Genomic DNA, 53,059 nt, shown 5'->3' with positions numbered 1-53,059 from the left:
CCAAACAAGGACACCATGGTCTGTTCTCGCGCGGGTCAAGCCGGGGCTCGAAGCGGCACACCACCATCCTCACAGTTCTCACGGACGAGCCGAGTCGAAAGCTTGTGCAGGAAGTCACGCCGCCGGTCGGCGATCCGGGCGTACACCTTCGCCACGCGCAGCCGGGCCCTGGCCCGGTTGTTCGATCGCTTCTCCTTACGGGCGAGCGATCGCTGAGCGCGGGCCGGCTTGCGCCGGTCGGCACGTTCGTGACGCGGGTTGACGATCTTCTCGCCGGTCGAGAGCGTGGCCAGCGCCGTGATGCCCGCGTCCACGCCCACCGACGCCTCGACCGGCGGCAGCGGCGAGATCTTCTCCTCGAGGAGGATGGACACGAACCACCGCCCGGCCGCGTCCCTCGACACCGTCACCGTGGACGGCTCGGCCTCCTCGGGCAGCGGACGCGACCACACGATGGTCAGCGGCGCGTCCATCTTCGCCAAGGTGAGCCGGCACTGGCGCCAGCGGAACGCCGAGCAGGTGTACTCCGCGCTCGCGCGCGCCTTCTTCTTGCTCTTGAAGGTCGGGTACTTCGCCCTGCGCGCGAAGAAGTTCGCGAACGCCGCCTGCAGGTGGCGCAGTGCCTGCTGCAACGGCACCGACGACACCTCACCCAGGAACGCCAGCTCGGGCGTCCTCTTCCACGCCGTCAGCGCGGCGGAGGACTCCACATAGGAGACCCGCCTGCCTTCCAGGATGTAGGCACGGGTCCGCTCTTCCAGCGCCTTGTTGTAGACCAGGCGCACGCAACCGAACGTCCGGGCAAGCTCCTCGGCCTGCTCAGGGGTCGGGTGGAAGCGGTACTTGTAGGCCCGCTTCACCAGCTGCGCCACGCCTCACATTTTTGCAGGAAGACCAGCCAAGTGCTGCTCGGTTGTCGTAGACGGGGGTCCGCCTGGCGGCGATTCGCCTGCTCCTGCCCTGCTCCGCAGGAGTCCGATTCCTTCCCCGCCTGAAGGCGGGGGTCTCCTCGGAGGTATCAGATGAACGAACCCCGGCCGGCCGATCCACCGGCGATCACGATCGACGATGGAGTCCGGCACCAGACCATCGACGGGTTCGGGATCTCCATGGCGTTCCGGCGGCACGAACTGGTCAGAGCCCTCCCGGAGGACAGGCAGCGGGAGATCCTCGACCTGTGGTTCAGCCGCGAGAAGGGCGCCGGGCTGAGCATTCTGCGGCTCGGCATCGGCTCGTCCCCGTCGGGCAGCCCGTACGACGAGATGGTGTCGATCCAGCCCGAGGACCCCGGCGGCCCGGACGCCCCGCCCGAGTACGTGTGGGACGGCGACGACAACGGCCAGGTGTGGCTGGCCAAGGCCGCGCAGGCGTACGGCGTCGAGCGCTTCTTCGCCGTCGCCTGGAGCGCGCCCGGCTACATGAAGGACACCGGCGAGGACAGGAACGGCGGCAGGCTGAAGCCGGAGTGGCGGCATGCCTACGCGAATTACCTGGTGCAGTACACGAGGTTCTACGCGCGGGAAGGCATCCGGATCACCGACCTGGGGTTCGCGAACGAGCCCGACTGGACGGCCCCGTACGCCTCCATGCGCTTCACCCCCGAGGAGGCCGCCCAGTTCGTCAAGGTGCTCGGTCCCATCGCCTCGGGCATGCGGGTGGTGTGCTGCGAGTCGGTCGGCTGGACGGAGGCCAGGGCTTACACGGCCGCGATCGAGGCCGACGCCGAGGCCCGTCGCTGGGTGAAGGTCCATACCGGGCACAGCTACGCCACCCCCGTGGACTCCCCGCTGCCGACGGAACGGCCGACGTGGATGTCGGAGTGGCACCCCAACGGCACCAGCTGGAACGAGAGCTGGTACGACGGCAGCGGCTCCGACGGCTTCACGATCGCCCTGGCCGTGCACGACGCGCTCACCCTCGGCCACGTCTCCGGCTACGTGTACTGGCTGGGTGCTTCCGTCGGAAACACCCGGGCGTTGCTGCTGATCGACGAGGCGGCCAAGTCCTACCGGGTCTCCAAGCGGCTGTGGGCGCTGGCCGCCTACAGCCGCTTCGTCAGGCCCGGCGCGGTCAGGCTCGAGACGGCGGTCACGAAGCCCGCCCTGAAGGTGTCCGCGTTCCGCAACCCCGACGGCTCTCGGGTCGTCGAGGTCCTCAACACCGGCATGACCCCTGTGACCTGGGAGGGAGTGGGCGGCGAGGTCGCTGCCTACCTGACGAACGAGGACGAGTCACTCGGACCCGTCCCCGTGACGGACGGGGCGGTCACGCTCCTGCCGCGTGCCCTGACCACGATCGTTCTCGGTTGACCTCGCTCCCCGCGCCGGGCTCGGGCTTCCAGGTTTGGAGGCGTCCGCACATGCCGAACGCCCGGGGCCCCGATCTGGGCGTGGTACGGACGACGGCGGCCTGCCCGAGGTGGGCCGGGTCGCCGTCGGCGATCGCCGCGAGCTGCCTGCGGGTGCGTTCGGTCTCGGCCTCGACGGTCCCGCTCCACAGCTCCGCCCACGACCCGGCCCGTGGGCGGACGAGCGCGGCGGCGAGGCGATGGAAGTCCGCCAGCGCCTGGCCGCCCCGGTCGTCCACGTCCTTCAGGAGCTGCTGGAAGCCGGTGACGGCGAGGTCGCGGCGGGTCCGGGCGGCGGCCGCGCGCTCGGCCTCCGAGCCGTCCGCCGGCAGCGTGGCGGCGGCGAGGTAGGCGTCACGGTCGCGCAGGACGTCGGCGGGGAAGGTGAGGACGGCGTCGCCGGCCTCGGGCAGCCCTGCGTTCTGCATGATCACGACCAGGCGGAGGCCGTCCTCGTTGACCAGGCGATGGATCGTTCCCGGCGAGAACCACAACACCGTGCCCGCTTCGAGCCGGTCCCGGGCGAAGCCCGCGGCGCTGAGGGTGTGCACCTCCCCGCGGCCCGCGGTCACGACGTACGCCTCCGTCGAGACGGTGTGCAGGTGCGGGGTGCCGCCGTGCACGCCGTCGGCGCACTCCCAGTCGTAGACCGCCAGGTCGCTGATCGAGGTGCCGCCGGGGAACAGCGGGGTCACAGTGCGAACTCCGCGCCGAGCTCGTCCAGCTCGGCCCGGTCGCACATGTGGTCGATGAAGACGTAGCGGTGCGTCAGTTCGAGGGTGTCGCCGTCGGCCAGCGCGATCTCCTCGTCGAAGGAGGGGGAGGGGCTGATCACGGCGAACGCCTCCCTGCGGACGAACCACTTGATCGGCACCGACGCGCTGGAGTGCCCGGCGATGGCCAGCACGGTGCCGCCGCCGTCGATCTCGTCGTGCTGCCCGACCATGGCCAGCCACGGGGCCTCGGCGCCCATCATCTCCTCACCGCCCTTCCCGCCGGCGGCGATGATCGTGCCTCCGGTCCAGGACCGGGGGCCGCGCCAGAAGAAGCCCGCGTACCCGGCCAGCGGGCGGCCGTGCGTGGTGGGGCTGCCGAACTCGAGAGTGGCGCCGCGGACGTTGAGCAGCTGCGTGGTGAAGTCCAGCGCCCAGATGCCGCGCTCGGCGTCCACGCCGTGGAAGACCTGGCGGCGCTGTTCGGTGATCCACTGCTCGCCCTGCGCCGAGACCCAGTGCAGGCTCTCCGCGACCGTCACCCGCTCTCCGTCGGAGGAGAGCTCGGCGAAGTCGATGTGGTTCATGTGGCCGAGGTTGTCGCGCCAGTGGTAGTTCCGCTCCACCGAGAACGTCGGGCCGCCCCAGAAGTTCTGCCCGGACAGGTGCGCCCAGGTCATCTGCAGGCCCTTGTGCCAGCGGTGGTCGTGCGGCCGGTAGACCGACATGGGGGCGCCGGACAGGCTGCGGAGGGGATGGAGGTACGGCTTGGGCGATTCGGCGTCGGGCGCGTCCGGGTGGTAGACGTATTGCGCGATGTCCACGTCGCCGGCGGTGACGATCAGGGACTTGTCCTCGTCGCGGACGCTGAGGCTGGGTTCAGGCATGGGTGTTCTCCTGGTGCTGGAGGCGGCTGAGGGCGGTCGGCAGGTCGCCGCCGTTGAGGGAGTGGTAGAAGGGGTTCGTCTCGTCGAGCTCGGCCCGGGTGACGGGCCGCCCCGTGATGGCCGACGGCGTGCACCTCGTGCCAGTCACCGAGCAGGCTGAGCAGGAGATCCATCTGGTGGATGCCAATGGCCCATGGTCGGGCCGCCGCCCTCGGTCTCCCACTTGCCACGCCACGGCACCTCGAAGTAGTCGTGGCCGCGGTACCACAGCGTGTTGCACACGGCGACGAGCGGCGAACCCAGCTCGCCGTCGCCGATGTGCCGGCGCAGCCGCTGGGCCGCGCTGCCGAAGCGGTGCTGGAAGACGTAACTGGCGTACGGGCCGCCGTCCTTCTCGTGGGCGGTGATCTCGTCGTACTCGGCCAGCGACAGCGTCGGCGGCTTCTCGCACCAGACCCACGCGCCGGCGTCCAGGCCGGCGATCACCGCCTCCCGGTGTGCCCCCGGCGCCGACGACGGCGACGCGGACCGGGGACGGAAACGCAGGCATGAACACTCCCTCGGACGACCCAAAAAGTGATCGATCACTTTTTGGCCAACTTAGTTTCGATCACGCCGGGGTGTCAACGCCCGCCTTGTCCCCCGGGTGGGCCTTCAGTCGAGGGGTGACGGCGCGACGGACTCGCGGCTGCGTACGGGCATCGGAACCCGGTGCACTTCGCCCACCCGGTCGCCGTCCGCGCGGTCGCGGTCGATCTCGGTGAACAGCACGTCGACGGCCTTGCGACCCAGCTCGTAATGGGGCAGCGCCACGGTGGTCAGCTTGGGGCGCATCCACGAGGCGATGGGATGGTCGTCGAAGGAGACGACGGAGACGTCGGCGGGCACCTTGAGCCCGAAATCGTCGAGTGCCTGGTAGGCGCCCATGGCGATGCGGTCGTTGAAGCAGATCAGCGCGCGCGGCTGGGCGGTGTGCAGGAGGTCGCGGGTCGCGGCGAGGCCGTATTCGGGCTGCCAGTCGGGGCAGGTGCGGGCACCCGCCACCTCGACCCCCACCTCGCCGAGCGCTTCGCGGATGCCGACGAGCCGTTCCACCGCCGCGACGCTCTCGGCGGGCACGTCGCGCAGACCCGGACCGGCGCCGATCAGGTAGATGCCGTCGCGGTGGCCGGCCTCGAGCAGGATGCGGGCGGCGCGGCGGCCGGCCTCGACCTCGTCGGGAAGGACGGCGGGCAGGGGAGTGGGCTGTTCGGGCAGCGCGTTGAGCAGCACGGCGGGCGTGGCCGTGATGGTCTTGGGCACCTTGATGGTCCTGGTGAACATCGAGGCCAGGACGAGCCCGTCCACCTGCCGGTCATGCATGGCCTGCAGCAGGAGGCTTTCGAGTTCGGCGTCGCCCTCGGTCTCACCGATGAACAGCATGAAGCCGCGGTCGCGGGCGGTCTCGAGCGCTCCCTTGATCATGTCACCGGCCAGCCGCGAGGTGGCGATGGTGTCGGAGATGAAGCCGATCGTCCGGGTGGTGCCCGTACGCAGGCCGACGGAGACGATGTTGGGCCGGTACTGCAACTCGTCGGCCGCTTTCAGCACCCGCTGCTCGACGTCCTGAGAGATGCGCAGCTCACGGCCGCGGCCGGACAGGACGAGCGAAGCGGTCGTGCGGGAGACGCCGGCAGCCTTGGCCACATCCGCCAAGGTGACCCGTCGTGGGCTCACCCAGGACCTCCGATCGTCAAGAGTGGGTTACGGGGGGTTGACATCGTACGACACGCACCGTGAGACTAACGGGCGCTAACCCGATTTAGCAACGGAGTTCGGGACATCAGCCTGCGCCGATTGTCCCAGGCAGCAGAGGAGATGCACATGGCTCGTCGAGGTCGCTCCGGGGCCGCGCTGGTGATCGCCATGGGGACGCTGGCCGCCGCCTGCGCGGCTCCCGGCAGCAACAGCCCGCAGCCCGCGGCTACCAGCGCGTCGGCCCCGTCCGCGGCGCCCACCTGCGGCACGGCGCCGATCACGATGAACGGCTACTTCGAGACCGGTTTCCCGCTGCCCAAGGCGCTGACCACCGAGTTCACCAAGCAGCACCCGAACGTCACGTGGAACATCCGCGAGGACCAGTTCGCCGTGATCACGCAGAACGCCCCCCGCGTGCTGGCGGACAACCCGCCCGACCTGATGCGCCTGCCCCAGGTCTCCGAGCTGGTCAAGGACAACCTGCTGAAGAACCTCGACGGCTACGCGAAGGTGTTCGGCTGGGACACGTGGCCGGCTTCCCAGCTTGAGCAGCTGCGCCTCGGCCCGGGCGGACGGCCGCGCGGCGAGGGCTCGCTGTACGCCCTGGGCCTCAACTCCAGCATGACCGGGATCTTCTACAACAAGAAGCTCGCCGCGAAGATCGGGATGTCCGCGCCGCCCGCCACGCTGGCCGAGCTCGACGCGCTGCTGGACAAGGCCAAGAAGGCGGGCATCACGCCCATCGTGCAGTTCAACGGCGGCGCCACCGGCGGCCTGGCGTTCCCGCTGCAGGACCTCATGGCCTCCTACGGCCCGGCCGCCCCGATCAACGACTGGATCTTCCAGAAGCCCGGCGCCACGATCGACACCCCGTCGAACCTGCAGGCCGTCCAGCACCTGGAACGGTGGATCAAGGCGGGATACTTCCAGAAGGACGTCAACGCGGTCGACTACGCGACGATGATGAGCCGCTTCATCGACGGCCAGGGGCTGTTCATGTTCAACGGCGACTGGGAGTCCGGCAACCTCGACAAGCAGATGCCGGGCGACGTCGGCTTCTCCCTGATGCCGCCGGCGCAGCAGGGCGGCAAGCGGGCCGCCATGTCGGCGCCCCTCACCTTCGGCATCGCCGCGAACGCCAAGAACGCCGACTGCGCCGCCTTCTTCCTCGACTGGGTGGCCACCGACAAGCGGGCCCGCGAGATCGGCGTCGAGGTCGGCGGCTCGCGTCCGATGGGTCCCGCCGACGCGTACATGCCCGAGGTGGCCGCGGACAAGGTCACCGCCGGCACGCTGGCGGCCGGAGCGGACATCTCCAAGGACAACGGCGCGATGGACTTCATCGCCAACGCCACCGGCGCCATCTACGCCAAGAGCTGGACGCCGCAGCTGCAGAAGCTGGTGGCCGGGCAGCAGAAGCCGCAGGAGCTGCTGAAGACGGTCCAGGCCGACTACGCCGGCCAGCTCGAAGGGAACTGAAGCAGGTGGTGACCCGTCCTGCCGGCGCCCGATCCCCGCACCGCCGCCCGGTCGCTGCCAGGCTGCGCGACGCGCGCGGCCTGGTCGGCTGGCTGTTCGTCGCGCCGGCGTTCGCCTTCTACGCGGTCTTCGTCCTGCGTCCGATCGCCCTGACGTTCCAGTACTCGCTGTACGAGTGGGACGGCATCGGCCCGTCCACCTGGGTGGGGCTGGCCAACTTCGGGAAGGTCTTCACCGACCCGGACCTGTACGACTCGCTGATCAACGCCGTCAAGCTCATCGTCTTCTTCAGCGCGATCCCGGTCCTGCTGGGCCTGGCGATCGCCGCCACCATCCGGCGCATCGCCCAAAGCCGGCTGGCCCTCGTGGCGCGGACCGTTCTCTTCCTGCCGCAGGTCATCCCGCTGGTGGCCGCCGGCATCGCCTGGAGCTGGCTGCTGGCCTCCACCGGCGTGATCAACCAGCTGCTCTCGCTCGTCGGCCTCGGCGGGATCACCCGCGCCTGGCTGGGCGATTTCTCCACCGCGCTGCCGGCGGTCGGGATGATCGGCGCATGGGTGCTCCTCGGCCTGTGCACGCTGCTGCTCCTGGCCGGCATGAGCAAGATCGACCCGTCCCTGTACGAGGCCGCCCGGCTGGACGGCGCCGGCCCGTGGCGGGAGTTCGTCTCGATCACCGTCCCCAGCCTGCGGCAGGAGATCGCGGTCTGCGTCACCGTGACCGTGATCGCGGCCCTGGCCAGCTTCGACATCATCTACATCTCCACCCAGGGCGGCCCGGGCAACACGACCATGGTGCCCGGCCTGCAGATCTACTACCTGGCCTTCTCCGAACGCGAGGTCGGCATGGCCTCGGCCCTGGCCCTGGTGCTCATGGTCCTCGTGATCGCCTGCGCCCTTCCCATCCAGTGGTTCACCAAGGAGGGCAACCGATGATCACCTCGTGGCGGGAGTCCTGGACCGGCAGGGTGCTGCTCATCGCCATGATGGCGATCACGATCCTGCCGTTCCTCAGCCTGTTCGTCACCGCCCTGCACCCGTCAGGCACCTACCCGGCCGGGCTGGCCTGGCCGGCCGACCCGCAGTGGGGCAACTTCCTCGCCGCCTTCCGGGCCGCGAACATGGGCGAGCTGCTGAAGTCGAGCGTCCTCATCGTGCTCGGCGTGGTCCCGATCTCCATCGTCCTGGCGACGATGGCCGGCTTCGCCATCGGCCACCTGCGCGTCATCGGCGGTCGCGTGATCTTCCTGCTGTTCGTGCTCGGCCTGACCCTGCCCTTCGAGGGCATCATCACGCCGCTGTACTACCAGATCCGCGACATGGGACTGCTCAACACGCGCTGGGCGATCATCCTGCCGCTCATCGGCCTGTTCATGCCGTTCTCCGTCTTCTGGATGCGCGCGCACTTCGTCAACATGCCCGGCGAGCTGTCCGAGAGCGCGCGGATGGACGGGGCCAACGTCTGGCAGTTGTTCCGGCGCATCCACGTCCCCCTGGCCATGCCGGCGATCTCGTCCCTGGGCATCCTGCTGTTCCTGTGGACCTGGAACCAGTTCCTGCTGGCCATCGTCCTGGTCGACGACCCGACCAAGCGCACCATGTCCGGCGCGCTGGGCGCCTTCCAGGGGCAGTGGGGCACCGACATCCCGCTGCTGTGCGCCGGGTCGCTGCTGATCCTGACCCCCACGCTCGTGATCTTCCTCATCTTCCAGCGGCACTTCGTCAAGGCCCTGCTCCAGGGCTCCCTGAAGGGCTGACGGCGATGAACGCGACATCGCGACCCGCACGATGCCGGCGGCCACACCCCAGGAGACCCTCGCGGGCGCCGTGCGACCACTCGCGAATCACCGGAGCGATCGAACCGGCCCACGCCGCCCTGCTCGACCCGCAGGAGCGCAGGCGCGGATGAAAAGGAAGGTTGTCCGCATGCCCACACAAGGTCGACTGAACGCTGCGCCATATCCGACGGGAGCCGCATGAGTGTCGGCCTACCCGCGCGCTGGACGCGGCGGCACCTGGAGCTGCTCGTCGAAGCCGCCGCGACCACGGCACCCGTCTTCGACCCCGCGGCCCTGCCCCGGATCCTGCCGGACCACGACCTGTGGGACCTGTGGCCCGTCCAGGAGGAAGACGGCTCGACCTGCGTGATCGGCGGCCAGGAGCTGTGGATGGCGCTGTCGGCGCCGCTCCTCGCTCACCCCGAGGAGCGCCACGACCAGGCCCGCATCCGCCTGCTCGCCAAGGACGGCGACAGCTGGACGGACCTGGGGCACGCGTTCGCCGACGGCGCCTCGCCGGGCAGCCGGGAATGGTCGGGATCGGCGGTCCGCCGCCCCGACGACACCGTGTCGGTGTTCTACACGGCCGCCGGACGGCGCGGAGAAACGCCTCCGACGTTCCGGCAGCGCGTCGTCGAGGCCCGCCCCGCCTTGGTCGCCGACGGCCGCCGGATCCTGCTGGACCCGGGCGCCGAGCACCGTGAGCTCCTCCGCTCGGACGGCCGCATGTACCTGCCGGCCGAGGAGGTCACCGGGGCGCCGGGACGTATCAGGGCATTTCGCGATCCCGGCTGGTTCCGCGACCCGGCTGACGGGCGCGATTACCTGCTCGTCGCCACGTCCGTCGCGGAAGGCGACCCTTTCAGCGGTGCGATCGCCCTGGCCGAGACGCGGAACGGCGCCTGGTCCCTGCTGCCGCCTCTCGTCGTGGCCGAGGGCATCAACCATGAGCTGGAACGGCCGCACATCATCGTCCACCGGTCCCGGTACTACCTCTTCTTCTCCACCCAGCGCCACTCCTTCCACCCGGCCGACTCCGCGCCCACCGGGCTCTACGGCTTCGTCTCTCCCAGCCTGACGGGGCCGTACGAGCCGCTCAACGGGTCCGGGCTCGTACTCCGGAATCCCAGCGCCGAACCGGACCAGGCCTACGCCTGGCTGGTGCTGCCGGACCTCCACGTGGTCAGCTTCGCCAACTACCGATCGTCCCCGGGCGTGGATCTCCGATCCGCGCGGGCCGCGCAGGCACGAGCGGCATTCGGCGGAACCATCGCACCGATCCTCAAGCTCACCTTGAACGGGATGGCGACCTCCGTCGTCCCGGCCGAGGCAGGTGTGCGGCACAGCGCGGCCAACCCCTGAGGCGCAAGCGGACGGCCCCCTCGCCGAGGGAGCCGTCAAGTAGGCTCTGGACCATGGGAGTTACCGGTCACACGCCGCCGAACGACACTCCTCCCGGCCGGTCCGCGAGCATCTGGGACGTCGCCCGAGTGGCCGGCGTCTCCCAGCAGACCGTCTCCCGCGTCATCAACGGCAAGACCCGCGTGAGCGAGTCGACCCGGGCCAAGGTGATGCAGGTCATCGCCGAGCTCGGCTACCGCCCCAACCGGCTCGCCCGGACGCTGGCCGGTGGGCCGGCGAGCTCGGTCACCGTGCTGACCTCCGACACCGCCCTGTTCGGCGCGGCGGCCACGCTGCGCGGCATGGAGGAGGCGGCCAGGGCGGCCGGCTTCTCGGTGGGCATCAGCGTGCTGGAGCCGGGCGCGAACGGTACGGACGTCGCCCTGCGCCTCAACCGGCCCCAGGAGCCTGTCATGGTGATCGCCTACGACGACCCCGGCGAGCGGGCGCTCCGCGAGCTGCCGCCGGACGTGCCGGTGACGGCCGCCGTCGAACGTCCCGACGACGGCTCGGGCGACAACCCGTGGCAGCTCTGGCTGGACGACCGGGCCGCGGCGGCGCACGCGACGCGCCACCTGCTGAGCCTGGGGCACCAGACCGTCCACTACATGGCCATCCCGTCCTCCACCAGCGCGCTTCCGCAGCGGACCCGTGGCTGGCAGGACGCGCTGCGGGCCGCCGGCCGCCCCTTGCCCGACCCTCTGCGCGGCGGCTGGACTCCCCGCTCCGGATACCTCGCGGTGCGCTCCCTGCTGGCGGACCGCTCGGTGACCGCCATCCTGTGCGGCAACGACGACCTGGCCCTGGGCGTCATGCGGGCCGCGCGCGAGGCCGGACGGGACATCCCCGGCGATCTCAGCGTGGTCGGCTTCGACGACACGCCGGCGTCGGCCTACCTCCACCCCTCGCTCACCACCGTACGGCTCGACTTCGAGGGTCTCGGCCGCGCGTGCTTCGGCCTGCTGCTGCGCAGGCTGCAGCCGGAGGCCGCACTGTCCCTTCCGACCTGGAACGAGCCGGAGCTCATCGTGCGGGAGAGCAGCGGCCCGCCGCCGGCTACTCCAGGAACGCCGCGACGGTGGACCTGAACCGGGCGGCGTCGTCGAGCCACGGGAAGTGTCCGGCTCGGGCCTGAATGACGAGTTCGGCGTTCGGGAACAGCCCGGCGAACTCGGCCATGGCCGGAGGAGGCGCTCCCAGATCGACCTCTCCGGCGAGCAACAGTACGGGCGATGCGAACCGGGCCAGCGCGGCGCGGGTGGCGTCCGGGTCGAAGGCGCCTTCGGCACCGAAGGCCGTCATGACCTCCGGGTCCTGCCGCTCCGCATCAGCCGCGTGATGGGCCTGCGCCACCCCGTCCCACCGGCCATAGGAGAACGGCGCGACGGCCTGCCAACTGTCGTTCGTGGCCCGGCCCGCCACGATCGCCTCCAGGGCCGCGAACGCCTCGGGGAACCACGGCTCGTCCCGGCGCAGCCGAGCCGTCTCGCGCCGGAGGTCACCTGAGATCGCGATGCCGACGGCGCGGACGCTCGGGGTGATCAGCGCAAGCCTGCCGACGCGCCGCGGGTGGCGGGCCGCGTACTGCGCGGCCAGATTCGCACCGGCGCAGTGCGCGAGCAGGTCCATCCGGTCCAGGCCCAGGTGCGCGCGCAGGGCCTCCACGTCGGCGACGAGCCGGTCACAGCGGTAGGACGCGGTGTCCTGGGGTTTCGCGGACCGGCCGGTGCCGCGCGGGTCCAGCATGATCAGCTGCCGGTGCGCGGACAGGCCGCCGAGGTCGCCGAGATAGGTGGCGGCCGTCGGCCCGCCGGGCAGGCAGACCACCGGCGCACCGTCCCCGGCCACGTGGTAGCTCAGCTTGGTGCCGTCGTACGAGGTGAAGAACTCCATGCCCCGCAGCCTGAGGGGTGCCGGCGGCGGTGGCTATCGTTTAGCCACAGCTACATGATGGGTGGGACGGATGGCGGTCGAGATCAGGTTCACCGCGGCGTCGGTGGCCAGGGTGCGGTTCGCCGTCTCGCCGCTGGGGGAGACGGTGCTCGCACTCCGGATCCTGCTGGGCACGGGCGGGCACGCGGTGCACCGGCCCTGGGTGCGCGGGGCACGTCCGCTGATCGCGGATGAGCGCGAGCTGCCGCTGCTGCGGGCGCTCGTCGCGGGACCCATGCCGTCGTTCCTGTTTCCGGTGCCGCAGGAGCGGCTGCCGTCGATGGCCAGGGAGCTGGAGCTGCTGCGGGCCACGGAGGAGCTCTTCTTCCGGCGCGAGTACGGAGCGGTGATGGGCATGCCGGCCGAGGAGGCCCCCGAGCCGGCAACGGTGCTGCCGCGGCTGGCGCAGGCGCTCCACCGGTGCCACGAGCTGGTGATCGCTCCGCAGTGGGGCCGGATGCAGGCGGTGCTGGAAGCCGACGTCGCCAGGCGGGCGCTCACCCTGGTGGACGGCGGGGTACAGGCGCTGTTCGCCGAGCTGCACCGGGACATCGCCTGGGACGGAGGCCAGCTGGTGGTGCACGGCCGGCGCACCTCGCATGCCGTCTACACGGTGGACACCGGTGGGCAGGGCCTGGTCCTGCTGCCCAGCGTCTTCAACTGGCCGAACGTGGGCGTCGACAAGTCGCCCGTCGCCGCCGCGTCGATCCGCTATCCGGCGGTGGGCGTCGGCCTGCTCTGGGAGCCGCCCCCGCCGGCGCTGGCGGGCCTGGCCCCGGTGCTGGGGCACACGAGGACGGCGCTGCTCGCCGCCCTGGCCGAACCCCGGACGACCGCGGCCCTGGCCGCCCGCCTGGGCATCACCCCCAGCGCCGTGTCGCAACACCTGGGCGCGCTGCGAGGGGCGGGTCTCGTCTCGACGCAGCGCAAGGGCCGAACCGCGCTTCACCTGCGCACGGAACGGGCGGATCACCTGTTGGGCAGCTCAGCCCCGTAAGGCTGCTCGGGACGCGGGCCGCCCTTCACCCAGAAGAGGGAACCCGGTCTGCGGGCCTCGCGACGGATCCTCTTCACCGCGAAGTTGCAGGTCACCTCCTTGATCGTCGCGCCCATGCGGCCGCCGACGTAGAGGTTCACCGCGGTGTCGTCCTTGCGGGCGAGCTGCCGGATGCCGGTGTGCCGGCCGAGGCTGACACACGCGCCCGAGAAGGCCAGGCTGATCACCGCCGGTTCGGTCCCGGCGATGCGGCTCAGCACGGTGTCGGCGGCCTGCGCCCCGAGCGGGCCGGCGGCGTAGCAGCTCATCCGCAGCGGCCGGCCGGACGGCGCGGCGGCGTCGCCGGTCGCCACGATGCGGTCGTCGTCGACGCTGGTCAGCGTCTCGTCGGTGAGCAGCCGGCCGAGCGCGTCGGTGCGCAGCCCGCTCGCGGCCGCCAACCGCGGCACGCCGAAACCGCCCGCCCAGATGGTCAGCGCGCTCGCGCGTACCCCACCGTCGGTGAAGACGACCGCGTCCGGGCGGACCTCGCGCACCATGCCGTCCTCGAGCACCGCGACGCGGTGCCGGGACAGCCACGTGGCCACGGCCCGGCGCGCGGGCGCGCCGAAGGACGGCGCCAGGGCCCGGCCGCACACCAGCGTGACCGCGCGTCCTTGTTCGGCCAGCTCGGCGGCCGTCTCGATGCCGGTCAACCCGCCGCCGACCACGGTGATCGGAGCATCGAGGGGCGACTCCTCCAGCCGGGCACGCAGCCGCTGCGCGGGCTCGTACTCGGCGATGTCGAACGCGAACTCGGCCGCCCCGGGCACCGAGGACGGTATCGCCCCGGTGCTGCCGATGGCGTAGATGACGTAGTCGTAGTCCAGCGCGCCGCCCGACTCCAGCCGCACTGTACGGGTGGTGGTGTCGATGCGTGCGGCGCTGTCGACGACCAACCGGATGCCGTCGCCGAGCAGCGTGCCGTAGTCCACCGTGGCCTCCCTGGTGCCGGCCACGAACTGGTGCAGCCGGACCCGTTCGACGAACTCCGGGCGGGGATTGACCACGGTGATGCCGACGTCGGCGCGTATCCGCAGATGGTTGGCCGCCAGCGTTCCGGCGTAACCGCCGCCGATGACGATGACCTTGGTGAGAGTGGGGTGCGTGGACATGGCGAGGTTTCCCTTCTCGATCTCACCGAACCGACAACACAACCCCTCGGAATGTGAGGCGACGCGCCAACCTCACAGTTCACCGCGCTGTCTTGTCGGACCGGTGAGAGCGGAACGCGACCGAGGGAGCCGGCGACACCATGACCATCCAGTCCGAGCCAGGAGGCGGCCGGCTCGACCCGGGCCTGAGCGCGATCATGAGCGAGCGGCGCCAGCTGATCAATCTGGCGTACCGGCTGCTCGGCTCCCTGGCCGATGCCGAGGACGTCGTCCAGGAGACCTACGCCCGCTGGTACGCCATGACCCGCCAGGAGCAGGACGCCATCGCGGTGCCCGGCGCCTGGTTGACCAAGGTCGCCAGCCGCGTCTGCCTCAACGTGCTCTCCTCGGCACGGGCCCGGCGCGAGACCTACGTGGGCGAATGGATCCCCGAGCCGCTACCCGAACCCACGGAGTGGATCACCGGGCGATCGGACGGCATCACCGTCGACCCGGCCGACCGCGTCACCCTCGACGAGTCGGTCAACATGGCCTTCCTGGTCGTGCTGGAGTCGATGACCCCGGCCGAGCGCGTCACGTTCATCCTGCACGACGTCTTCCGCTACTCCTTCGCCGAAGTGGCCGAGATCGTCGGCCGTACCCCGGCGGCCTGCCGCCAGCTCGCCTCCTCGGCCCGCCGCCGCATCGGCGCCTCGCAGGCTCCCGCGACGCCGGCGTCCCGGCAGGCCGGCATCGTCAGGAACTTCAAGCAGGCGTGGGAGGCCAAGGACATCAAAGCGCTCATCGACCTCCTCGACCCCGACGCCACCGCCATCGCCGACGGCGGCGGCATCGTCAGCGCCGTGCTGCGCCCGGTCCAAGGCGCGGAGCAGATCGTACGCCCGCTGGTCCATTTCACCGGCAGGCTCCGCAACCTGACGATCCTGGAGCGCACGGTCAACGGCCGGCCCGGCCTGATCGCCCTGCAGGACGGCGCCATCATGGCGGTGATGGCGTTCGACATCGCGGACGACCGGATCAAACGCATCTGGGCGGTACGCAACCCCGACAAGCTCCGGTCGTGGATGACGGGACCTTCAGGAGGGTGTTCCCGGGGACGCCCACTCGCCGGCGATCAGGGCGGCGCGCAGCCGTTCGTACGTCGGAGCCAAGCGGCGCAGGCCGGCCGCGAGCGCCACGTCGTCGCCCGACACGACCGGACCCTGCAGCCCTCCGACGATGCGGGCCTGCACCCCGGCGACGGCCGCGGCCGCGTCGAGACCGAGGGATGACAGGCAGGCGGCCAGGTCGTTGAGGCGCCGGGCGCCCACCCGTACCGCGAACGCCTGCCACAACTGCCTGATCTCGGGATCCAGCCCTTCCTCGATCAGCCGGGCGGTGCGCTCGGCGGCCTCCGCCTGCCCCAGCGTGCCGGGAGGGACCTCCACGTCCGTCCGCCCGGCCAGCCAGGCCGCCCCGGCGGGCAGCGAGCGGCGCAGCGCCTCCTCTGGGGTGACCACCTCCCGCCGGGTGAACCCGTACCGCATCCGGAACGGCCGATTCAGGTAGCGGATCAGCTCCCCGCGCCACGCCTCGGCGAAGGCGTCGGCGTGCAGCGTGGCGTACGGGTAGCCCTCCGGGTCGTGCATGAGCACGGTGTCGCCGTCCACCTCCAGCACCACCACGTAGTGGTCGGCGCCGATCGCCTTGCCCGACCCCGGCTGGAACGACAGCAGACCGAGCTCGAGCGGCCCGGCCAGCACCGGGCCGTCCTGGCACGCCCGGCGCAGCCGGTCGAGCGCCGCCGCGGCCGTTCCCCCGTCCACGCGCTGGCACTCCCAGCCGAGCAGGCCGATCGCGTCGTCGAGCCCGATCTCGGGGTCCCAGCCGAACGGGTCGAACAGCGGAAGGCGCCCGCCGATCAGCTCCATTCCGTAGGGGGAGCCCGTCAGGACCTCGATCACGGCCGGAGGCGGCGCCTCGTCACCGAGGAGCATCGCGAGGGAGTTGGAGTAGCAGTACGGCCCGGAGCCGATATAGGTGACAGACATGGCCATACCGTTCCGCCTCACACGATGTCAGGGTCAAGCCCGGCGGCCACCGGCGCGTTCGCCGAGAGCGAGATCAAGAACCGGCCGGCTCGTTGACGCATCTGTACCGTCATCACGGATCACGCAACCGCGGAAGGACTCTCGATGACGCGTTCACGCCTGTTCGGCGCCGTCATGGCGGCACTGGCGCTCACGGCCGGACTCATGGCGGCAGGCGGCGTGCCCGCGCAGGCCGCCGTCCCGGCGCGGACCATCAAGATCATGACGTGGAACGTGTGCGGCAACAACGGCGACTGCCAGTACTACGAGGACCCGGACGGGCTGATCGCGGCCGTCAGATGGCACATGCTCGGTCACGGCGCCCCCATGGACGCGGCCATCATCCAGGAGTTCTGCAGCTCCTTCGCCAAGCCGCTCGAACGCGAGCTCGAGGAGCACTACGGCAGCGGATGGGACGTGCGCTTCGCGCCCATCAAGATCAAGCGGGGCGCCGACCCGGCGGCCGCGCCCGACAAGCAGTGCGTCCGCGGCCGCGGCGACTACGGCATCGCGATCGCCGTGCCCGAGGAGAACACCTGGTACGGGATCACGTACCTGCCCTCCGTCGAGGGCACCGAATGGCGGGTGGCCATGTGCGCCACCGTCGAGTCCTGGCAGGTGAAGCTCTGCAACGCGCACTTCAGCAACGGCGGTGAGGACCCCACCGGCAGCATCCGCGCCCAGCAGGTCACGGCCTACCAGGAGTTCGTCTGGCCGTCCCGATTCCGGGTGATCTTCGGCGGGGACCTCAACAGGACACCGCCCGCAAGCGCCGCCTCCGGCGGTCTCACGCCTCTCTACGACGCGTTCGTCGAGTGCGCGCAGGCCGACCAGTCCTCCCCGCGTACCGGTCCCGGGACGTACTACACGACCACCCCGCACGACAACGACGCGACCGTGAAGCTGGACTACCTGTTCACCCAGCCGGGCATCGCGCACACCTGCGGAGTGCCGGGATCTCCGGTCGCGTCCTCCGATCACCGGCCCATGTGGATGACCGTCAACCTGCCCGCGACGTGAGCCCGGGGCTCTGACTGGGAAGCCGGGTGGGGCGCGAGCAGATAACCGAGTTCCTGTGGGCGGGGCGGGCGCCCTCCAGCAAGAGCGCGCCCGCCGAGGCCCGCGCCTCCCGTCGCTGGACCTCGCGGCGTGACCATTACGGCCGCACGCTGTCGGGGAACCCGGTCCAGCGCAGGCCGGGCGGGAGGTGGCTCATGTCGTTGAACATCACGATCGTGGGGGGCAGGCCGTCGCGGTACTCGATGACCGTCAGCGCGGTGTTGGCGCTGTTCAGCCCGAGCCACCGGGACGGCGGCGCGTCCAGCGCGTGCCGGACCAGCCACGCGATCGGGTAGGCGTGCGTCACCAGGACCTCGTGGGTGTCGGGCCGGGGCCCGTGGTCGGGGACCTTCGCGAACCGGGCGACCAGGGCCTCGGCGAGCCTGTGGCCGGAGGCCGCCTCGGCCTCGTCGTAGCCGTCGAAGAAGCCCGCCCAGGACCGGGGTGTTTCGGCCGCGCCGGGAACGTAGGGCACGTGGTCGATGAGCTCGGCGGCCTCGGTCACGGGGACGTCCGGCAGATGCCGGGCGAGTTCGTGCGCGCTCGCCGTGGCGCGCGGCAGCGGGGAGTGCCACACGGCGTCGACCGGGATGCCGGCGAGCCGTTCGCCCAGCAGGCTCGCCTGCCGGTGCCCGACGTCGGTGAGCTTCCCGAACGCGTCGGCCGCGCCGTGGCGTGCCAGGTAGAGGTGTCGCGTTGCCATGAGTGGTGAGGGCGCGGTGCCCGTACGGGCCCGTTTCCCCGTCTCCTTTCGATGAGGTGAACGGTCACGCGTTCGTGGCCGTGACGGCCCCGGTGCTGCCGTCGATGGTGACGACGGTGCCGTCGTGGAGCCTGCCCGTCGCGTCCGGGACGCCGAGGACGGCGGGGATGCCGAGCTCGCGGGCGACGATCGCGGCGTGCGAGAGCACGCCCCCGGTCTCGGTGACGACGCCTGCGGCGATGCGCAGCAGCGGCGTCCACGCCGGGTCGGTGAAGGGGCAGACGAGGATGTCGCCCGGGTGGACGCGCGCGAAGTCGCCGGGACCCCGGACGATCCTCGCGGTGCCGGTCACGGTCCCGCGGCTGCCCGGCGTTCCGGTGAGGGCGCCGGCCGGGGTGTCCGAGGTGCCGGAAGGCGGTGGGGGAGCGGCGGTGACCGGCCGTGCCTGCAGGACCCAGATGCGGCCGTCGGCGATCGCCCACTCGATGTCCTGCGGTCCACCGCGTAGGGCGGCGATCTCTTTGCCCAGCCGGGCGAGTCGCGTGGCGGTCGCGTCGTCGATCGCCGGCCGGTCCCGGGCTGGGGCGGGCACGTCGCTGACGACGAGCTGCCGGCCGCGTCGGTCAAGGCGGGTCCGTTTGTCGGCGATGGTACGGGTGACCGACCCGTCCTCGGCGACGCGGTAGGCGTCGGGGGTGACCGTGCCCCCGACGACGCTGGGGCCGAGGCCCCAGGACGCCTCGATCTCGGTCGCGCCGTACGGGTCCGCGGGGGTGAACATGACCCCGGACACCTCGGCATCCAGATGGCGCTGGACGATGACGGCCATTGCCAGATCGTCCGACGGCCGGTCGTCGCGGCGGTCGTCACGGCGGTCGTCACGGCGGTCGTCGCGGCGGTCGTCACGGCGGTCGTCGCGCCGGTTGTCGCGTCGGTAGTCGATGGCTCGTGGCGAGAAGAGCGAGGCCCAGCAGGCACGTACGGCATCGGCGACCTCGCCGGCCCCGCGCACGGCGAGGAAGCTCTCGTGCTGGCCGGCCGCCGAGGCCTGGCCGGTGTCCTCGTTCGCCGCCGACGATCTCACCGCCACGGGCGGATCGCCGAGCCCGTCGAGCGCGCGTCCCAGCGCGTCGATCACGGAGGCTTGGACCGGGCGGGCCTCGATCGCCGGCCGCATCGCGTCAGGATCGTCCGGCCCGCCGAGGTCCAGGTCGCGGACGGCGGCGAGGTAAGCGTCGTACGAGACGACGAAGCCGTCAGGAACCGGCAGACCCGCGCGGAGCAACGCGCCGAGCGCGCCTGCCTTGCCCCCGCACGTGCCGGAGACAGCCTCCACCAAGGGTACGATCACCCGTTCCACCCTTCAACGAATTATTGACAACGTTTCGTTGATTCTGCATCATAGGTCGCATGGCACGCAAGGACGACATCGCTCACACCGGGGACGCCGACCACGTCCAGGCCCGACGTGAGCAGGACGCGAGTGAGCGTCTTCTGAGCTTGGGCGCGGACGCGCTCGACGCCCGCCCGTGGCGGCCCCCGCCCGCCCCGCCGTCGGCGGTCGACCTCGTGCAGTTCGCCGTCTGGCGGCACGCCGACCTGGGCCCGGAGGACGTGCTGAGCGCGCTCGCCCTCCTGCCCGCCGCACGCGCCGAGGTCGAAGGACTCGAGTCCGGTCTGCTGTTCATGGCCCGGAGCGCGGGGCTGACCTGGGCGCAGATGGCGCACGCGATGGGGTTCAACTCGCCGCAGGCGTGCCAGCAGCACTACAACCGCCTGACGGCCCGGCAGGAGGACGGCTCGTGACGCGGGACTCCTCGCTCGGCCTCCTGGCCCTGCACTCCGTGCGCATCACCGGGTACGCGGACACCCCGGTGATCGCTCGCCGGTACGGGCTCGACGCGGCCGAGACAAAAGAGATGCTGTACGACGCCGAGGCGCGTGGCTGGGTTCAGCACACCGCCTTCGCGGGCTCCGGAGGCTGGTCATTGACGGAATCGGGCCGGGCCGAGAACGAGCGCCAGCTCGCGGCCGAGCTCGCCGGCGTCGGCGGCGCCGACGAGGTTCATGACGTCTACCGCGAGTTCCTCCCGCTGAACGCCCTCCTGCTGCGGGCCTGCACCGACTGGCAGCTCAGGCCCACCGCCGGCGATCGGCTCGCCCCCAACGACCACTCCGATTTCGCCTGGGACGCCCGGATCCTCTACGAGCTCGGCGGCATCGACCGCGCACTCGCGCCGCTCGCGGACCGGCTCGGGAGCGTCCTGACCCGGTTCCGCGGATACGACACCCGGTTCACCGCGGCCCTGGCGCGCGCCCGAGCCGGGGAGGGCGCCTGGGTCGACCGCACCGACGTCGACTCCTGCCATCGGGTCTGGTTCGAGCTCCACGAAGATCTCATCGCCACTCTCGGCATCGACCGGGGCGCGGAAGCCTGACACGCCGGCGCTCCGCGGGCCGGTGGCCGACCCTGACACGGCGGCTCGGCCACTCGCTCCGCGGGCGGGTGGCCGACTCGGACATGCAGGCTCGGCCGCTCGCTCCGCGGGCGGGTGGCCGACCCTGAGACGCGGGCTCGCCCACCTCGCTCGCGGGCGGGTGGCCGACTCGGACGCGCAGGCTCGGCCGCTCGCTCCGGGGGCGGGTGGCCGACCCTGAGACGCGGGCTCGGCCACCTCGCTCGCGGGCGGGTGGCCGAGCCGACACTCGGCTACATCCGCTTCCACGTGCCGTCGATCAACCGCTGCGCGAGCGCGCGGTGAGCGTGGCCGAAGATCTCGACGTGCCGCTGGACCCCGGACCTACCCATGATCATCGGGTTGGGCGCCGCGGGGTTCGCCTTGAGGGCGCGTAGGTGGCCGAAGATGCCGCCCTGGTAGGCGTGGGTGTTGATGAAGGTGTCCGCGCCCTCCAGACCGGCCAGGCCCTGGACGTAGTCGGCGGAGACGGCGTACTGGGCGGCGACGTCGGCGTTGTCGTTGCCGCTCCAGACCAGGAGCTTGTGGGTCTCGCCCTGGTGGACGACGGGGACGATGACGTGCATCTGCCCTTCGGTGTGGCCGGGGGCGAGGATGGCGACGGCCTCCGTGCGCCGGCCGATCCGGATGCGTCTCATCCCGACGGTGTGACCGGGAGTGGCCTCGACCGTGATGTCGATCCGGCTGGGGATGCGCGCCAGGCGGGCCCGGTACTCCTCCTCGGTGTACTCGTGGCGGTGCGCCCGCAGCTCGGCCAGGTCCTTCGCGACGGCGTCGGCATCCGGCCGCCCCATGACGAACTTGGCCCGGCGCGCGTGGTCGTCGCGGAGCAGGTTCGCGCCGCCGATGTGGTCGCCGTGGCGGTGGCCGAGGAAGACGTAGCGGATGTCCCTGGGGTCGAGGCCGGCGGCGGCGGCCTGGTCGAGGAACTGGCTCTGCATGTCCTGCGGAGTGGTGAGGGCGTCGAGCATGATCAGCCCGTCCGGGGTGCGGACGATCACCAGGCCGGTGTGGTCGGTGCCGAAATACCAGGCGTTGTCCATGAACTGCACGCCGCCGGCGGGCATCGGCTTGGAGTACTCCGAGTACAGGAAGCCCGTCGGGGAGACGAGGTCCTTGGCCGGATCGACGGGCCGGTCGACGGGCTGGCCGGTGCCCGCGTCCCTCGGGCTGCGGTAGCCGGTCTGGCACCACACCCGGTACTGCCAGCGGATGACCGGATTGTCGTCCACCTCCGCCAGGGCCCTGGCCGCTGTGTCATAGGCCTTGGCCAGCGGCAGGTCGGGAGCGAGCGGACCGCCCCAGGGCACGGTCAGCGCGACCTGGGCCGCGGCGGGGGCGGGTGGGATCAGGGTGGCGGCCAGGCCGCCGATGGCGAGCATGCCGAACGCCCGCCGGGAAGGCGTCATGGTCGGGCGGAGCTCAGGCACGGATTCATTCATCGCAGTCCTGCCTTGTCGGGGGGATGGTTATAACCTATACGTCACCGTGAAGCGGGCGGTCAACAGCCAATTTCTCTTCGACGGTGGAGGCTTGACGGGCGAGGTTATAACGGTGCACAGTGTGCGGGATCGCAAGTGAGGCCGCGTGCTGGACCGTCATGCGCCCCCGTCCGCCCGTAGCGATGCGGCCGGGCGGGGCGATATCCGGATACCGGTCGTGGTGCGGCCGGGCGGGGCGATATCTGGATACCGGTCGTGGTGCGGGGGCCGCGCACGCGAGCCTGGAAGGGGCCATGATGGCGCAACGACCTGACGGCGGTGACTGGGGCGCGCTGCTGGTGGCGGAGTCAACCGACTCATCTGGCTCGCCGGACTCGCTGGATTCGCCGGACGAGGTGCGGGACCTGTACGCCTGGTTGCGCCGGGAGCCCGAGCTGCGCGCCGCGCTCCGGCTGGTCGAGAAGCCGCCTCCCGACGGGGCGCTGGGGCCGGTGGCCGAGGCGGTGCAGGTGCTGGCCGACGCGCCGGAGGTGGTGGCGGCCGTGGCGAGCATGGTGATCGCCTGGCTGCGGTACCGCAGGACCGACGTGAAGATCACCGTGAAGCAGCGCAAGGACGGGCCCGAGGTGCAGGTGACCGCCACCGGCCTGAGGGCGCTGAGCCCGGCACAGACGCTCGCCCTGGCCCGGCAGATCGAGTCGGCGTTGCGGGACGGCCGCAAGCCTCCGGAGCTCCCGGGCAGCTGAGCCCGCCGCCGAACCACCCTGATTGCCGGCTGGACCGGAGGTCCGGTCCCTGCCGACCGCGAACGGCGGGCGCATCCCGGGGGTCCGGCCCCTGGTGGTCGCGATCGGCGGGCACACCCCGGAGCGCGGGCCCTGTCGGCCGTGAACGGCGGGCGCATCCCGGGAGCGCGGGCCCTGGTGGTCGCGAACGGCGGGCACGCCCTGGGGCCGCTCCCCGTTTCCCGTTCCCCGCTCGGCGGTCACTAGGGGCCGGGCTACCAGCCGGTCTTCAGTCCCGACGGGCGCACGCCGGCGAGCGGGGCGGGCAAGGGCACGACCGTGATGCCGTGGGATGTCGGCTTCCTGGCTGATCGCTCCCCGTTCGCGTCGATGTGCGGCGAAGCTCTCGGACGCCGATCACCGTCCTGCACATCCCAGATGCATGTGCATTTGCGAATTTCAGCAAATTGCCGGGGAGGGTTGGGGACCGGCGACGGCGCATCGTACGCTGTGCGATCACGGCGGAATGTTTGTCCGTTGGCGGCGGGGGCAAGGATCTTTCTCTCGTGCGCCATGGGTGAACGGCACGCAAAGGCCCCAGGACAAGTCGCCACTTTTGTGGACAAGAAGCCCGCGATCTTGCTAAACCGGGCATCTGGTCTCGGGTGGCGACCTAGCCTGGGGCCTGCATCACCGGTGCATCAAGTGGTTACTTGATCAGGAACCACGCCGCGGCGGCAACCGCGATGACGATGCACAGGCGGATGGTCCGGGGGGTACTGTCAACTACATCCCGGACCATCCGCGCCACCTCCCCGATCCAGGTGGAGGGTGGTGGCGGCTCGGGGCTCGCCGGCTCGGGCTCGCGGCCCGAGCCAGATGCGGGGGGCGTTTCCGGCATCGTTCTCCTTTCAACCTTTTCGTCAGACGATTTCGTCTGATAACGAGAAAAGGCCCGCTTCGGACATTCCGCCTCATTTGTGATGCATGGGACGGTATCCAGCAGCGAGCCGTGACATGTCTCCTTTCGGTTACCCCGACCGTCGCGCAGAAGTGGTGGCCGGTTGCCACCCCTTTCCAGGTCCGGGTCGCCGTTCCGGAGTCTGTCGAGTCACACCTAACCCCGCAGTCCCAACATTCGCAACCAAATCGCCACAGTCCGAAGCGTCTCACCTTGAGTGACCGTTGAGCTACCAGATGCCCGAGTTTCCCCATTGCTCGGCATCGATAGGCCCACCTGCGGAAACCGGCTTCATGCGAAGGATTCGCGGGGATCTCTCGCCCCCGGTGCGGTCAAGTCGCAGTTGCCGTGACCTTCGGCCGGTGCGGGCCAGGTCGGGGCTGCGTGCGAGGCCGGTGACGCCGGCGCGTCACAGGCCGCGCGACCGCCGTAAGGCGAGATGGGTGATGTTCACCATCCCATGCTCGACGCCCGTCACCGTCGTGACGATCAGGAAGACCGGAACAGACCGATTCGGAACGAGCTGATATCGGAAAGCCCTTTCCTATCACATGGGGCACAGGCGACCGGAAAGGGATCGTTCCGGATCGTTTCGGACCACGGCCTCTCTTGGGGCTCGCGCGCCGTTCCACATCGTTCCGGATCGTTCCGGAACACCTCTGTCGCGAGGTCGACGCCACGATAAACGCCCAGGTTAAGACCGTTCCGAGATGATCCGGTGCTTGACGGGGGAAACGCGTAGGGCATTCGGCTCTGCGCCGATACGGAAGAATCGGAGCCGCACTTCCTCCTTCAATGGCGATCAGGATTGGCGGTGCAGATCGCCCATGCGTGAAATCCCTCCGGCCGCGACGCCGGCGGCCCGTTGCGTGGCGGCGCTGGTCGCACTTCGACAAAAGGCCGGAAATCCGTCATATGGTGAGATTGTCAGACTGTCAGGGCGGCGGCTGAGCAAAACCGCCGTGCAAAACGTCCTGACCGGCGCGCGCAAGAACCCGCCCCGCTGGAGGTGGGCGGCGGAGTTCTTCACCGCGTGCCGGCGGTACGTGGAGAACACCGGCCTGGACCCCGAGGTCGTGCTCGGCAGCAAAATGGCGTGGCACCAGCACTATTCGGCCCTGCTGGAGGCACCGGAGGCACCGGAGGCACCGGAGACACCGGCGGCCCGCGATCAGCCCGAACCCGTTCCCGGCCCGGGCAGCCCTTCCCACCCCGGCCCGGGCAGCCCTTCCAGCCCCAGCCGTCCCGCCGCCGTCCCGCCTGCGCAGCCCCCGCCGAAGACCCGTGACGGCGACAGCGCCGACGGCGGCGCGGTGATGGTGTCGGTCCCGGTGTCCCCGCTGGAGAGCCTGACCGTGCCGGCACCCGGCTCCTCGCCGGACTCACTGGCCGACCTGTTCGTCGACCAGGTCATGAAGCAATGGGACGGCCGCACGCCCGACCTCGTCCCGGACAACTGGCCGGCTGCGGAGAGCCGGCCCCGCGAGCCGACCGAGACCCTCCCCGCTCGCCCGCAGCCGCTGCTGGAACTGCCGCAGCCGGTGGAGCAAGAGGCCACCTACGCGGCGCTGACCGCCATCGGCGAGAAGAAGAGCCTCACCCACGAGCGCATGCGCGACTGGTTCGGCCCTCGCGGCGCGGCGCTGTGGGAGGCCGCGGACGCGCTCTGTGTCGCGGGTCCCTGCGCCGACCGGTACGCCCGGGCCAACCTGCAGCTGGGCATCCTGCTGGTGAACCGGAACGCCCTCCATGAGGGCAATCAGCTCCTGCAGCGGGTCCGGCAGGTTCTGCCCGAGATCGCCATCGGGCCGGTTCCCTGTCACGGCGACTACTTCTTCGGCGCCATCCCGGCGGACATCTGCCGGCGAGTGGCCCGCGACTACCGCGCCGCCGGACGTACCGACAAGGCTGAGGAGTGGCTGCGATACGGCAGCGCTCTCGTCGCACCTCTGTCCATCAGTCTGGCCATCTCGGCCCGCGGGAAGCACGTCCGCCAGGCCGGAACGTTCCAGCATCACCCGCTGACCAACGCCGCGGAGATCCACCGCCTCTTCTGGCAGGCGGAGCCGCGCACCGGGGAAGGGCGCACCACCTTCCCCCTTGCCTCGTCCGGCCATTAGCACCACCCGGCGCCGGGCTCACGGACGTTAATCCCGGGCGAGTCCGGGCATGCGCGAGCCATGCCAGAACGACCGGACAGTACGCCACCCGCACAGAAACAGCCATACCCGGGACACACCGAACGCATGGAGCCCGAGCCACGTGACGAGATGCGTCACTACACCGGCAGCGGACTGCTGGAAGGCAAGCGCGCCCTGATCACCGGAGGCGATTCCGGGATCGGCCGGGCGGTGGCCGTGGCCTTCGCCAAGGAGGGCGCCGACGTCGCGATCGCGTACCTGAGCGAGCACGAGGACGCCGCGCACACGCTGAAACTGGTCGAGGCGGAGGACCGGCGATGTGTGCTGATCCCGGGCGACCTCGCCGACCGCGACCACTGCGCCTCCGTCGTCGAACGGGCGGTCTCGGACCTCGGCGGCCTGGACATCGTGGTGAACAACGTCGCCTACCAGCAGCCCGTCGAATCGCTGGAAGTGCTGTCGGAGGAGCAGTGGCAGCACACCTTCGACGTCAACATCCACAGCTACTTCCGCATCACCAAAGCGGCGCTGCCGCACCTGCGCGAGGGCTCGGCGATCATCAACACGTCATCGGTGAACGGGCTGCGCGGCAACAAGGCGCTCATCGACTACGCCACCACCAAGGGTGCGATCAACGCTTTCACCTATTCGATGGCGCAGAGCCTCGTGGAGCGCGGCATCAGGGTCAACGCGGTGGCTCCGGGCCCCGTCTGGACTCCTCTCATCCCGGCGACCATGCCGGAGGAGAAGGTGGAGCAGTTCGGCCGGCAGGTCCCGATGCGGCGGGCCGCCGACCCCGACGAGATCGCCCCGTCGTACGTGTTCTTCGCTGCCGGGCGCCTCTCGTCGTACTACACGGGCGAGGTCCTGGCCCCCATCGGCGGGGAGACCCTGCCCGGCTGAGCGGGTTACCGGGTCTGACGGAGGGCAGGCGAAGGGTGAGTCGTCGACCGAAGGAGGGCCGTCATGGTCGTCGAGCCCACCAAGAGAGAGTCCGCCAAGAGCGAGCCCATCAAGACGGAGCACGGCAGGCGGATCGCCTTGCCTGTGGTAGGTACGGTGCCCATGCCGGGGCCCCAGCACCTCGTCTTCTACGCGGTCCTGGTCTCTCTGGGGATATTGGAGATCGTGGAGTGGCCCGTCGTGGGCATCGTCGCCATCGGCCATCTGCTGGCCAGCCAGCACCGCCACCCCAGCCTGCAGCAAGTCGGAGAGGCCGCGGAAGCGGCGTAAACCGTGGTCACCAGGTCCACATCCCCACCCGTACCGGCACTCCAGGGGAGGCATGCAGGACGGGAGGCTCCTCGCGGGTGGGTAGCCCCGCGGCCTGGATCAGGTCCTGGTCCAGGCCGATGAGGTCAGAGTGGTGCAGCGGCCACGGCGGATGCTCCACCTGCGCGGTGGCTGGCCGACCCGCCACGACGGTGAACAGGCGGTAGCGGGCGGTCAGGAAGTGCGCGAGTTCGTCGCGTTCGTGTTCCGCCAGGGGCGCCCCTCGCTCCGCCTCCGCGTCGCACCGCGCGCCGGCCGGGCCGGGCCGGCGCCGGCGGCAGCGGTAGCGGGTGCGGCCGTCCCCGGTGTCCACCGACATGTCCGACCAGAAGTAGGGCAGCCCGTAGCCGCCGCGGCCACCGAGGGCCGCGAGCAGGCGTCCGGCGTCCAAGGACAGGAACCAGATCCCGGTACGGCCACGAGGGTCGCGGACGTACGTGCGCAGGTTCGTCTCGGGGAAGGTGGACAGCCACGGGAGGGCGGGCAGGCCGGGAAACCGGACGCCTCGCATGAGAAAGGGCGTGAGCCCGACCCACGCCGCCCCGTCGAAGGTCTCCACCGTGAGGCCGCCCGGCACCAGAGCCTGCACGCACGCGGGCGGATAGCGCCAGTGGATGAAGGTGATCTCCGACCAACGGTGGTACATCACCGGCCAATGGACGCGGGGCGACGGTGGAGCTCGCACCCTGGACCTCTGCCCTCGTCGTGCGGGCGGGAACAGGCTGTCAGGCGCGCGCGCCCGGGGCGAGCGGCCGGACGTCGATCCGCCCGGAGTCGCACGCCATCGCCGTGAACGGGATCTCCAGGTGGGCCACCTCGTCCGGAGGGATGATCATCAGGCGGGCCGAGGTCGGGCATCGCTTCTCGGCTCCGGTCTGCACCATCACCCAGTGCAGCCGGGCGTGGGCGGAGGCCTTCGGCTTCAGCACCACCCGTTGGGGCCGGACGTTCTCCCTGCGCACCCGTGTACGCATGGCGTCGCCGTTGCCGTCGAACATGACCAGCCCGACGAAGCCGTACACCCAGCAGGTCTGGGCGGAGGTGTTGGTCAGCACCAGCGGCGCGTACACGTTTCCCGCCCCCGGATCCTGCCGCCCGAGGTGCGCCGAGAGGGCTTCGGTACGGCAGCGCCCCGGCGCCGACCCTTCTCCGCGGGCGGAGGCCGCCGCGAGGCCGACGTTCGTGGTCGCCGGGCCCTGCGCACTGACCGCGGTGGCCTCACCGGATGCCGGGAGGCCGCAGACGGCCAAGGTCAGCAGTGCGCTCGCCGTCATCGCCGATCCGGCACGTTTGAATCGCTGCATGCTCTGTTGGATGAGCCTCACGCGTGTTTTGTTGGCACGCCGTCACGGTGGTCGCTTGGAGCTTTCCTTAGCACCGCCAACGCCTCGGGCTACGACCTGGTGTACCTGAGCTTCACCGACCGGTCGCAGGCCGGCTCGGCGACCCACTGCTACCTGGACCGCACCCCGATCGGCACCGGCTACCGGGCCGCGCCGCAGAACCTGTGGTATCTCGTCTGCCCAGCTCCACCTGCTGACCCCACTGGGGAAGGAGGCCCGCGGTGCGGCGCGACCCGCCGCGCCGCACCCCCGGCCGGCCCACGTCGATGTCCTAAACTACGGCCATGATCGCCACCGGGGAGTCGTCCGGCGCACAGCCGCTGACATTGGCGGAGCTGGCCCGGCTCGCCGGTGTGTCCGCCGCGACCGTCTCCAAAGTGGTCAACGGCCGCTCCGCGGTGGCGCCCGAGACGCGCGCGCTGGTCGAGGGCCTCATCCGCGAGCACGGCTACCGCAGGCAGCGGCGGCGCGTCGACCCGGCCGCCGCGGTGGAGCTGGTCTTCCACGAACTCGCGGGCGAATACCCGACGGAGATCATCAGGGGAGTCGGGCAGGTGGCGCGCGAGCACCAGCTGACCGTGTCGGTCTCCGAGCTGCAGGGCAGCCACATCCCCGAGAGCGACTGGCTCGAAGGCGTGCTCAGCCACCGACCGACCGGCGTCATCGCGGTCTTCTCCGGCCTGACCGAGCTCCAGCGGGAGCGGCTGGCCCGCCGCGAGATCCCCCTCGTCCTCCTCGATCCGACCGGCGACCCCGGTCACCGGGTGCCGTCCGTGGGCGCGGGCAACTGGACCGGTGGGCTCTCGGCCACCCGGCACTTACTGGAGCTCGGACACCGCCGGATCGCCGTCATCACCGGTCCCGACCACGCCCTGTCGAGCCGGGCGCGGCTCGACGGCTACCGCGCCGCCCTGGACACCGAGCGCGTGCCCGTGGACCCGGAGCTGATCTGCCGGGGCGACTTCCAGATCGAGGACGGCCTGGCCTGCACCCATCGGCTGCTGCGCCTGCCCGACCCGCCCACCGCCATCTTCACCTGCAACGACGGCGAGGCCTTGGGCGTCTACCGCGCGGCTCACGAGCTCGGGCTGCGCATCCCGGACGACCTCAGCGTCGTGGGCTTCGACGACCTGCCCTCCATCCGCTGGGCCGTCCCGCCGCTGACCACGATCCGCCAGCCGCTCACCGAGATGGCGATCGCTGCCACCAGAATGGTCGTGGCACTCGCCCAGGGCACATCGCTGCCGCAGCACCGGGTCGAATTCGCCACCGAGCTCATCGTCCGCGGCAGCACCGCTCCGCCGAAGCGTCGGTGACGGTCGGCGCGGGGTGAAGGTCTTCAAGGTGGGCCACGGCCGCCGTCGCCGCGCTGCTGGCCGCGGCGGGCACCCAGGTACTGGGGGAGCTGTCACCGTGAAGCGGTTCGAACCGGCGACACCGTGAGGCGCCGCCCCCAGGTCGGCCTCGGTCGGCCTGGGGACGGCGCGCCCGTTCGCTCAGCCCTTCGACCGGCCCTGGAGGTCGGCGCCGGCGCTGGTGGCGGCGCGCTTGGTGGTGGCCGCCGCGCGGGTGTCGGGGCCGGGCAGGTCGGAGGTGAAGCCGTAGACGACGGTCGCCGTGGCGATGGCGCCGGTGTTCAGCGCGAGCGCCTTGTCGTTGATGTTGGCGATGGTGTCGCAGGCCTGGTGGTAGCAGGGGTCGTACGGTTCGCCGGCGGTGCCGCCGAACAGCGCGGCCTCTTCGGCGGTCTTGATGCCCTCGGCGCCGGTGAACAGGCCACCCGCCGGGATGCCGGTCGCGATGAACGGTCCGTAGTCGGAGCGGCCGTCGAAGTCGGTCCCGTTGTGGCCCTGGCGCAGCGTGTCGAAGTACTTCTCGAAGAGCTTCTCGATCTCGTCGGATCCGGGCGGGCCGGCGGGGGAGCCGACGGCGTCGCTGTTGTCACCGTCATAGATCTTGAACGCGTAGTTGGTGGAGGCGATCATGTCGTAGTTGAGGTACAGCTTGATCTTGGCCAGGTCGGCGGCCGGCAGGGTGTCCACGTAGTCGGTGGAGCCGAGCAGGCCCAGCTCTTCGGCGCTCCACCAGGCGAAGCGCAGCTTGTTGCGGGTGGGGACCTTGCCGAGCGCCTCGGCCACCGCGAGCGTCGCGGCGCTGCCGGAGCCGTCGTCGTTGATGCCCGGCCCGGCCGGTACGGAGTCGAGGTGGGCGCCGGACATGACGACCTTGTTCGGGTCGCCCCACTTGGAGTCGGCGATCACGTTGTGGGTGGTACGGATCTCGCTGATGGTGTCGGTCTTGAGATGCACCACGCTGGTGGCCGAGGCCAGTTCCTGGCCGACGGCGAAGCTGGCGCCCAGGACGGGGATCGACACGGGTTCGCCGAGGTTGCCGAGCAGGGTGTCGGTACGGCCGGGCTGGCCCTCGTTGAAGATGATCGCGGCGGCGGCTCCGGCGGCCTGGGCGTTCTGCGCCTTGACGACGAAGTTGCAGGTGCCGCGCTGGAGCAGGGCGATGTTGCCGGGCGTGAAGCCGGCGAAGTCGGAGGCCTCGCAGCCGGAGCTCGAGCTGCTGGGCGTCGGGCCGGGCGGCAGGACCAGGTCGACGTTCTGCAGGGTCCCGGTCACCTCACCGGAGCCGGAGTAGCTCATGGTGGCGAACTCGCCGACGGAGGAGCCGTCAGGCGGGGTCGGGGCGAAGACCCGCGGGTTGGGGGAGGTCCGCTCCAGCAGGGCGGTCGACTTCTCCTCGAAGAAGGCGAAGTCGAACGGCTGCACCGTCACGGTGTAGCCGGCCTTCTTGAGCTTGCTGACGACGTAGTCGCGCGAGGCCGCGTGCCCGCTCGTGCCGGCCGCCCGGTTGCCGCCGTTGGCGTTGGCGATCGTCTGCAGGGCCTGCAGGTGCTTCTTGACGGCGGGCGCGGTGATGGAGTCGATCAGCTTCTTCTGCGCCGCGTTCGGTCCCGGGTCCGCCTGCGCCGCGGCGGGGACGAGCGAGAGGGGTAAGGCGAGCGCCGCTGCCATGGTGAGGACGCGGTACGCACCTCGGCGCGAGGTGATGCGCATATGAGCTCCTTTGACTCGCAGGAATCGGTGCATTCTGCCCGAATCGGCGGCATAGGAGAACGTAGACCGCCAAACCCGCCCTCGGGAAGACCCGAATCGCACAGCCGCCGGTCTCCGACTGTTCTTCTCGAGGCCGGGGATCCGTTGATGGCGCGTCACGTGTGATGGATGGACTCGTGCGGACATATAGCGCCCTTTTGAGAGGAACTATCCTCGATGTCCGCTTCTCCAGAGAACGAGCTCGTGACACGACGGCGGTTGCTCGCCGTCACCGGCGGACTGGTCGGCGCGGTCGCCGTCGGCGGCCTGACCGGTCCGGCCTGGGCCGACGACCGGCGCCCCGGCGGGAGCCGCCGGCGCTGGCTGCCCGGCGACCACCATGTGCACAGCGAGTTCAGCGTGGGGTACGACAACTCCACCACCCCGCCCAAGCCGATCATCGGCGGGGACGCCATCTACCCGTTGTCGGTCAACGCCACGCACGCGCAGCAGTTCGGGCTCGCCTGGATCGTGTCGACCGACCACGGTGGCCCGCTGCACTCCAAGCTGGACGCGGAGCAGAGGTACCCGAGCCTCCTGGAGGCGCGCCGGTCCGTGCCGCGGGTGCTGCAGTTCTACGGCATGGAGCTGGACACGCCCGCGGCCGACCACTCCAGCCTGATCATCCCGAAGGTGTCCTCCGAGCGCGACATCCTGTTCCAGCTGGAGAGCCGCTTCTCCAAGCGTGACCCGTTCCCCGCGGACCCGACGTTCGACACCGAGCAGAAGATGCTGGAGGCGCTGCGCGTGATGCGGCAGCTCCCGCACAAGCCGCTGCTGTTCGCGAACCACCCCGCCCGCTCCGCCTCCGGGCTGGGCGTCTACGGCCAGGACACCCCGGCGGAGTTCCGCAACTGGAACGACACCGCGCCGGAGATCGCGCACGGCTTCGAGGGCGCCCCCGGCCACCAGGCCGGCACGCTCAGGAAGGACGGCAGCATCGACCCGGACGGCGAGCGCGGCGGCTACGGCAACTACCCCACGATGGGTGGTTTCGACCAGATGACCGCCCGGCTCGGCGGCCTGTGGGACTCGCTGCTCGGCGAGGGGCGCCGCTGGTGGATCACCTCCACGTCCGATTCCCACCGGCACTACAGCGACGGCGGCAGCGACTTCTGGCCGGGCGAGTACTCCAAGACGTACGTGCACGCGGGCTGGGACTACGCCGACATCCTCGACGGTCTGCGCAGCGGCCGGATCTTCGTCGTCATCGGCGACCTGATCGACCAGCTCGACCTCACGGTCTCCCGCGCCGGCCAGGCGCAGGGCCAGGCCGAGGGCAACACCGTCAGCGTCGGCGAGACCCTCACGCTGCGCGGCAACGACCGTGACGCCGAGGTCGAGGTCCGCTTCCGCGTGCCGCGTACCGCCAACGCCAAGGGCGAGCGCCCGCAGGTGAAGCGGGTCGACATCATCACCGGCCGGGTCACCGGCCCGGCCAAGGACCGCTCCTCCGACACCAACCCCACCACCAAGGTCGAGGCCCGCTACGGCGCCGGCCAGTGGCGGCGCGACGGTGACGAGATCGTCGTCCGTCACACGGTGCGCGACATCGACGGCCCCATGTACGTCCGCGTCCGCGGCACCAACACCGACGAGCTCGAGCCCCAGCCCGACCCGAAGGGTTCCGACCCGTGGGCCGACCTGTGGTTCTACTCCAACCCGGTGTTCATCGAGCGCTGACGCCAAGCTGGGATGACCGGGCGCGGCGCGGCGCCCGGTCATCCCGCCACCGTCCTCGACCCCCGTCGTCAGAGGGTGACGCAGACCGGAGGCGCGACCAGTCAGACGATCACGGCGCGGATCCGTCCCGCTCGCCCAGCGCCTCCCGCAAGGCGGCGGCCACCTCCGGCGTCACCGTGCCGACGAAGCGCTGCACGGCCGCCGAGACGTCGCCCGCCTCGTCCAGCGCGGCCCGCATGGCCTCGGCGACGAACGCGTCCTTGCCGGCGGTGGCCTTGTAGAGGTGCGCCCGGCCGACGCGCTCGCGGGAGACCATGCCCTTGTGGGAAAGCCGCATCAGGACGGTCAGCACCGTCGTGGTGGCCGGCCGCGACGGCAGGCGGGCCGCGAGGACGTGGGCGAACATGCCGTCCGGATGCTCCCACAGAGCTTCCATGACCGATCGCTCCAGGTTGCCCAGCCGCACCGTCGCCCCCTGCCGTGTCCTGCGCCGGCTAGCAGATTACCGCCCCTATGCCGCCTGTGGCCGGTCGCCGAGCACGGCGGTCCGGCCGCCGGGGGAGAGCCGGCCGCGCCGGTCCAGCCGCCGGACGGCCGCGGCGGAGGCCAGCCCCGCGATGGCCAGGAGCAGCCACGGCAGGCCGGCCCACCCCGTGGAGCGGGCCGTGTCGACCAGAGCGCCGGCCACGAGGTTGCCGGCCAGGATCCCCAGCCCGGACAGCAGGTTGTACAGCCCGTAATAGGTGCCGATCAGCCGATCTCCCGCCATGTCGGCGATGGTGGCCATCTCGAACGGGAAGGCGACCAGCGTGCCCAGGGTGAGCAGGAGCACGCACATCACGACGGGCACCATCGCCCACACCGGCGCGAGAGCCGGCTGGGCGAGCGCCGCGGGCGGCAGGAAGGCGACCCCCATGAGCGCCAGGCCGCGGCTGATCGCCTGGCCGCGCGTCCACCGGGCCGAGCTCCAGGCGGTCAGGCGGACCTGGCCGGCGATGCCGAGCAGCGCCGAGAGGGCGTACAGGGCCATCACCCCCGCCTCGCCGCCGCCGAGGCGCTGCACCTCGAGCGGCAGGGCCAGATACATCTGGTACGACAGCGCGTACGAGGCGATCATCGCCGCGGCGAAGGACACGAACGCCCGGTCTCCGAACGCCCGCCGCCACTCCCGCAGCACCGGCTGCCGCTCCTCCGGCACGGGAGCACGCCGGGCCGGAAGGCACAGCCCTTGAAGGACGGTCAGCACCGCGAAGATCGCCGCGGCGGACAGGCACACGGCGGTGAACCCCGTGTGCAGCAGGGCGAGGCCGGCCAGCGGGCCCAGCAGGATGCCGCCCTGGTAGAAGACGTTGAACACGGCGAAGGCGGCGACCTTGCGCTCCCCGGCCGCGCAGGCCAGATAGGCCCGTGCGGCCGGGTTGAACAGCGCGCCCGCGAAGCCCGTCACGGCGGCGGCCAGGACCAGCAGGGGCAGCGAGGTGGTCAGCCCGAACAGGGCGAATCCGACGGTCCGCAGCGCGCACCCGAGCATGATCATCGGCTTGTGGCCGAGCCGGTCGGCCAGGGTGCCGCCGATCAGGAACATGCCTTGCTGGCTCATGTTCCGCAGGCCCAGGATCAGCCCGATCGTCCAGGCGGCCAGGCCGGCGCCGGCCGAGAGGTGCTGGGCGAGGTAGGGCATGAGCATGTAGAAGCCGAGGTTGATGCCCGCCTGGTTGATCTGCAGGAGCTGGACCGGCCGGTCGAAGGAGCGGAACTGCCGCAGCGTGTCCCTCATCGCCGGCCTGCCAGGGGGTCCGTCACGGTGGCGCAGCGCGTCCAGCGGTGCACCTCCCGCTCGGCCGGCTCGCGCAGGAGGTCGGGCTCCTCGGCCGGGACCGTGTCGAGCAGGCCGTTGACGTGGCAGTAGTCGTCGTCGAAGATGCTGTTCCAGTAGCGCCACGGCCCGTCGGGGAAGACCGCCACGACGGTCTGGTCAGGCGCGGTGCGGGCCAGCCAGCGGGCCACCAGGGTGACCGCGCCCGTGCTCCAGCCGCCCGAGACGTAGTGACCGGCGGCCAGGGCTCGGCAGGCCCAGACCGCTTCGGCCGGGCTGACCCAGTGCACCTCGCTGAAGGCGTCGTAGGCGACGTTGCGGGGATGGATGCTGGAGCCGAGCCCGCGCATCAGGCGGGGCCGGGCGGGCTGGCCGAAGATGGTCGAGCCGACGGTGTCGACGCCGACCAGCTTCAGCCGGGGGAAATGGCGGCGGAGCACGCCGTGGATGCCGGCGCTGTGCCCGCCGGTGCCGACGGAGCACACCAGCGTGTCGATGTGCGGCAACCGGCCCAGCAACTCGTGGGCGAGCCCCGCGTAGGCGTCGGCGTTGTCCGGGTTGTTGTACTGGTCGGGGCAGTAGGAGCCGGCAATGTCGGCCAGCAGGCGCCGCACCCGTTCCCGGCGGGCCTCCTGCCAGCCGCCGGCCGGGTGCGGCTCGCGGACGATCTCGAGGCGTACGCCGTAGGAGGAGAGCAGCCGGCACATGAGCGGCTCCATGCCGGGGTCGCCCACCAGCACGACCGGATGGCCGAAGACGATCCCGGCCAGGGCCAGGCCGAGCCCCAGGGTGCCGCTGGTGGACTCGATGATCGTGGCCCCCGGCCGGAGGTCCCCTCGGGCCCTGGCCTGGCGCACCATGTGCAGGGCCGGCCGGTCCTTGATGCCGCCCGGATTGAACCCTTCCAGCTTGGCCCAGAACCCTCCTCCCGGTACGAACGGCTCGGAGATGAATGCCAGCGGCGTATTGCCGACGGCGAGGGAAAGCGACGAGAAACCGGTGGGCGGCGTCTTCTGCGGACGCGCAAAAGTAGCTTGTGATGACATTGGTGAAATCCCCGAAGTGAATGGCGCAATTCGCGGCATGACCGAATGGCCGCGAATCCGGACGGACATGGACGGCTGATGGACGTCGCGGTCCTATATGCGCATCACGCTGAGATTTTCCAGATACGGCGCGGCGGTCCCGGCGGCGCGCGCCGGGACCGCCGTGGCCGCCGCGGCGGCCTGCGCCGACGGGACGGACGAGGCCGTGGACATCGCCGCGAAGATCGGCGTGTCGGCCGGGTTGGTCGCCGAGCAGTCCTGCTCGGTGCCGTGCTGGTGGCGCGGCGGCAGCTCGCGGTGCAGGCATCGCGCGCTGTAGACGGCGGTGTTCTTCAGATCGACGCTGTGGGCGACCGGCTCCGACAGCTCCACGGCCGCGCACGCGCCGCCATGGGCGAACACCACGCCGATGAGCAGCACGAGCGCGAGCACCGCATGCGCCGCCGGCCGGCCGGGCGGACGGCGGGAACGGGTGGTCCGTGTCGTGAGCATCACCGGTGATAATGCCCGCGAGGCCGCCGGCCGCGCCCGGAGAATTCAAAGATTCCGGTAAAGCCGTAAGGCGCTTTATGGAGAGTGCGGGACAATCCGCCGCACCTGCTGCCGACACGGGGAAATGAACCCGCAGTTTGCCGCGACCGACGCCACACTGGGGATTCGCGTGTCCCATTGATGCCAGGTGGTGAAGCCGTCCATGACCGTGTCGAGACGCCGGGTCGTCGCCGGACTCGGTGCGCTGGCCGCCGCTCCGGTCGCCGCCGGACCGCCGGCCGTCCGGCGCGGCGTCACCGCCGAGCGGCTGGCCCGGGACGAGGATTTCTGGGCCGCCGTCGCCCGCCGGTTCCGGGTGAGCCCGGACTTCGTCAACCTGGAGAACGGCTACTACGGCGTCATGCCGGAGCCCGTACGGCAGGCGTACCACCGCAACGTGGACCTGCTCAACGAGCAGAACTCGCACCTGCTGCGCACCACGTACAAGGCCGGCGCCGACAAGATCCGCGATCGCCTCGCGGGCATGCTCGGCGTCACCAGGGACGAGATCGCGCTCACCCGGGGCGGCACCGAGGCCCTGCAGAACCTGATCTCCGGCTACCGCCTCCTGCGTCCCGGAGATCAGGTGATGTACGCCGACCTGGACTATCACAGCGGCCAGTACGCCATGAACTGGCTGAAGGACCGGCGTGGAGCCGAGGTCGCGCGGATCGTCATGCCCGAGCCCGCGACCTGCCAGGCGGTGCTGGACACCTACGAGCGCGCCCTGCGCGAGCACCCGAAGACGAAGCTGCTCCTGCTCAGCCACATGAACAACCGCACCGGCCTGGTCACGCCGGTGCGCCGGATCGTCTCCATGGCTCGCGACCGGGGCGTCGACGTGATCGTGGACGCCGCGCACTCCTGGGGGCAGCTCGACTTCACCCTCCCCGACCTCGACGCCGACTTCGCCGTCTTCTCGCTGCACAAGTGGATGGGCGCGCCGCTGGGCGCCGGGTTCCTCTACGTCCGCGAGCAGCGCCTGGGCGACATCGACCCGCTCTACGCCGACGAGACCTACACCGCCGCCGACATCCGCTCGCGCGTCCACTCCGGCACCATGAACGTCGCGCCCTTCCTCACCGTCGACGCCGCCCTGGACTTCCACGACGCCCTCGGGGCGCAGGTGAAGCAGGCCCGGCTGCGGTTCCTGCGCGACCGCTGGGTGCGCCCGCTCCGCGACGTCCCGAACGTGGAGATCCTCACCCCGGACGAGCCCGGCATGTACGGCGCCATCACCGCCTTCCGCCTGCGCGGGCTCACCACGGAGGCCGGCAACATCGCCATCGCCGACCGCCTGATGCGCGACCATCGGATCTTCACCGTCGCCCGGACGGGCATGGCGGGCGGTGGCGGCGTCCGCGTCACGCCTGCCCTGTTCACGTCTGCGGCTGACATCGACCGGCTCGCGGCCGCACTGCGCGACCTCCGCGCACCCTGACCTGCCGGCCCGCCTGTCCGATCCGAACCGGCTCGCCGGACGGCGGCCTGTGCGACGGCCGGAGGCGTCGGACGCGCCGTTTCGAGGACGCGCCGTTACGAGGACCCGCCGTTTCGAGGGCTCGCCGTTACGAGGACCCGCCGTTTCGAGGGCTCGCCGTTACGAGGAGCGGCCTGACGGCTTCCGCCGGCCCTGGGCGAGGATCAGGCCGGCCACGCCGGCGGGGTCGTCGGACATGGGGACATGCCCGCTGCCGGCCAGCCTGACGTGGCGGGCGGCGGGGAGCAGCCTCCGCGCCCGGCGGGCCTGGCCGCCGATGAGCAGCAGGTCCCGGGTGCCCCAGGCGATCGTGATCGCCTCCTGATCGATGCCGCGGCCGCTGCCGAAGAGGTAGTGCCTGCTGTACGGCAGGATCGCCCGCACCCCCGGGGCGTCGGCGAAGGCGCGCATGGTGCGCAGGGTCTCGTCCGCGCTGAGCCGGAGCGGGTGGGCGAAGTACAGGCCCATCATCGTGGCGCGTACCACGCTGCGGCGCACCAGCGCGGGCAGCAGCGGGGCGAGCAGGCGGGCCAGGCCACGGGAGCCGCGCAACGCCGCCACGACGTAGGCGACCTCCAGGCGCGACCAGAAGCCGATCGGCGCCAGCGCGACCACGCCTCGGGCCCGGCCCCGGCGCGCCAGTTCCAGCGCGATCGCGCCGCCCAGGGAATTGCCGGCGATCAGCGGGGAATCGAGGTGGAGCTCGTCCAGCAGGCGTTCCACGCGATCGGTCAGCTCGATGACCCCGAGGGGGCCGCCGCCGTGGGAAAGCGGCGAGCCGCCGTGGCCGGGAAGGTCGGCCAGCACGAGCTCATGGTGAGGCGTCAGCCGATCCGTCACCGGATCCCAGCCGTGGCGGTCGTGCCCGATGCCGTGCAACAGCACCACCGGCGGCCCTTCCCCTCGCCGTTCGAAGGCGAGCTGTCCCGCGTGGCCGGTCGTCATGGCGCCCTCCTGGAATATGTTCGGCACCGTTCGAGGATCATAACCTGAACATTGATGTTCAAGTTAGCGTGCGGGCTGCCGGGAAGGGTAGCCGGATACGGATCCTCGTCCTGAACCGGGCACGACAAGATAGAAAGGCGACCTCATGGCCGACAACCTCACCGTGAGCGTTCTGGGCACCGGGATCATGGGGGCCGCGATGGCCCGCAACCTCGCCCGCGCGGGCCACGCCGTCCGCGCCTGGAATCGCTCCAAGGACAAGGCCGAACCGCTGGCCGCCGAGGGGGTGCACGTCGCCGGCACCCCCGCCGACGCCGTGCGCGACGCCGACGTCGTCCTCACCATGCTCTACGACGGTGCCGCCGTGCTGGAGGTGATGCGGCAGGCCGCGCCCGCCCTGCGCCCCGGCGCCGCCTGGGTGCAGTCGACCACCGCGGGCCTCGACGCCATCGGCGAGATGGCCGCCTTCGCCCGCGAGCACGGGCTGGTCTTCTACGACGCGCCCGTCCTCGGCACCCGCCAGCCCGCGGAGGCCGGGCAGCTGCTCGTCCTGGCGGCGGGACCCGGTGAGGGCCGGCAGAGCGTGACACCGGTGTTCGACGCCGTCGGCGCCCGCACCGTGTGGACCGGCGAGGACGGCGCGGCCGCCGGCGCCACCCGGCTCAAGCTCGTGGCCAACAGCTGGGTCCTCGCCGCCACCAACGCGGCCGGCGAGGTCCTGGCCCTGGCCAAGGCGCTCGGCGTGGACCCGCAGAGCTTCTTCGACGCCATCGAGGGCGGCCCTCTGGACATGGGTTACCTGCGCGTCAAGACCGGCCTGGTGCTGGAGGGCCGCCTCACGCCGCCCAGCTTCGCGGTCACCACCGCCGCCAAGGACGCCCACCTGATCGTCGAGGCGGGGGAGCAGCACGGCGTCCGCCTCGACGTCGCCGCCGCGGGGGCCGCGCGCTTCGACCGCGCCGCCGCCCAGGGCCACGGCGACGAGGACATGGCCGCCGCCTACTACGCCAGCTTCGACGACGATTCCGCTACCGCCTGAGCGTCCCCGACCACCGGGCCCGTGCGTTCCCGCGGCGGCGGCCGGGCGCTTCGCCACCGTCGGCGACAGCCTGGCGGCGGGCACCGGCGACCCGAGCCCCGGATGCGCCGGCCTGGGGTGGCCCGATCGCGTCGCGGACGTGCTGCGCCGGATCCATCCCGATCTGGCCTACCTGAAGGCCGCCGAAGTCGGCGCGACCGCCTCGCGGACGGTGCGGACGCAGCTGGACCGGCTCGGCGAGTTCGGCCCCGACCTGGTCCACGTGTCCTGCGGGGCGAACGACCTGTTCAGGCCCGACCCCGACTACGCGGCCGTCGAGACCTCGACGGGGCGGGCGTTCGAGCCGGGCAGGCGGTGCTGGCCGCCGAGATCGTCAAGGGCCTCGCCCGCCTGCTCGGAGCGCAGGCGCCGTTCCTCAGAGCCTGGCGCTGATGATCGGCGCCAGGCGATCGGCGATGACCACGTGGCCGCTGTCGTTCGGGTGGACGTTGTCGGACATGTTGGCGCTGGTCAGCCAGCCCTCGGTGGGGACGTAGTAGACCTTGGCGTCGCCCGCGGAGTTGCGGGCGGTGACCGCGGCCCGGGTCTGCGTGGCGTACCGCTTCGTGAAGGTCTCCAGCGCGAAGATCGCCGCCCCGGGGTAGGCCGCCCGCACCTCCTGCAGCAGGTGGGTGTAGGACGCCTGGAAAGTGGTGGTGCTCACGCCGTGCCCCACGTCGTTGGTGCCCAAGTTGATCACGACCGCGTTGGCCTGGTAGCGGGAGAAGTTCCAGTCCGGGGTGGCGGCGTTGGGGTTGAGCTTGGGGAAGCGCGCCTCCAGGCCGACGCAGCCGTCCGCGGTCGCCACCAGGCAGGCGCCGCCCTGGGCGATCTGGGTGTGCCGGGCCCCGAGGCGCTCGCCGATGAGCCAGCCGTACGCGGTCAGGGCGTTCTTGGAGGTGGTCGTGCCGACGGTGATGGAGTCGCCGACGAACTCGATCAGCTTGGACGGGGGCGCGATCGCGTACGTCGTGGCCCCGGGGTCGAGCACGAGGCCCTGGAAGACGGCGTCACCGTGGTAGGACCCGGCGACGACCCGGTAGGAGACGCGTAAGGTGTGGTTCCCCGCGGCCAGGGGCGTGGGGGTGAGGTTGACCGAGCCGCGTACGTTCTGGATGTAGACCCACGCGCCGCCGTCGACGCTGTAGTACAGGTCGATGGTGTTGCGCTGGTTCAGCCTGACCGTTCTGCCGGTGAAACCGGTGGTGAGGTAGGCGCCCGCCCAGTACGGCACGTACGCGGTGGAGGCGGTGGTGTCCCACCGCCCGGTGAAGGAGATGTTGGCGTCGGTGGGGGAGCCGTCGCCCGTCGCCGCCTCGGCCCGCGGCGTGACCGCTGTGACCAGGGCGATGACGAGCGTGCTGAGCAGCAGCCGTGTCCTCATCGGAGTCCGATCCTGGGGGCGACGATGGGTGCGAGCCGGTCGGCGACCGTGATGGCCGGCAGAGGGCTTGCGCACCAGTGGACTCTCGGTCATGAACGACCGTCAACGAGATCGTTCGCGCGGCGCGTTTCCGGGCAGGTCAGTGGCGCGTACCCGGTGAAAGGTTCATGCCTTCAGAGAGGCTGGCAGACCGGGCACCAGACGGTCGTACGGCCGGCGATCCGGCAGCGGGACAGGGGTGTGCCGCAGCGCGGGCAGGGACCGCCGGGCTCGTCGCGCGCGCCGGTCAGCCAGGTGTCACGTGCGGGCACGCATCCGGCCTTGATCGACACGCGCAGGACCCGGCGCATCGCCCCGTACAAGGCGGCGCGTGCGGCCTCGTCCAGAGCTGCCACGGCACGCCGGGGATCGACGCCGGCGTGCCAGCAGATCTCGTCGGCGAGCAGGTTGCCCAGGCCGGCGAGGAACGTTTGGTCGATCAGCGCCGGCTTGAGCCGTCCCCGGCGACCCGACAGCAGCCTGGCGAAACACGCGTACGACACCTCGCGCGCGTCCGGGCCGAGGCCGCCGAGCACCCGCTCGGCCTGGGCCTCGTCGGCGGCGAGGCGGATGCCCTGGAGTTTGCGCATGTCCCGGTAGCGCAGCTCCCCGTCGTCGAACTGCCAGACGACCCGGTCATGCCGGTGCCACGGCTCCTCGGGGGAGTGCCAGGACAGCGAGCCGGTCATGCCGAAGTGCAGCATCAGCACCGGCCCGCCGGCGGGCGCGATCAGCCACTTGCCGTGCCGCCGCGGCCGCTCGAACCGGTGTCCGCGCAGCGCGGCGGCCAGCCGCCGGGCGCCGATGCCGCGCAGGACCCCCGGGTCGCGAACGCGCACGGCCCTGATCGGCTCGCCGGTGTGCTCCGACAGCACCTGGCGGAAGCCCTCCACGTCGGGGAGTTCCGGCATGGGGAAACCCTGCCCACCAGGGCCGCCTACTTGCTCAGATCGTGACGGCGAGCTTGCCGACGGTGCCGGCGGTGAAGTCGGAGACCGCGCGCGGCGCCTCGGCCAGCGGGTAGGCGCGGGCCACCGGCACGCGCAGGCGTCCCTCGGCCGCGTCGGCGGCGAGCCGGGCCAGGGTGTCCGGGTTCGGGTCGGCCATCACCGCCGTGGCCTTGAGGTCGCGGCCGGGTTCGTCGGGCACGTAGTGCAGGGTGGAGGCCAGCCGCCCGCCGTCGGCCAGCAGGGCGGCGACCGCCGGGCCGTCGCCCGCCAGGTGCAGCGCGGCGTCGACCCCGCCCGGCGCGATCGCGCCCACCTGCGCGGGCAGATCGGCGTGGTCGACGGCCCAGGTGGCGCCCAGTCCCGTGACGAAGGCGGCTTCGGCTCCGGGCCTGGCGGTGGCGATCACCCTGGCGCCGCGCGCGGCGGCCAGCTGGATGGCGAACGCGCCAACGCCGCCGGTCGCGCCCGAGATCAGGACGGTCTCGCCCGGTGCCGGGGCGACGGCGTCGACGGCGTCGATCGCGGCGGTCCCGGCCAGCCCCAGCACGCCCGCGCGGGTGTGGCCGAGCCCTTCGGGGATCCTGGCCAGGCCGTACTGCTCGCTCACCACCACGTATTCGGCGAAGCCGCCCTGGCCCAGAGTCGGGCGCATGACCACGCCGAACACGTCCGCACCCGGCGTCAGGCCGGTCACGCCCTCCCCGACGGCCGCCACGGTGCCGGCGAAGTCCTTGCCGAGCACGACCGGGAACTCGTAGTCGTACACGCCCTTGAGATAGCCGCCCAGCACGCCCAGGTCGAAACCGTTGACCGAGGAGGCCAGCACCCGGACCAGCACCTCGCCGGGACCCGGTTCCGGCACGGGCAGGTCGGCGGCGGCCAGGTCGGCGCCGAAGCCGGTGAAAGCCATGGCACGCATGATGATCACTCCGTTTCCGTGGAAGCTGTGGTGGCCTGCCGCCAGGAGGCGCGCAGGACGGCGCGGGCGACGGCCAGTTCGGCCTCGTCGCGCGGGGCGTAAAGCATCACGATCGTGTCGGGCCACTCGGGGCGCCGGCTGATCGGATGCGGCTCGATCCACCCGGCCCGTTCGAGCGGATCGATGAGCGGCGCGGGCACCGTGAGGTGCAGGAAACCCGAGCGGTGGATGTGGCCGAACTCGTCACGGCTGGGGTGCAGGAACGCCGCCCACGGCCCGGCGGGCTCGCGCAGCCGCAGCGCGAGTGAAGCGGGCTCGGACACCTGGCTGGGGCCGGTGAACACGCCCGCCAGCGCCTGCGCCTCCGCCACCAGGGCGGCCCTGATACGCGGCGGGGAGAACTGGTCGAGCTGGTCGTGCGGGATCTCCAGACCCGTGGTCCGCGGACGAGGGCCGGGCCGGAGTGGGGGATCGGTCAAGTCGATGCTCATCACAACAGCACTTTCTGTGCGCTGGTTACTTCTTGTGCGCGCATCGAGTCTGATTCAGAATGCCGTCATGACGGAAGAAGGCACTTTGACCCGCGTTAGGCACACCGATGTGCGTGAGACGGTCGGCGAGCACCACCCGTCCTGCCAGTTGCGCGACATCCTCGACCGCGTCGGGGACAAATGGAGCGTGCTGGTGATGGACCTGCTCGGCGGCGGCCCCAAGCGCTACTCCGAGCTGCAGCGCGCCATCGAGGGCATCTCCCAGCGCATGCTCACCCTCACCCTGCGCAGCCTGGAGCGGGACGGGCTGGTGGAGCGCACCGTCACCCCCACCTCACCGCCCCGGGTGGACTACGACCTGACCCCGGTCGGCCGGACGCTGTCGTCCCAGGTGGCCGGGCTCATCGAATGGGCCGAGCGGCACCGCGAGTACGTGGCCGCCGCCCGCGTGCGCTACGACGCGTCCTGACCGGGCCCTGCGCCGCGCGCTGACGGGTGCCGCGGCCGGACCGCCGGGTCACCTGATGGCAGCGATCGCTCATCCGCGTTATCATCGCCATATGGCGATTGATTACGACGGTGGCCGCTGTGTCAGTACCGACATCGCCGCCGGGGTCCCTCCGGCGGCGGCGCTGTTCCACTCGCTGGCCGACGAGACCCGGCTGCGCATCGTGCAGCGCCTGGCCAGGGGCGAGGCGCGAGTGGTGGACCTGACGGCCGAGCTCGGGCTGGCCCAGTCCACGGTCTCCAAGCACCTGGCCTGCCTGCGCGACTGCGACCTGGTGGACTACCGGGCCGAAGGCCGCCAGTCGTTCTACTCCCTGACCCGGCCCGAGCTGATGGACCTGCTGGCCTCCGCCGAGCAGCTGCTGGCCGCCACGGGCCACGCGGTCACCCTGCGCCCCGCCCCGGTGGGGGAGGCCGGGTCGTGACCGCACAGAACCTGGGCCCGGCGCCGGCCCGGCGCGCCGTGCTCCGGCGCCGGATCCGGCTGCTGGTCGCCGCCACCATCACCTACAACGTGATCGAGGCCGTCGTCGCCATCACCGCGGGGACCATCGCCTCCTCCACGGCGCTCATCGGTTTCGGGCTGGACTCGGTCGTCGAGGTCGCCTCCGCCGCCGCGGTGGCCTGGCAGTTCTCCGCCGCCGACCACGAACGCCGCGAGCGGGCCGCGCTGCGCGTCATCGCGATCTCCTTCTTCGCCCTGGCCGCCTACGTCACCGTCGACGCCGTACGCGCCCTGCTCGGCGCGGGGGAGGCCGGACACTCCACCCCGGGTCTGATCCTGGCCGCCCTGTCCCTGGCCGTCATGCCGTTCCTGTCGTACGCCCAGCGCCGCGCCGGTCGTGAGCTGGGCTCGGCCTCGGCGGTGGCCGACTCCAAGCAGACCCTGCTGTGCACCTACCTGTCGGGGGTGCTCCTGGCCGGGCTCGCGCTCAACAGCGCCTTCGGCTGGTCCTGGGCCGACCCGATCGCCGCCCTGGTCATCGCCGCGGTCGCGGTCAAGGAAGGGCGCGACGCCTGGCGCGGAGACGCCTGCTGCGCCGTGCCCGCCGGCGCCGAGCCGGACGGCTGCGCCGACGGTTGCTGCTCGCCGTCATAGGCGCGGCAAGCGATTTGGAGAAATGTTGACCCTGGTGGGCGCGTTGGCGTGACCGTGGGGGAAGGGGTTACGTATTCAAACCTCCACGCGGTATGGGGAAGGTGGTGTGGGACATGGCTGATAGTCCACTCCATCCGAAACTCGACATGGGTCAGCACCCGGACATAGCGGCCCTGCGAGCTCAATACGACATGGCTGCGCAGAGCCCGTCGGGGCAGTCCGTCAGCGGACTGACATTCCTGAGCGGTCTCTATCTCGCCATCTCGCCATGGGTGGTGGGATTCTTCGGGCGCTCGACCCTGACCGTCAACAATCTGATCACCGGTATCGCCCTGGCGCTGCTGGCGGCCGGGATAGCCTCGGCGTACGGCAGGATCCACGGGCTGGCATTTGTCGTACCGGTCATCGGAGTGTGGACGATCATCGCCCCGTGGGTGCTGCCGCCGCACACAGCCAGCGCCGGCACGATCATCAACAACGTCATCACGGGGATCGTCATCGTCGCATGCGGCCTGGCCTGCGTCATGCTGGGCTCGATGTCCCTACGTCGGCGTTGACGCCTCCGGGCGGACCGCCGGTCCGTACCGAGAAGCGGCACGCCGCCGACTGCGTCCCGTCTCCTGGAGGAGAAGGGGACGCAGTCGACTGTCCGGCACCTGTGAGTTATCCGAAAAGTGTGGATCCGACGCTTGAGCATGATCCATCCTTGGCCGTACCGTAAGGCAAGGGAGTTTCATGGCCAACCGATATCGGACGTTATTGGGGGCGGCGGCGGGCGTCGCCATGCTGGCGACAGCCGCTGTGGCCCCCGCGCAGGCGTCCGCCGTCGCCCCCGTCAGCGTGACGTTCGCCGCGGCGGAGGACGTGTTCGTCAGCCAGGCCGAGCCGGCCAAGAGCTTCGCGACCGCGACCTGGGTGAGCGTCTGCGGCACCGCGTGCGGCGGCGCCACCGCGGGGCAGCGCGCCGCCCTGACCCGCTTCAAGGTGACCGGCATCCCGCAGGACGCCGAGGACGTCAAGGTCACGCTGGACGTGGTCTCGGCCAGAACGACCGACACCACCGTCTCCGTCCGTCCGGTGACGGGCGCCTGGACGGAGGCCGCCACCACCTGGAACACCCGTCCGGCGCTGAGCGCGCCGGTCATCGGCTCGCACACCGGCTTCACCGCCGGCGCGACGGCCAAGCTGGACGTCTCGTCGGCCGTCAAGGGCGACGGCACGTACGCGTTCGCCCTCACCGGGACCGATGCCACCACGACCGTCCTGATGTCCTCGCGCGAGAGCGGGGACCGGGGGCCGAAACTCACGGTCACCTATACGGAGGGCACCGGGGGAGAGCAGACCGGCGGGCCGCTGCCCTTCACCCTGGCGGGCACCGCGGCGCTGCGGGCCTCGGCCAAGAAGGTGTTCGCGCACTACTTCAGCCCCTATCCGATCTCCCTCGACAACCAGGCTCCGGCCGGCGACTACTACGCCAGGAACTACCTCAAGCCGGACGGCGAGAGCGGCAAGCACGCCGCCTACGGTGGGTTGCTGCGCGACCGGCCGCTGGGACGCGACCCGATCACGGGCGACTACGCGCTGGCCGACCTCAAGACCGAGGTGCGGCAGGCCATCGCCGCGGGCCTGGACGGCTTCACCGTCGACATCCTCTCCGTGACCAGCGCGCAGTGGACGCGGGTGCAGAACCTCGTCAAGGCGGCCGAGGCCGTGGACCCCGGCTTCAAGATCGTGCTCATGCCGGACATGAACGGCCTGTCCTCGGTGGACAGCGCCGCCTTCGCCACCGCCATGGCCAAGCTGGCCGCCTCGAAGTCGGTCTACCGGCTCGCCGACGACCGCCTCGTCGTCGCGCCGTTCAAGGCCGAAGGCCGCACCGCCGCCTGGTGGTCGGACTGGATGAAGACCATGGAGACGCAGCACGGCATCAAGGTCGCCCTGGTGCCCACGTTCGTCGACTTCAACAAGCACCGCGACGCCTTCGCCTCCATCAGCTACGGCTTCTCGAACTGGGGCAGCCGCAGCCCCGCGGCCAACGCCGCTCTGACGACGAACATCGACCGCGCGCACGGCATGGGCAAGATCTGGATGCAGCCGGTGTCCGTCCAGGACGAGCGTCCCAACCAGAGCATCTTCGACGAGGCGGGCAACACCGAGAACCTGCGGGCCACCTGGAAGGGGGCCATCGACGGCAAGGCGGAGTGGGTGCAGCTCACCACCTGGAACGACTACTCGGAGAACACCCAGTTCGCCCCTTCCAGGAACGCCGGCTGGACTTATCTCGACATCAGCGCCTATTACCTGACCTGCTACAAGCTCGGCTGCCCGAAGATCACCAACGACACGGCGTACCTGACCCACCGGGTCCAGCCGGTCGCGGCCGATCCGTCGTACGCGCAGACCAAGCTCATGAAGCTGCGTGACGGCAGCACCGCGGCCCGCGACACCGTCGAGGTGCTCACCATGCTGACCGCGGCGGGCAAGGTGTCGGTCACGATCGGCGGCACGACGCAGACCTACGACGCGCCCGCCGGGGTGTCCGCCAAGACGTTCCCGCTGAAGGCGGGCACCGCTTCGGCCTCGGTCACCAGGAGCTCGGCCGTGGTGGCGAAGGTGGTCTCGCCGTACGCGATCAGCGCGACGCCGTACGTGCAGGACCTGCACTACCGCGCGGCCTCCAGCGAACGCTGACGCGGCGCGCCGGATCCCCGGGCCGGGTGCCCGGGGATCCGGCGGTTCCACGGCCGGCGCCTCTCTCAGGCGCGCAGCCTCTCCAGGCGGAGCGTGTCGCGCAGCAGCGGGCGGGCCGCCAGGGCCACGAGCACCGCGGTGAGAACCCCGATGCCCGCCATGGCCACGGCCCTGCCGACCGCCCAGCCGAGCCACCCCACCTGGTAGTAGTCGGCGAGGGGCAGGATCACCACCACGGTTCCCCCGACCGCCGCCACGACGCAGATCGGCAGCGCGGCGATGACCGCCTGCCGTACGAGGACCCCGCCCAGCGCCCGCTCCGGCACCCCGGAGGCGGCCAGCGCGGCGAACGAGCGGCGATGATCGAGCAGCTCCTCGGCCTGGTGCACCACGAGGGCGGCCGCCGACGTCACCAGGGCCACCAGGAGCGCGGCGTCGACGAGCGCATGGGCGTGGTGGTAGCCGATGCCCGCCTGCTGGGCCCCGGCGGCCGCGCCGAAGAACACCGTCAGGCCCACCACGGACAGGGCTCTGGCCCGGGCCCTCGGGTCCGCCTCGACCAGCCGCGCGGCCAGCAGCATCTCGGGCGAGCCGGCCCGCCGGGCGGCGCGGCGCGCGTACACCCTGATCACCCAGGTCGTGGCCAGCGTCACCCCGAACAGCATGAGCACCATCCCGGCCGTGATGGCCACGGTCGCCCCGTACACCCCACCGGGCAGGGAGCGCCCTTTCGTCACGTATCCGAGAAAGAAGAGGCAGGAACCGGCCACGAAGCGGTACAGGTCCGCCGCTCTCGGCCCCCGCAGGCGTGAACGGCGGACCAGGCCCAGCGGTGAGGCGATGACGTTCCGGCCGGCGCGCGCCCCTGACAGGGCTCCGCCCAGTGCCATCACGGCCACGACCACCGGCACCTGGGTCAGCGGCCCGGAGAGATGGGTGACCACGTAGACCGCGGCTCCGGCCAGGGAGCCGGTCAGCGCCTGCCCGCCGCCTTCCAGAGCGCCGAGCAGGCGCACGTCGTCCGGCGTGGCGCCGGCCAGCCGCAGGCCGGCCAGCCGTCGTTCCCTGGTGGCCGTGCCCAGCCGGTTGGACTGGTGCACCAGGCCGGCGACCGGCAGGGCCAGCAGGGCCAGGGCCAGCCCGATCAGCGAGCCGCCGTCGTCCTGGAAATCGGCCAGGCTGACGGCCGTGCAGACCAGGAACGTCGCCAGCCCCGTGCCGGCGGCGACCAGCCAGGCGCGGGCCCGCTCGGCTCGCGACCGTCCCCTGTTCAGCATGCGCAGGACGGTGATCATTGGCTGATCTCCGTCAGCAGGGCCCCGTCGCGCAGGGCGAGCTCGCGGTCGGCGTAGGCCGCCACCCGGTTGTCGTGGGTGACCAGGACCACGGCGGTGCCGCCGGCGCGGGCCGCGCCCAGCAGCGCGCTCATCACCTGCTCTCCGCCGAGGGTGTCCAGCGCTCCGGTGGGTTCGTCGGCGAAGACCACGCGCGGGCCGGTCACCAGCGCCCGCGCGACGGCCACCCGTTGCAGCTGGCCCCCGGACAGCTCGCCGGGCCGCTGGTCGGCGCAGCCGGACACCTCCAGCCGGGCCAGCAGGTCGGCCGCGGCGGTCATCGACTCCTGCCGGCCGTGCCGGTTGAACAGCATCGGTAACGCGACGTTCTCCGCCGCCGTGAGCTCGGGCACCAGCTCCCCGAACTGGAAGACCACGCCGAAGCTCTCGCGGCGCAGCTTGGTCAGCGCCGCCTCGGCCAGCGTGTCGATCCGCCTGCCGTCCAGGACGACCTCGCCGGACTCCGGGCGGATGATCCCGGCCAGGCAGTGCAGCAGGGTCGACTTGCCCGATCCGCTCGGCCCGGTGACCGCGAGGATCTCGCCCTCCGCGAGCCGGAGGGAGACGCCTGTCAGCGCCCTGGTCCTGCCGTACGACTTCACCAGGCCTCTGGCCTCAAGCATCGTTGTCCCCCTTCAGCCGCGACAGTGCGGTCTCGATCCAGCGCAGGTCGGCGTCGAGGTGCTGGAGCGCGAAGTCGGCCGCCAGCACCTGGGCGGGCGGGCCGGCCGCCTTCTCGGCGGTCAGCTCCCGCATGCGGGCCAGATGCGCCTCGCGCTGCCGCAGCAGATAGCCGTCGGCGTCTCGTCCCGCGACGGCGACCCGGGCGAACAGCGAGCTGGCGACATACGGCGCCGGCGGCTCCACGGTGTTCAGCCACCGGGCCAGCTCCTCCCGGCCGCTGCCGGTGATCGCGTACATGGTCCGCTCGGGGCCGCCCTCCTGCTGCGTCTCCGCCACCTCGGCGAAGCCGTCGCGTTCCAGCCGCTGCAACGTGGCGTAGACCTGCCCGTAGGCCAGCGGCCTGGCGCCGGCCAGGCGATGATCGTGCTCCTTCTTGAGCTCGTAGCCGTGTTTCGGGCGCTCCGCGAGCAGCCCGAGCATCACATGAGCCGTGGACATGATCGCAACTATACATTCAATGAATAGTCGGGCGCGCGGCGGACTTCGAAGAGGCGGACGGCTCAGCCCGCGAGGCCGTCGAGCAGGTCGTCCAAGGCGGACTTCACCCGCTCCACGCCCGTCTCCCCGAGCCGGTGGGCCAGCAGCGGGGCGGCGAGGGGCGCGAGGAGGGCGTCGGCGAGGCAGTGGGCGTCCGCGCCGGGGCGGAACTGGCCGATCAGCATCGACAGGTGACCGTGGTAGGCGTCGTACGCGCCGCCGAAGCGGGCCAGCGGGCTCGCCGTCTCGGCCATGAGCAGCAGGTCGAGCTGCTCGGCCGTCCTGTCCGCCAGCGCCCGCAGGAACGCCTTGGCGCGCGCGGCCGGCTCCGCGCCGGGGCCGAGCGGCGGCGGCCCCTCGATGAACGCCGCCTGGAACTCCCGCTCCCGCCGGTCGATCAGCGCGTACGCCAGCCCGGACCGGTCGCCGAAGCGCCGGTACAGCGTGCCGACGCCGACCCCGGCGGCCGCGGCCACGTCCGCCATCTGCAGGCCCTGCACGCCGCGGGTGGCCACGATGCCCTCGGCGGCGGCGAGGATCTTCGCGCGATTGCGGGCCGCGTCGGTGCGCTCGCGTGTCACGGCTCCCATCCTGGCACCTCTTGTCAACCGGAACTGATTCCGGTTACGTTGAAGCGGAATTGATTCCGCTTCAACGGGATGGAGGACGCATGGCACGGAAGGCAGCCCTGGTCACCGGGGGCAGCAGGGGGATCGGCGCGGCCGTCGCGCGGCGGCTGGCGGGTGACGGGTTCGACGTGGCTCTCACATACCGGAGCGCGGGCGACCGGGCGGCGGCGATCGTCAAGGAGGTCGAGGCGGCCGGCGCGCGGGCGCTCGGGCTGCGGGCGGAGGCCGCCGACGCCGGGACGCTGGTCGCGGCCGTGGAGCGGACGGTCCGCGAGCTGGGCCGGCTGGACGTCCTGGTCAGCAACGCGGGCATCGCGCCGTACGGGGCTCTGGAGGAGGTGACGCTGGAGGAGGTCGACCGGCTGCTGGCCGTGCACCCCAGGGCCTCGTTCGTGCTGGCGCAGGCGGCGGCGCGGCACATGCGGGACGGCGGCAGGATCGTCCTCATCGGCAGCAGCCTGGCCGAACGCGTGCCCTACCCCGGCTGGACGGCGTACGCGATGAGCAAGTCGGCGCTGACCGGGCTCGCCAAGGGGCTGGCCAGGGACCTCGGGCCGCGCGGCATCACCGCGAACGTGGTCCACCCCGGATCCACCGACACCGAGATGAACCCGGCGGACGGGCCGGACGCGGACGAGGAGCGGCGCCACACGGCGCTCGGCCGCTACTGCTCGCCCGACGACATCGCTGCCACCGTCGCCCACCTGGCGGGGGACGGGGGCCGCGCCATCACGGGCGCGGCCATCTCCGTCGATGCGGGTGTCACCGCCTGAGGCGTTACGTCACCTTCCGGTCATCGCCGGAAACCTCCGCGTAACCCTTGACATGTCCGCACGCCTCCCAGCACGCTTGTCATGAAATGGAAAGACTTTTCACTGTGTGAAAAGACTGGAAGGCGGCTACACCCCCATGAGCCATGAACAGGCGTTCGCCGAGCATGCCCCCGCCCCCGACGACCAGGCCGCGGCCGCGGCGGCGAAGGCTTCCGACGCGAGGCTGAGAGCGGGCGCGCAAGTGGTTCTTGTCGCGCTCGCGTTCTACATCGCCGTCGAATCCCTGGGGCTCGGCCTGTGGACCTCGTTCGGTCCCGGGCCGGGGTTCTTCCCGTTCGTGCTGGCCATCGCGCTCGGGCTGCTCGCGCTGGCCTGGGTCGCCCAGACGAGGCGGGCCCGTGCGGACGAGGACGGCCCGGCCGAGCGCACCGACGTGGGCCACGCCGCCGCCGTGCTCGGCAGCCTGGTGGTGCTCGCGGCCGCGATGGACCTGGCCGGCTACCAGATCAGCGTGTTCGCGTTCCTCATGTTCCACCTCAAGTGGCGCGCGGGCCGGAGCTGGGCGCTGTCGCTCGTGCTCTCCCTCGCCGGCAGCGTGGGCATCTACCACGGCTTCGACCAGGGCCTGATGGTGCAGCTGCCGCCGTCGGCGATCCCGCTCCTGGCCGGCTGGGGCCTGTGATGGACGTCCTGGCCGACCTGCTCGGCGGGCTCGCCACGGCCCTGTCGCCGCAGAACCTCCTGTACGCGTTCATCGGCTGCCTGCTCGGCACCCTGATCGGG

General features: G+C 71.4%; 52 protein-coding genes and 4 pseudogenes (1 of these 56 cut by a window edge). 28 read left to right on the top strand and 28 right to left on the bottom strand.

Going from position 1 to position 53,059, the window contains the following annotated elements:
• Positions 1-74 precede the first annotated feature (74 nt).
• Positions 75-872, bottom strand: a pseudogene (locus tag AB0J87_RS36740) (transposase); the annotation flags it as partial.
• Between the two features lie 150 nt (positions 873-1,022).
• Between AB0J87_RS36740 and AB0J87_RS36735 the strand changes: the two are divergent.
• On the top strand, positions 1,023-2,309 hold the full coding sequence (locus AB0J87_RS36735) for a glycoside hydrolase (RefSeq protein WP_363972908.1): 1,287 nt from the start codon (positions 1,023-1,025) through the stop codon (positions 2,307-2,309).
• Here the strand turns inward: AB0J87_RS36735 and AB0J87_RS36730 are convergent.
• The 5 genes and pseudogenes from AB0J87_RS36730 to AB0J87_RS36710 all read right to left on the bottom strand — a co-directional run bounded on the left by AB0J87_RS36730 (position 2,266) and on the right by AB0J87_RS36710 (position 5,633).
• Positions 2,266-3,042, bottom strand: coding sequence for a cupin domain-containing protein (locus tag AB0J87_RS36730; protein WP_363972905.1), 777 nt, complete (start codon positions 3,040-3,042; stop codon positions 2,266-2,268). The two genes, AB0J87_RS36735 and AB0J87_RS36730, sit on opposite strands and share 44 nt — an antisense overlap.
• The gene (locus tag AB0J87_RS36725; RefSeq protein ID WP_363972902.1) at positions 3,039-3,947 is read right to left on the bottom strand and encodes a PmoA family protein; all 909 of its coding nucleotides are present in this window, start codon (positions 3,945-3,947) and stop codon (positions 3,039-3,041) included. Before AB0J87_RS36725 ends, AB0J87_RS36730 begins: the two co-directional genes overlap by 4 nt.
• A complete protein-coding gene (locus AB0J87_RS36720; RefSeq protein WP_363972945.1) occupies positions 3,940-4,095 on the bottom strand; it encodes a hypothetical protein in 156 nt (51 codons plus the stop codon). The genes AB0J87_RS36725 and AB0J87_RS36720 overlap by 8 nt, the downstream gene beginning before the upstream one ends.
• Positions 4,070-4,460: pseudogene (locus AB0J87_RS36715) on the bottom strand (Gfo/Idh/MocA family oxidoreductase); the annotation flags it as partial. The gene AB0J87_RS36720 and the pseudogene AB0J87_RS36715, both read right to left, overlap by 26 nt.
• 141 nt (positions 4,461-4,601) lie before the next feature.
• Entirely contained in the window at positions 4,602-5,633 is a 1,032-nt protein-coding gene (locus AB0J87_RS36710; protein WP_363972899.1) for a LacI family DNA-binding transcriptional regulator, read from the bottom strand.
• 177 nt (positions 5,634-5,810) lie between these two features.
• Between AB0J87_RS36710 and AB0J87_RS36705 the strand changes: the two genes are divergently transcribed.
• The 5 genes from AB0J87_RS36705 to AB0J87_RS36685 all read left to right on the top strand — a co-directional run bounded on the left by AB0J87_RS36705 (position 5,811) and on the right by AB0J87_RS36685 (position 11,429).
• On the top strand, positions 5,811-7,163 hold the full coding sequence (locus tag AB0J87_RS36705) for an extracellular solute-binding protein (protein WP_363972896.1): 1,353 nt from the start codon (positions 5,811-5,813) through the stop codon (positions 7,161-7,163).
• An 8-nt stretch (positions 7,164-7,171) separates the two neighbouring features.
• On the top strand, positions 7,172-8,098 hold the full coding sequence (locus tag AB0J87_RS36700) for a sugar ABC transporter permease (RefSeq protein WP_363972893.1): 927 nt from the start codon (positions 7,172-7,174) through the stop codon (positions 8,096-8,098).
• Positions 8,095-8,919: a carbohydrate ABC transporter permease gene (locus AB0J87_RS36695; protein ID WP_350739560.1), complete on the top strand. Its 825-nt coding sequence runs from the start codon at positions 8,095-8,097 to the stop codon at positions 8,917-8,919. The genes AB0J87_RS36700 and AB0J87_RS36695 overlap by 4 nt, the downstream gene beginning before the upstream one ends.
• A 219-nt stretch (positions 8,920-9,138) precedes the next feature.
• Positions 9,139-10,302: a glycoside hydrolase family 68 protein gene (locus AB0J87_RS36690; protein ID WP_363972889.1), complete on the top strand. Its 1,164-nt coding sequence runs from the start codon at positions 9,139-9,141 to the stop codon at positions 10,300-10,302.
• A gap of 53 nt (positions 10,303-10,355) precedes the next feature.
• Positions 10,356-11,429, top strand: coding sequence for a LacI family DNA-binding transcriptional regulator (locus tag AB0J87_RS36685; RefSeq protein ID WP_363972886.1), 1,074 nt, complete (start codon positions 10,356-10,358; stop codon positions 11,427-11,429).
• Here the strand turns inward: AB0J87_RS36685 and AB0J87_RS36680 are convergent.
• Complete coding sequence (locus AB0J87_RS36680; RefSeq protein WP_363972883.1) at positions 11,398-12,234, bottom strand: alpha/beta hydrolase; 837 nt, start codon at positions 12,232-12,234, stop codon at positions 11,398-11,400. The genes AB0J87_RS36685 and AB0J87_RS36680 overlap by 32 nt on opposite strands.
• Positions 12,235-12,304: 70 nt before the next feature.
• Here AB0J87_RS36680 and AB0J87_RS36675 point away from each other — a divergent pair, with 70 nt between their 5' ends.
• Positions 12,305-13,270, top strand: a complete 966-nt coding sequence (locus AB0J87_RS36675) for a DUF5937 family protein (RefSeq protein ID WP_363972880.1) — start codon at positions 12,305-12,307, stop codon at positions 13,268-13,270.
• Here AB0J87_RS36675 and AB0J87_RS36670 read toward each other — a convergent pair.
• Positions 13,243-14,424, bottom strand: coding sequence for an FAD-dependent oxidoreductase (locus tag AB0J87_RS36670; protein ID WP_363972877.1), 1,182 nt, complete (start codon positions 14,422-14,424; stop codon positions 13,243-13,245). The genes AB0J87_RS36675 and AB0J87_RS36670 overlap by 28 nt on opposite strands.
• 140 nt (positions 14,425-14,564) lie before the next feature.
• On the opposite strand from AB0J87_RS36670, the pseudogene sigJ reads away from it, so the two are divergent.
• Positions 14,565-15,473, top strand: a pseudogene (sigJ, locus tag AB0J87_RS36665) (RNA polymerase sigma factor SigJ); the annotation flags it as partial.
• Positions 15,474-15,500: 27 nt separating this feature from the next.
• Here sigJ and AB0J87_RS36660 read toward each other — a convergent pair.
• Entirely contained in the window at positions 15,501-16,454 is a 954-nt protein-coding gene (locus AB0J87_RS36660) for a hypothetical protein (RefSeq protein ID WP_363972874.1), read from the bottom strand.
• Between the two features lie 144 nt (positions 16,455-16,598).
• Between AB0J87_RS36660 and AB0J87_RS36655 the strand changes: the two genes are divergently transcribed.
• A complete protein-coding gene (locus AB0J87_RS36655; protein ID WP_363972871.1) occupies positions 16,599-17,513 on the top strand; it encodes an endonuclease/exonuclease/phosphatase family protein in 915 nt (304 codons plus the stop codon).
• 136 nt (positions 17,514-17,649) lie between these two features.
• Here the strand turns inward: AB0J87_RS36655 and AB0J87_RS36650 are convergent, their stop codons facing one another.
• Entirely contained in the window at positions 17,650-18,255 is a 606-nt protein-coding gene (locus tag AB0J87_RS36650) for a histidine phosphatase family protein (RefSeq protein WP_363972868.1), read from the bottom strand.
• 64 nt (positions 18,256-18,319) lie between these two features.
• The gene (locus tag AB0J87_RS36645) at positions 18,320-19,606 is read right to left on the bottom strand and encodes a PEP/pyruvate-binding domain-containing protein (RefSeq protein WP_363972865.1); all 1,287 of its coding nucleotides are present in this window, start codon (positions 19,604-19,606) and stop codon (positions 18,320-18,322) included.
• A gap of 59 nt (positions 19,607-19,665) precedes the next feature.
• Here AB0J87_RS36645 and AB0J87_RS36640 point away from each other — a divergent pair, with 59 nt between their 5' ends.
• Together AB0J87_RS36640 and AB0J87_RS36635 are read left to right on the top strand one after the other, a co-directional pair.
• A complete protein-coding gene (locus tag AB0J87_RS36640; RefSeq protein ID WP_363972862.1) occupies positions 19,666-20,061 on the top strand; it encodes a DNA-binding protein in 396 nt (131 codons plus the stop codon).
• Positions 20,058-20,693 (top strand): transcriptional regulator, encoded by a 636-nt coding sequence (locus AB0J87_RS36635; protein ID WP_363972859.1) that lies wholly within the window; start codon positions 20,058-20,060, stop codon positions 20,691-20,693. The genes AB0J87_RS36640 and AB0J87_RS36635 overlap by 4 nt, the downstream gene beginning before the upstream one ends.
• A 272-nt stretch (positions 20,694-20,965) precedes the next feature.
• Here the strand turns inward: AB0J87_RS36635 and AB0J87_RS36630 are convergent, their stop codons facing one another.
• Positions 20,966-22,162, bottom strand: a complete 1,197-nt coding sequence (locus AB0J87_RS36630; protein ID WP_363972856.1) for an MBL fold metallo-hydrolase — start codon at positions 22,160-22,162, stop codon at positions 20,966-20,968.
• Between the two features lie 305 nt (positions 22,163-22,467).
• On the opposite strand from AB0J87_RS36630, the gene AB0J87_RS36625 reads away from it, so the two are divergent.
• The 4 genes from AB0J87_RS36625 to AB0J87_RS36610 all read left to right on the top strand — a co-directional run bounded on the left by AB0J87_RS36625 (position 22,468) and on the right by AB0J87_RS36610 (position 27,234).
• Positions 22,468-22,920, top strand: a complete 453-nt coding sequence (locus tag AB0J87_RS36625) for a hypothetical protein (RefSeq protein ID WP_363972853.1) — start codon at positions 22,468-22,470, stop codon at positions 22,918-22,920.
• Between the two features lie 1,902 nt (positions 22,921-24,822).
• Positions 24,823-25,980, top strand: a complete 1,158-nt coding sequence (locus tag AB0J87_RS36620) for a hypothetical protein (protein WP_363972850.1) — start codon at positions 24,823-24,825, stop codon at positions 25,978-25,980.
• 60 nt (positions 25,981-26,040) lie between these two features.
• Complete coding sequence (locus AB0J87_RS36615) at positions 26,041-26,904, top strand: SDR family oxidoreductase (protein WP_363972847.1); 864 nt, start codon at positions 26,041-26,043, stop codon at positions 26,902-26,904.
• Between the two features lie 63 nt (positions 26,905-26,967).
• Entirely contained in the window at positions 26,968-27,234 is a 267-nt protein-coding gene (locus AB0J87_RS36610) for a hypothetical protein (RefSeq protein ID WP_363972844.1), read from the top strand.
• A gap of 7 nt (positions 27,235-27,241) precedes the next feature.
• On the opposite strand, the gene AB0J87_RS36605 is transcribed toward AB0J87_RS36610, so the two are convergent.
• Together AB0J87_RS36605 and AB0J87_RS36600 are read right to left on the bottom strand one after the other, a co-directional pair.
• Positions 27,242-27,919 carry a DUF2071 domain-containing protein gene (locus AB0J87_RS36605; protein ID WP_363972941.1) on the bottom strand — a complete coding sequence of 226 codons (678 nt, stop codon included), beginning with the start codon at positions 27,917-27,919 and terminating at the stop codon, positions 27,242-27,244.
• 79 nt (positions 27,920-27,998) lie between these two features.
• Positions 27,999-28,577 (bottom strand): DUF4232 domain-containing protein, encoded by a 579-nt coding sequence (locus AB0J87_RS36600; RefSeq protein ID WP_363972841.1) that lies wholly within the window; start codon positions 28,575-28,577, stop codon positions 27,999-28,001.
• Positions 28,578-28,900: 323 nt separating this feature from the next.
• On the opposite strand from AB0J87_RS36600, the gene AB0J87_RS36595 reads away from it, so the two are divergent.
• Positions 28,901-29,932 (top strand): LacI family DNA-binding transcriptional regulator, encoded by a 1,032-nt coding sequence (locus tag AB0J87_RS36595; RefSeq protein ID WP_363972838.1) that lies wholly within the window; start codon positions 28,901-28,903, stop codon positions 29,930-29,932.
• A 180-nt stretch (positions 29,933-30,112) separates the two neighbouring features.
• Here AB0J87_RS36595 and AB0J87_RS36590 read toward each other — a convergent pair whose 3' ends face one another.
• Positions 30,113-31,681 (bottom strand): M28 family metallopeptidase, encoded by a 1,569-nt coding sequence (locus AB0J87_RS36590; RefSeq protein WP_363972835.1) that lies wholly within the window; start codon positions 31,679-31,681, stop codon positions 30,113-30,115.
• A 216-nt stretch (positions 31,682-31,897) separates the two neighbouring features.
• Between AB0J87_RS36590 and AB0J87_RS36585 the strand changes: the two genes are divergently transcribed.
• The gene (locus AB0J87_RS36585; RefSeq protein ID WP_363972832.1) at positions 31,898-33,403 is read left to right on the top strand and encodes a phosphoesterase; all 1,506 of its coding nucleotides are present in this window, start codon (positions 31,898-31,900) and stop codon (positions 33,401-33,403) included.
• A gap of 109 nt (positions 33,404-33,512) precedes the next feature.
• Here the strand turns inward: AB0J87_RS36585 and AB0J87_RS36580 are convergent, their stop codons facing one another.
• From AB0J87_RS36580 to AB0J87_RS36565, 4 genes are all read right to left on the bottom strand, one after another.
• Positions 33,513-33,869, bottom strand: coding sequence for a BlaI/MecI/CopY family transcriptional regulator (locus tag AB0J87_RS36580; protein WP_363972829.1), 357 nt, complete (start codon positions 33,867-33,869; stop codon positions 33,513-33,515).
• A gap of 45 nt (positions 33,870-33,914) precedes the next feature.
• A complete protein-coding gene (locus AB0J87_RS36575; protein ID WP_363972826.1) occupies positions 33,915-35,180 on the bottom strand; it encodes an MFS transporter in 1,266 nt (421 codons plus the stop codon).
• Positions 35,177-36,265 carry a PLP-dependent cysteine synthase family protein gene (locus tag AB0J87_RS36570; protein ID WP_363972823.1) on the bottom strand — a complete coding sequence of 363 codons (1,089 nt, stop codon included), beginning with the start codon at positions 36,263-36,265 and terminating at the stop codon, positions 35,177-35,179. The genes AB0J87_RS36575 and AB0J87_RS36570 overlap by 4 nt, the downstream gene beginning before the upstream one ends.
• A 93-nt stretch (positions 36,266-36,358) precedes the next feature.
• Positions 36,359-36,757 carry a hypothetical protein gene (locus AB0J87_RS36565; RefSeq protein ID WP_363972820.1) on the bottom strand — a complete coding sequence of 133 codons (399 nt, stop codon included), beginning with the start codon at positions 36,755-36,757 and terminating at the stop codon, positions 36,359-36,361.
• A gap of 202 nt (positions 36,758-36,959) precedes the next feature.
• Here AB0J87_RS36565 and AB0J87_RS36560 point away from each other — a divergent pair, with 202 nt between their 5' ends.
• On the top strand, positions 36,960-38,237 hold the full coding sequence (locus AB0J87_RS36560) for an aminotransferase class V-fold PLP-dependent enzyme (protein WP_363972817.1): 1,278 nt from the start codon (positions 36,960-36,962) through the stop codon (positions 38,235-38,237).
• A gap of 159 nt (positions 38,238-38,396) precedes the next feature.
• On the opposite strand, the gene AB0J87_RS36555 is transcribed toward AB0J87_RS36560, so the two are convergent.
• Entirely contained in the window at positions 38,397-39,248 is an 852-nt protein-coding gene (locus AB0J87_RS36555; RefSeq protein ID WP_363972814.1) for an alpha/beta fold hydrolase, read from the bottom strand.
• Between the two features lie 118 nt (positions 39,249-39,366).
• Here AB0J87_RS36555 and AB0J87_RS36550 point away from each other — a divergent pair, with 118 nt between their 5' ends.
• Together AB0J87_RS36550 and AB0J87_RS36545 are read left to right on the top strand one after the other, a co-directional pair.
• Positions 39,367-40,260 carry an NAD(P)-dependent oxidoreductase gene (locus AB0J87_RS36550; protein ID WP_363972811.1) on the top strand — a complete coding sequence of 298 codons (894 nt, stop codon included), beginning with the start codon at positions 39,367-39,369 and terminating at the stop codon, positions 40,258-40,260.
• A pseudogene (locus AB0J87_RS36545) lies at positions 40,244-40,567 on the top strand (GDSL-type esterase/lipase family protein); the annotation flags it as partial. The gene AB0J87_RS36550 and the pseudogene AB0J87_RS36545, both read left to right, overlap by 17 nt.
• A gap of 108 nt (positions 40,568-40,675) precedes the next feature.
• On the opposite strand, the gene AB0J87_RS36540 reads toward AB0J87_RS36545, so the two are convergent.
• The 4 genes from AB0J87_RS36540 to AB0J87_RS36525 all read right to left on the bottom strand — a co-directional run bounded on the left by AB0J87_RS36540 (position 40,676) and on the right by AB0J87_RS36525 (position 44,082).
• Positions 40,676-41,683, bottom strand: coding sequence for a GDSL-type esterase/lipase family protein (locus AB0J87_RS36540; protein ID WP_363972808.1), 1,008 nt, complete (start codon positions 41,681-41,683; stop codon positions 40,676-40,678).
• A gap of 173 nt (positions 41,684-41,856) precedes the next feature.
• A complete protein-coding gene (locus AB0J87_RS36535; RefSeq protein ID WP_363972805.1) occupies positions 41,857-42,633 on the bottom strand; it encodes a DNA-formamidopyrimidine glycosylase family protein in 777 nt (258 codons plus the stop codon).
• A 34-nt stretch (positions 42,634-42,667) separates the two neighbouring features.
• Positions 42,668-43,591, bottom strand: a complete 924-nt coding sequence (locus tag AB0J87_RS36530) for an NADP-dependent oxidoreductase (RefSeq protein WP_363972802.1) — start codon at positions 43,589-43,591, stop codon at positions 42,668-42,670.
• Positions 43,592-43,596: 5 nt separating this feature from the next.
• The gene (locus AB0J87_RS36525) at positions 43,597-44,082 is read right to left on the bottom strand and encodes a luciferase family protein (protein ID WP_355197943.1); all 486 of its coding nucleotides are present in this window, start codon (positions 44,080-44,082) and stop codon (positions 43,597-43,599) included.
• Positions 44,083-44,191: 109 nt separating this feature from the next.
• On the opposite strand from AB0J87_RS36525, the gene AB0J87_RS36520 reads away from it, so the two are divergent.
• The 5 genes from AB0J87_RS36520 (at position 44,192) to AB0J87_RS36500 (ending at position 48,379) form a co-directional block, all read left to right on the top strand.
• Positions 44,192-44,551 (top strand): helix-turn-helix domain-containing protein, encoded by a 360-nt coding sequence (locus tag AB0J87_RS36520; RefSeq protein ID WP_350739470.1) that lies wholly within the window; start codon positions 44,192-44,194, stop codon positions 44,549-44,551.
• 91 nt (positions 44,552-44,642) lie between these two features.
• Entirely contained in the window at positions 44,643-45,014 is a 372-nt protein-coding gene (locus tag AB0J87_RS36515; RefSeq protein WP_363972798.1) for a metalloregulator ArsR/SmtB family transcription factor, read from the top strand.
• Positions 45,011-45,688, top strand: a complete 678-nt coding sequence (locus AB0J87_RS36510) for a cation transporter (RefSeq protein ID WP_350739464.1) — start codon at positions 45,011-45,013, stop codon at positions 45,686-45,688. The genes AB0J87_RS36515 and AB0J87_RS36510 overlap by 4 nt, the downstream gene beginning before the upstream one ends.
• A 92-nt stretch (positions 45,689-45,780) precedes the next feature.
• A complete protein-coding gene (locus AB0J87_RS36505; RefSeq protein ID WP_350739461.1) occupies positions 45,781-46,245 on the top strand; it encodes an SPW repeat protein in 465 nt (154 codons plus the stop codon).
• A gap of 178 nt (positions 46,246-46,423) precedes the next feature.
• Positions 46,424-48,379, top strand: a complete 1,956-nt coding sequence (locus AB0J87_RS36500) for an endo-1,3-alpha-glucanase family glycosylhydrolase (protein ID WP_363972793.1) — start codon at positions 46,424-46,426, stop codon at positions 48,377-48,379.
• A gap of 65 nt (positions 48,380-48,444) precedes the next feature.
• On the opposite strand, the gene AB0J87_RS36495 is transcribed toward AB0J87_RS36500, so the two are convergent.
• From AB0J87_RS36495 to AB0J87_RS36480, 4 genes are all read right to left on the bottom strand, one after another.
• Complete coding sequence (locus AB0J87_RS36495; RefSeq protein ID WP_363972790.1) at positions 48,445-49,674, bottom strand: hypothetical protein; 1,230 nt, start codon at positions 49,672-49,674, stop codon at positions 48,445-48,447.
• A complete protein-coding gene (locus tag AB0J87_RS36490; RefSeq protein WP_363972787.1) occupies positions 49,671-50,336 on the bottom strand; it encodes an ABC transporter ATP-binding protein in 666 nt (221 codons plus the stop codon). The genes AB0J87_RS36495 and AB0J87_RS36490 overlap by 4 nt, the downstream gene beginning before the upstream one ends.
• Positions 50,329-50,835: a PadR family transcriptional regulator gene (locus AB0J87_RS36485; RefSeq protein ID WP_363972784.1), complete on the bottom strand. Its 507-nt coding sequence runs from the start codon at positions 50,833-50,835 to the stop codon at positions 50,329-50,331. The genes AB0J87_RS36490 and AB0J87_RS36485 overlap by 8 nt, the downstream gene beginning before the upstream one ends.
• A 62-nt stretch (positions 50,836-50,897) precedes the next feature.
• Entirely contained in the window at positions 50,898-51,464 is a 567-nt protein-coding gene (locus AB0J87_RS36480) for a TetR family transcriptional regulator (protein ID WP_355197958.1), read from the bottom strand.
• A gap of 80 nt (positions 51,465-51,544) precedes the next feature.
• Here AB0J87_RS36480 and AB0J87_RS36475 point away from each other — a divergent pair, with 80 nt between their 5' ends.
• From AB0J87_RS36475 to AB0J87_RS36465, 3 genes are all read left to right on the top strand, one after another.
• Positions 51,545-52,276, top strand: coding sequence for an SDR family oxidoreductase (locus tag AB0J87_RS36475; RefSeq protein ID WP_363972780.1), 732 nt, complete (start codon positions 51,545-51,547; stop codon positions 52,274-52,276).
• Positions 52,277-52,382: 106 nt separating this feature from the next.
• Positions 52,383-52,958 (top strand): tripartite tricarboxylate transporter TctB family protein, encoded by a 576-nt coding sequence (locus AB0J87_RS36470; RefSeq protein WP_363972777.1) that lies wholly within the window; start codon positions 52,383-52,385, stop codon positions 52,956-52,958.
• On the top strand, positions 52,958-53,059 hold the beginning of the coding sequence (locus AB0J87_RS36465) for a tripartite tricarboxylate transporter permease (RefSeq protein WP_363972774.1). It continues 1,410 nt past the right edge of the window; 102 of the gene's 1,512 nt are visible here — the first part of the coding sequence; it begins with the start codon at positions 52,958-52,960; its stop codon lies beyond the right edge, outside the window. Before AB0J87_RS36470 ends, AB0J87_RS36465 begins: the two co-directional genes overlap by 1 nt.

Source organism: Nonomuraea sp. NPDC049625, from assembly GCF_040675285.1.
Classification (GTDB): Bacteria; Actinomycetota; Actinomycetes; order Streptosporangiales; family Streptosporangiaceae; genus Nonomuraea; species Nonomuraea angiospora_A.
Note: the sequence above shows the minus strand (reverse complement) of the source record. Positions and strands in the feature narration are given on the sequence as shown.

Coding starts and splice junctions, on each gene's coding strand:
- AB0J87_RS36735 (WP_363972908.1), top strand. CDS start 1,023: ATGAACGAACCCCGGCCGGCCGATCCACCGGCGATCACGATCGACGAT.
- AB0J87_RS36725 (WP_363972902.1), bottom strand. CDS start 3,947: ATGCCTGAACCCAGCCTCAGCGTCCGCGACGAGGACAAGTCCCTGATC.
- AB0J87_RS36705 (WP_363972896.1), top strand. CDS start 5,811: ATGGCTCGTCGAGGTCGCTCCGGGGCCGCGCTGGTGATCGCCATGGGG.
- AB0J87_RS36695 (WP_350739560.1), top strand. CDS start 8,095: ATGATCACCTCGTGGCGGGAGTCCTGGACCGGCAGGGTGCTGCTCATC.
- AB0J87_RS36690 (WP_363972889.1), top strand. CDS start 9,139: ATGAGTGTCGGCCTACCCGCGCGCTGGACGCGGCGGCACCTGGAGCTG.
- AB0J87_RS36685 (WP_363972886.1), top strand. CDS start 10,356: ATGGGAGTTACCGGTCACACGCCGCCGAACGACACTCCTCCCGGCCGG.
- AB0J87_RS36680 (WP_363972883.1), bottom strand. CDS start 12,234: ATGGAGTTCTTCACCTCGTACGACGGCACCAAGCTGAGCTACCACGTG.
- AB0J87_RS36675 (WP_363972880.1), top strand. CDS start 12,305: ATGGCGGTCGAGATCAGGTTCACCGCGGCGTCGGTGGCCAGGGTGCGG.
- AB0J87_RS36670 (WP_363972877.1), bottom strand. CDS start 14,424: ATGTCCACGCACCCCACTCTCACCAAGGTCATCGTCATCGGCGGCGGT.
- AB0J87_RS36660 (WP_363972874.1), bottom strand. CDS start 16,454: ATGTCTGTCACCTATATCGGCTCCGGGCCGTACTGCTACTCCAACTCC.
- AB0J87_RS36655 (WP_363972871.1), top strand. CDS start 16,599: ATGACGCGTTCACGCCTGTTCGGCGCCGTCATGGCGGCACTGGCGCTC.
- AB0J87_RS36650 (WP_363972868.1), bottom strand. CDS start 18,255: ATGGCAACGCGACACCTCTACCTGGCACGCCACGGCGCGGCCGACGCG.
- AB0J87_RS36640 (WP_363972862.1), top strand. CDS start 19,666: ATGGCACGCAAGGACGACATCGCTCACACCGGGGACGCCGACCACGTC.
- AB0J87_RS36625 (WP_363972853.1), top strand. CDS start 22,468: ATGATGGCGCAACGACCTGACGGCGGTGACTGGGGCGCGCTGCTGGTG.
- AB0J87_RS36615 (WP_363972847.1), top strand. CDS start 26,041: ATGCCAGAACGACCGGACAGTACGCCACCCGCACAGAAACAGCCATAC.
- AB0J87_RS36610 (WP_363972844.1), top strand. CDS start 26,968: ATGGTCGTCGAGCCCACCAAGAGAGAGTCCGCCAAGAGCGAGCCCATC.
- AB0J87_RS36605 (WP_363972941.1), bottom strand. CDS start 27,919: ATGTACCACCGTTGGTCGGAGATCACCTTCATCCACTGGCGCTATCCG.
- AB0J87_RS36600 (WP_363972841.1), bottom strand. CDS start 28,577: ATGCAGCGATTCAAACGTGCCGGATCGGCGATGACGGCGAGCGCACTG.
- AB0J87_RS36595 (WP_363972838.1), top strand. CDS start 28,901: ATGATCGCCACCGGGGAGTCGTCCGGCGCACAGCCGCTGACATTGGCG.
- AB0J87_RS36590 (WP_363972835.1), bottom strand. CDS start 31,681: ATGCGCATCACCTCGCGCCGAGGTGCGTACCGCGTCCTCACCATGGCA.
- AB0J87_RS36585 (WP_363972832.1), top strand. CDS start 31,898: ATGTCCGCTTCTCCAGAGAACGAGCTCGTGACACGACGGCGGTTGCTC.
- AB0J87_RS36575 (WP_363972826.1), bottom strand. CDS start 35,180: ATGAGGGACACGCTGCGGCAGTTCCGCTCCTTCGACCGGCCGGTCCAG.
- AB0J87_RS36570 (WP_363972823.1), bottom strand. CDS start 36,265: ATGTCATCACAAGCTACTTTTGCGCGTCCGCAGAAGACGCCGCCCACC.
- AB0J87_RS36565 (WP_363972820.1), bottom strand. CDS start 36,757: ATGCTCACGACACGGACCACCCGTTCCCGCCGTCCGCCCGGCCGGCCG.
- AB0J87_RS36560 (WP_363972817.1), top strand. CDS start 36,960: ATGACCGTGTCGAGACGCCGGGTCGTCGCCGGACTCGGTGCGCTGGCC.
- AB0J87_RS36550 (WP_363972811.1), top strand. CDS start 39,367: ATGGCCGACAACCTCACCGTGAGCGTTCTGGGCACCGGGATCATGGGG.
- AB0J87_RS36540 (WP_363972808.1), bottom strand. CDS start 41,683: ATGAGGACACGGCTGCTGCTCAGCACGCTCGTCATCGCCCTGGTCACA.
- AB0J87_RS36535 (WP_363972805.1), bottom strand. CDS start 42,633: ATGCCGGAACTCCCCGACGTGGAGGGCTTCCGCCAGGTGCTGTCGGAG.
- AB0J87_RS36530 (WP_363972802.1), bottom strand. CDS start 43,591: ATGCGTGCCATGGCTTTCACCGGCTTCGGCGCCGACCTGGCCGCCGCC.
- AB0J87_RS36525 (WP_355197943.1), bottom strand. CDS start 44,082: ATGAGCATCGACTTGACCGATCCCCCACTCCGGCCCGGCCCTCGTCCG.
- AB0J87_RS36515 (WP_363972798.1), top strand. CDS start 44,643: ATGGCGATTGATTACGACGGTGGCCGCTGTGTCAGTACCGACATCGCC.
- AB0J87_RS36505 (WP_350739461.1), top strand. CDS start 45,781: ATGGGGAAGGTGGTGTGGGACATGGCTGATAGTCCACTCCATCCGAAA.
- AB0J87_RS36500 (WP_363972793.1), top strand. CDS start 46,424: ATGGCCAACCGATATCGGACGTTATTGGGGGCGGCGGCGGGCGTCGCC.
- AB0J87_RS36495 (WP_363972790.1), bottom strand. CDS start 49,674: ATGATCACCGTCCTGCGCATGCTGAACAGGGGACGGTCGCGAGCCGAG.
- AB0J87_RS36490 (WP_363972787.1), bottom strand. CDS start 50,336: ATGCTTGAGGCCAGAGGCCTGGTGAAGTCGTACGGCAGGACCAGGGCG.
- AB0J87_RS36485 (WP_363972784.1), bottom strand. CDS start 50,835: ATGTCCACGGCTCATGTGATGCTCGGGCTGCTCGCGGAGCGCCCGAAA.
- AB0J87_RS36480 (WP_355197958.1), bottom strand. CDS start 51,464: ATGGGAGCCGTGACACGCGAGCGCACCGACGCGGCCCGCAATCGCGCG.
- AB0J87_RS36475 (WP_363972780.1), top strand. CDS start 51,545: ATGGCACGGAAGGCAGCCCTGGTCACCGGGGGCAGCAGGGGGATCGGC.